Source organism: Parabacteroides caecihominis, from assembly GCF_023656785.1.
Lineage (GTDB): Bacteria > Bacteroidota > Bacteroidia > Bacteroidales > Tannerellaceae > Parabacteroides > Parabacteroides segnis.
The window spans coordinates 1-57,671 of the sequence record NZ_JAMOKS010000035.1 but is presented as its reverse complement, the minus strand read 5'-3'; the positions used below and the strand labels follow the sequence as shown (position 1 = coordinate 57,671).

Annotated in this window: 41 protein-coding genes and 2 tRNA genes (1 of these 43 running past the window's edge); 13 read left to right on the top strand and 30 right to left on the bottom strand. The window is 43.0% G+C overall.

What is annotated here, in order from left to right; all coding sequences use genetic code 11:
• A protein-coding gene (locus tag NBH14_RS22825; protein ID WP_186961335.1) for a methyltransferase RsmF C-terminal domain-like protein crosses the window boundary here: on the top strand, nucleotides 1–992 show its 3' portion. It extends 412 nt beyond the left edge of the window; the window shows 992 of its 1,404 coding nt (coding positions 413–1,404); the start codon falls outside the window, past its left edge; it ends in the stop codon at nucleotides 990–992.
• Nucleotides 993–1,026: 34 nt separating this feature from the next.
• Here NBH14_RS22825 and NBH14_RS22820 read toward each other — a convergent pair whose 3' ends face one another.
• The 3 genes from NBH14_RS22820 to NBH14_RS22810 form a co-directional block, all read right to left on the bottom strand.
• Nucleotides 1,027–2,022 carry a DUF4837 family protein gene (locus tag NBH14_RS22820; protein WP_186961336.1) on the bottom strand — a complete coding sequence of 332 codons (996 nt, stop codon included), beginning with the start codon at nucleotides 2,020–2,022 and terminating at the stop codon, nucleotides 1,027–1,029.
• Nucleotides 2,023–2,383: 361 nt separating this feature from the next.
• Nucleotides 2,384–3,061, bottom strand: a complete 678-nt coding sequence (locus NBH14_RS22815) for a hypothetical protein (RefSeq protein ID WP_186961337.1) — start codon at nucleotides 3,059–3,061, stop codon at nucleotides 2,384–2,386.
• Nucleotides 3,062–3,071: 10 nt separating this feature from the next.
• Nucleotides 3,072–5,141: an RNA degradosome polyphosphate kinase gene (locus tag NBH14_RS22810; protein WP_186961338.1), complete on the bottom strand. Its 2,070-nt coding sequence runs from the start codon at nucleotides 5,139–5,141 to the stop codon at nucleotides 3,072–3,074.
• Between the two features lie 58 nt (nucleotides 5,142–5,199).
• On the opposite strand from NBH14_RS22810, the gene NBH14_RS22805 reads away from it, so the two are divergent.
• Complete coding sequence (locus NBH14_RS22805) at nucleotides 5,200–5,694, top strand: metallophosphoesterase family protein (RefSeq protein ID WP_186961339.1); 495 nt, start codon at nucleotides 5,200–5,202, stop codon at nucleotides 5,692–5,694.
• A gap of 9 nt (nucleotides 5,695–5,703) precedes the next feature.
• Here NBH14_RS22805 and NBH14_RS22800 read toward each other — a convergent pair whose 3' ends face one another.
• The 3 genes from NBH14_RS22800 to NBH14_RS22790 all read right to left on the bottom strand — a co-directional run bounded on the left by NBH14_RS22800 (nucleotide 5,704) and on the right by NBH14_RS22790 (nucleotide 9,906).
• Nucleotides 5,704–6,822 carry an NUDIX hydrolase gene (locus tag NBH14_RS22800; protein ID WP_186961340.1) on the bottom strand — a complete coding sequence of 373 codons (1,119 nt, stop codon included), beginning with the start codon at nucleotides 6,820–6,822 and terminating at the stop codon, nucleotides 5,704–5,706.
• 64 nt (nucleotides 6,823–6,886) lie between these two features.
• Nucleotides 6,887–7,732: a lipoyl synthase gene (gene lipA, locus NBH14_RS22795; protein WP_186961341.1), complete on the bottom strand. Its 846-nt coding sequence runs from the start codon at nucleotides 7,730–7,732 to the stop codon at nucleotides 6,887–6,889.
• Nucleotides 7,732–9,906, bottom strand: a complete 2,175-nt coding sequence (locus tag NBH14_RS22790) for a S9 family peptidase (RefSeq protein ID WP_186961342.1) — start codon at nucleotides 9,904–9,906, stop codon at nucleotides 7,732–7,734. Before NBH14_RS22790 ends, lipA begins: the two co-directional genes overlap by 1 nt.
• A gap of 167 nt (nucleotides 9,907–10,073) precedes the next feature.
• On the opposite strand from NBH14_RS22790, the gene mnmL reads away from it, so the two are divergent.
• Nucleotides 10,074–11,006 carry a tRNA modification radical SAM protein MnmL/YtqA gene (gene mnmL / locus NBH14_RS22785; protein WP_186961343.1) on the top strand — a complete coding sequence of 311 codons (933 nt, stop codon included), beginning with the start codon at nucleotides 10,074–10,076 and terminating at the stop codon, nucleotides 11,004–11,006.
• Here the strand turns inward: mnmL and NBH14_RS22780 are convergent.
• Nucleotides 10,990–11,487: a DUF4251 domain-containing protein gene (locus NBH14_RS22780; RefSeq protein WP_186961344.1), complete on the bottom strand. Its 498-nt coding sequence runs from the start codon at nucleotides 11,485–11,487 to the stop codon at nucleotides 10,990–10,992. The genes mnmL and NBH14_RS22780 overlap by 17 nt on opposite strands.
• A gap of 214 nt (nucleotides 11,488–11,701) precedes the next feature.
• Here NBH14_RS22780 and NBH14_RS22775 point away from each other — a divergent pair, with 214 nt between their 5' ends.
• The 6 genes from NBH14_RS22775 (at nucleotide 11,702) to NBH14_RS22750 (ending at nucleotide 18,328) form a co-directional block, all read left to right on the top strand.
• Entirely contained in the window at nucleotides 11,702–14,386 is a 2,685-nt protein-coding gene (locus NBH14_RS22775) for a calcium-translocating P-type ATPase, PMCA-type (RefSeq protein WP_007654540.1), read from the top strand.
• Between the two features lie 83 nt (nucleotides 14,387–14,469).
• Nucleotides 14,470–14,769 carry an STAS domain-containing protein gene (locus tag NBH14_RS22770; RefSeq protein WP_186961345.1) on the top strand — a complete coding sequence of 100 codons (300 nt, stop codon included), beginning with the start codon at nucleotides 14,470–14,472 and terminating at the stop codon, nucleotides 14,767–14,769.
• 21 nt (nucleotides 14,770–14,790) lie between these two features.
• Nucleotides 14,791–15,198 carry an ATP-binding protein gene (locus NBH14_RS22765; RefSeq protein ID WP_128133951.1) on the top strand — a complete coding sequence of 136 codons (408 nt, stop codon included), beginning with the start codon at nucleotides 14,791–14,793 and terminating at the stop codon, nucleotides 15,196–15,198.
• A 1-nt stretch (nucleotide 15,199) separates the two neighbouring features.
• Nucleotides 15,200–16,321 carry a sensor histidine kinase gene (locus NBH14_RS22760; protein WP_186961346.1) on the top strand — a complete coding sequence of 374 codons (1,122 nt, stop codon included), beginning with the start codon at nucleotides 15,200–15,202 and terminating at the stop codon, nucleotides 16,319–16,321.
• Complete coding sequence (locus NBH14_RS22755) at nucleotides 16,314–17,150, top strand: sensor histidine kinase (protein ID WP_128133952.1); 837 nt, start codon at nucleotides 16,314–16,316, stop codon at nucleotides 17,148–17,150. Before NBH14_RS22760 ends, NBH14_RS22755 begins: the two co-directional genes overlap by 8 nt.
• A 14-nt stretch (nucleotides 17,151–17,164) precedes the next feature.
• Nucleotides 17,165–18,328: a PP2C family protein-serine/threonine phosphatase gene (locus NBH14_RS22750; RefSeq protein ID WP_186961347.1), complete on the top strand. Its 1,164-nt coding sequence runs from the start codon at nucleotides 17,165–17,167 to the stop codon at nucleotides 18,326–18,328.
• A gap of 77 nt (nucleotides 18,329–18,405) precedes the next feature.
• Here the strand turns inward: NBH14_RS22750 and NBH14_RS22745 are convergent, their stop codons facing one another.
• From NBH14_RS22745 to NBH14_RS22670, 16 genes are all read right to left on the bottom strand, one after another.
• Nucleotides 18,406–19,233 carry a hypothetical protein gene (locus tag NBH14_RS22745; protein ID WP_186961348.1) on the bottom strand — a complete coding sequence of 276 codons (828 nt, stop codon included), beginning with the start codon at nucleotides 19,231–19,233 and terminating at the stop codon, nucleotides 18,406–18,408.
• A 34-nt stretch (nucleotides 19,234–19,267) separates the two neighbouring features.
• The gene (locus tag NBH14_RS22740; RefSeq protein WP_186961349.1) at nucleotides 19,268–22,171 is read right to left on the bottom strand and encodes an ATP-binding cassette domain-containing protein; all 2,904 of its coding nucleotides are present in this window, start codon (nucleotides 22,169–22,171) and stop codon (nucleotides 19,268–19,270) included.
• A gap of 1,095 nt (nucleotides 22,172–23,266) precedes the next feature.
• Nucleotides 23,267–23,339, bottom strand: a tRNA-Thr gene (locus NBH14_RS22735).
• Between the two features lie 56 nt (nucleotides 23,340–23,395).
• Complete coding sequence (locus NBH14_RS22730; RefSeq protein ID WP_186961350.1) at nucleotides 23,396–23,857, bottom strand: hypothetical protein; 462 nt, start codon at nucleotides 23,855–23,857, stop codon at nucleotides 23,396–23,398.
• Between the two features lie 67 nt (nucleotides 23,858–23,924).
• On the bottom strand, nucleotides 23,925–24,956 hold the full coding sequence (locus NBH14_RS22725; RefSeq protein WP_186961351.1) for a DUF6340 family protein: 1,032 nt from the start codon (nucleotides 24,954–24,956) through the stop codon (nucleotides 23,925–23,927).
• A 44-nt stretch (nucleotides 24,957–25,000) separates the two neighbouring features.
• Complete coding sequence (locus tag NBH14_RS22720; RefSeq protein WP_186961352.1) at nucleotides 25,001–25,852, bottom strand: sugar phosphate isomerase/epimerase family protein; 852 nt, start codon at nucleotides 25,850–25,852, stop codon at nucleotides 25,001–25,003.
• A 23-nt stretch (nucleotides 25,853–25,875) separates the two neighbouring features.
• Nucleotides 25,876–27,843, bottom strand: coding sequence for an ATP-binding protein (locus NBH14_RS22715; RefSeq protein WP_186961353.1), 1,968 nt, complete (start codon nucleotides 27,841–27,843; stop codon nucleotides 25,876–25,878).
• 147 nt (nucleotides 27,844–27,990) lie between these two features.
• Complete coding sequence (locus tag NBH14_RS22710; protein WP_186961354.1) at nucleotides 27,991–30,606, bottom strand: valine--tRNA ligase; 2,616 nt, start codon at nucleotides 30,604–30,606, stop codon at nucleotides 27,991–27,993.
• Between the two features lie 119 nt (nucleotides 30,607–30,725).
• On the bottom strand, nucleotides 30,726–33,383 hold the full coding sequence (locus NBH14_RS22705) for a sugar-binding domain-containing protein (protein WP_186961355.1): 2,658 nt from the start codon (nucleotides 33,381–33,383) through the stop codon (nucleotides 30,726–30,728).
• Nucleotides 33,384–33,490: 107 nt separating this feature from the next.
• Nucleotides 33,491–35,098, bottom strand: coding sequence for a RagB/SusD family nutrient uptake outer membrane protein (locus NBH14_RS22700; protein ID WP_186961356.1), 1,608 nt, complete (start codon nucleotides 35,096–35,098; stop codon nucleotides 33,491–33,493).
• A 12-nt stretch (nucleotides 35,099–35,110) separates the two neighbouring features.
• Nucleotides 35,111–38,362, bottom strand: a complete 3,252-nt coding sequence (locus NBH14_RS22695) for a TonB-dependent receptor (protein ID WP_250817770.1) — start codon at nucleotides 38,360–38,362, stop codon at nucleotides 35,111–35,113.
• A 449-nt stretch (nucleotides 38,363–38,811) separates the two neighbouring features.
• Complete coding sequence (locus NBH14_RS22690; RefSeq protein ID WP_186961358.1) at nucleotides 38,812–39,777, bottom strand: FecR domain-containing protein; 966 nt, start codon at nucleotides 39,775–39,777, stop codon at nucleotides 38,812–38,814.
• 71 nt (nucleotides 39,778–39,848) lie between these two features.
• The gene (locus NBH14_RS22685) at nucleotides 39,849–40,391 is read right to left on the bottom strand and encodes an RNA polymerase sigma-70 factor (protein WP_186961359.1); all 543 of its coding nucleotides are present in this window, start codon (nucleotides 40,389–40,391) and stop codon (nucleotides 39,849–39,851) included.
• Nucleotides 40,392–40,667: 276 nt separating this feature from the next.
• The gene (locus NBH14_RS22680) at nucleotides 40,668–41,516 is read right to left on the bottom strand and encodes a TonB family protein (protein WP_186961360.1); all 849 of its coding nucleotides are present in this window, start codon (nucleotides 41,514–41,516) and stop codon (nucleotides 40,668–40,670) included.
• Nucleotides 41,513–42,091: an RNA polymerase sigma factor gene (locus tag NBH14_RS22675; protein WP_186961361.1), complete on the bottom strand. Its 579-nt coding sequence runs from the start codon at nucleotides 42,089–42,091 to the stop codon at nucleotides 41,513–41,515. Before NBH14_RS22675 ends, NBH14_RS22680 begins: the two co-directional genes overlap by 4 nt.
• Nucleotides 42,092–42,175: 84 nt before the next feature.
• Nucleotides 42,176–46,111, bottom strand: a complete 3,936-nt coding sequence (locus NBH14_RS22670; protein WP_186961362.1) for a hybrid sensor histidine kinase/response regulator transcription factor — start codon at nucleotides 46,109–46,111, stop codon at nucleotides 42,176–42,178.
• Between the two features lie 179 nt (nucleotides 46,112–46,290).
• Here NBH14_RS22670 and NBH14_RS22665 point away from each other — a divergent pair, with 179 nt between their 5' ends.
• The 4 genes from NBH14_RS22665 (at nucleotide 46,291) to mazG (ending at nucleotide 51,606) form a co-directional block, all read left to right on the top strand.
• Entirely contained in the window at nucleotides 46,291–47,193 is a 903-nt protein-coding gene (locus NBH14_RS22665) for a glycoside hydrolase family 20 zincin-like fold domain-containing protein (RefSeq protein WP_186961363.1), read from the top strand.
• A 500-nt stretch (nucleotides 47,194–47,693) separates the two neighbouring features.
• Nucleotides 47,694–48,605, top strand: a complete 912-nt coding sequence (locus tag NBH14_RS22660; RefSeq protein WP_186961364.1) for an RluA family pseudouridine synthase — start codon at nucleotides 47,694–47,696, stop codon at nucleotides 48,603–48,605.
• Between the two features lie 25 nt (nucleotides 48,606–48,630).
• On the top strand, nucleotides 48,631–50,706 hold the full coding sequence (locus NBH14_RS22655) for a protein-disulfide reductase DsbD family protein (protein ID WP_186961365.1): 2,076 nt from the start codon (nucleotides 48,631–48,633) through the stop codon (nucleotides 50,704–50,706).
• A gap of 114 nt (nucleotides 50,707–50,820) precedes the next feature.
• Nucleotides 50,821–51,606: a nucleoside triphosphate pyrophosphohydrolase gene (gene mazG, locus NBH14_RS22650; RefSeq protein ID WP_250817769.1), complete on the top strand. Its 786-nt coding sequence runs from the start codon at nucleotides 50,821–50,823 to the stop codon at nucleotides 51,604–51,606.
• Nucleotides 51,607–51,702: 96 nt separating this feature from the next.
• On the opposite strand, the gene NBH14_RS22645 is transcribed toward mazG, so the two are convergent.
• The 7 genes from NBH14_RS22645 to NBH14_RS22615 all read right to left on the bottom strand — a co-directional run bounded on the left by NBH14_RS22645 (nucleotide 51,703) and on the right by NBH14_RS22615 (nucleotide 57,526).
• Complete coding sequence (locus NBH14_RS22645) at nucleotides 51,703–52,176, bottom strand: hypothetical protein (protein ID WP_007654630.1); 474 nt, start codon at nucleotides 52,174–52,176, stop codon at nucleotides 51,703–51,705.
• Between the two features lie 48 nt (nucleotides 52,177–52,224).
• Nucleotides 52,225–52,611, bottom strand: coding sequence for a hypothetical protein (locus NBH14_RS22640; protein ID WP_128135746.1), 387 nt, complete (start codon nucleotides 52,609–52,611; stop codon nucleotides 52,225–52,227).
• A 46-nt stretch (nucleotides 52,612–52,657) separates the two neighbouring features.
• The gene (locus NBH14_RS22635) at nucleotides 52,658–53,209 is read right to left on the bottom strand and encodes an RNA polymerase sigma factor (RefSeq protein ID WP_044214784.1); all 552 of its coding nucleotides are present in this window, start codon (nucleotides 53,207–53,209) and stop codon (nucleotides 52,658–52,660) included.
• An 83-nt stretch (nucleotides 53,210–53,292) separates the two neighbouring features.
• Nucleotides 53,293–53,374: transfer RNA gene (locus NBH14_RS22630), tRNA-Leu, on the bottom strand.
• Nucleotides 53,375–53,544: 170 nt separating this feature from the next.
• Entirely contained in the window at nucleotides 53,545–54,474 is a 930-nt protein-coding gene (locus NBH14_RS22625) for a LamG domain-containing protein (RefSeq protein WP_186961367.1), read from the bottom strand.
• A gap of 12 nt (nucleotides 54,475–54,486) precedes the next feature.
• On the bottom strand, nucleotides 54,487–56,121 hold the full coding sequence (locus tag NBH14_RS22620; RefSeq protein WP_186961368.1) for a RagB/SusD family nutrient uptake outer membrane protein: 1,635 nt from the start codon (nucleotides 56,119–56,121) through the stop codon (nucleotides 54,487–54,489).
• Between the two features lie 16 nt (nucleotides 56,122–56,137).
• On the bottom strand, nucleotides 56,138–57,526 hold the full coding sequence (locus tag NBH14_RS22615; protein ID WP_250817768.1) for a SusC/RagA family TonB-linked outer membrane protein: 1,389 nt from the start codon (nucleotides 57,524–57,526) through the stop codon (nucleotides 56,138–56,140).
• Nucleotides 57,527–57,671: the final 145 nt, after the last annotated feature.

Sequence of the window (57,671 nt, the reverse complement as noted above, 5' to 3'; positions counted from 1 at the left end):
CTGAAAATATCACCAAATGGGGGAATCCGAACAGTATCGTCACGAACAACGATCCTGAAGATATCGGGCGCCTTACCCATCTGTTTGATGTTATCGTTACCGACGTCCCCTGTTCCGGCGAAGGAATGTTCCGCAAGGACACTGACAGTACCGGCGAATGGAGCGTAGCAAACGTTAACCTTTGTGCCGCCCGTCAACGCCGTATCATCCACGACATATGGAACGCACTGAAACCGGGCGGACTGCTCATTTACAGCACCTGTACTTACAATACGGAAGAGGATGAAGATAATATACATTATATAATAGAAGAACTGGGAGCCGAAGCCCTGTCCATTCCCATCAGGGAAGAATGGCAGATCACCGGACCGTTACGCCATGCACATCCGGTCTACCGTTTCTTCCCTCATAAAACAAAAGGGGAAGGATTCTTCCTGGCCGCCCTGCGTAAAGCATCCGGTGAAGTCGATGAAATAACCCGTCCTAAAAGTAAAAACAAGAAGGATAAAGGGAAAGCCGCTCCCGTCATCCCCCCTGTTGTAAATAAATGGATACAGGAGCCTGACAGCTTACGGATGGAAATATTCAATGACACGATACAAGCCATCCCGGCCATCCACTATGACACCTGGCAACTGCTGTCCACCCAGTTACGGATCGTATCTGCCGGAATCCGCATCGGAGAGATAAAAGGCAAAGATATTTTACCGGCCCATTCGCTGGCTTTAAGCACGGCACTGAACAAAGAGGCTTTCACCTGTGCCGAAGTAAGCTGGGACGATGCCATCAAATACCTGAAAAAAGAAGCATTGCTTCTCCCCACCGAAATAGAAAAAGGGTACGTACTGGTCTGCTACCAGGGATTTCCTTTAGGTTTTGTCAAACATCTCGGAAACCGTGCCAACAACCTTTATCCGCAGGAATGGCGTATCCGTACCGGATATATACCGGAACAGGTATTATTGCTAACAGACTACCAGCAGAAAAGGTAATGCCTTTGCCTCACTGGTGCTAGTGAGGGTACAGCTATCTCGATATCGTATCCAGGCGTGCCGTATAAAGCGCTGCTTCGATCCTGCGTATATAATTCCGTTTGGTTGTTTCCGGAGCATAAACGAGACCTTCGGCTACAATCACACGTTGTGTCTTCGTATCCAGAAAAGCATGGCTAACAAACGGTCCGCCCATCTTATCGCTAACCATCTTCCACAGGCCACGTAAGACTCCGCAGTATTTATCATGCAACATTATAGGTTCGTAAGTCAGGTCGACACGCTTTTCCGTAGTCATATAAGAATCCGGAAAAGCACCCGGCAGGTTATCCTTTAAAACAGAATCCCGTTTTGCCACCAGATAGTCCTGTGTAAATGTATTCGCATCAGTATATGGAAAGGAATAAACGATCAGGTCGACACGTCCGGTTTTAGCATTGTTCGACACCCACAGGAAATCGGTTGTATCTTTATAATAAGTCATATCGTCCGGGGCATGCAATTTCATACCGAACTTCTCCTGCACTTTATCCATTGCCAACTGGCTGTAATGTTCTTTCAGGATCTTTATACGACGGTCTTTTTCGATTGCACAGAAATGATTGACAATATCCGAATCATGTAATGTCAGGTAAGTAACCAGTTCGCGAGTCGACGGAGCACAGAGTTTTATCACTTCCTGTCCTTTTGCCCACTCATCTTTAAAACCATTCAATGAAACCATCGTATACTTCGTCGGATCAATATCGACAACCAGAATATTGCGGACGTATCTCAACAAGCCATTAAAAGTCTCGGTAGGAACAAATGTAACACGCATGGCGGGTTCAGGTTGGGGCAACCCGGCAATGGGAGAATTTAATTGATTCTTTACTAATTCACCGACCTCACTGTCTCCTACATCCCGGGTCATGACAACCAGGATTTCATACGGCAAACCGGTAGCCCGTTTTTCTACGATCGAAGAGTTACAACTAACCAAAGTCAGTAATCCTACTAAATAAAAAGTAAATAGATGCTGTGTTCTCATAGCTTTATTGATTTATCTTTTCCAGAGTTTATTGTTTACTCCGACAAAAGTAAAGGATAAGTCAACAGAAGAAAAGAAATGGTACCGGACAAACAAATACAAGCTTAACATACTGTATATAAGAAATATATATCCTAAAACTATTTGATTTTATGTATTTATCTGGACATGATGCTTTAGAAACGACTCAAATATTTTCCGCCAATAAAAGAAACTGTCGAACTTCTGCTTTTTTCCGACCATCGGAATAACGTTATTCCGATAGTCGGAAGAGTACTATTCCGATGGGTGGAAGAGCAGTGTTCCGATGACCGGAAGAGTACTATTCCGACCATCGGAAAAGGAATCAGGTACTTTTTTTCTAATACATCCGGATAAACTGATCCAGGTCGGTCTTCTCATCCAGTTGCAAACGTTTTTTCAGACGGCTCTTCGACTTGGTGAGGGCATCGGTCGTGTTATTGAAAACAGCCATCTGATCTTTGCGGGGAAAGTTCCATTTTATCAGGCAACAGATTTCCTCTTCATGACGGGTTATACCAGATTTCTGCTTCAACTCCGTCAGGAAATTATTGAAAAGAAGGTCGGTCGTACGAAGCAATTCCATCCATTCCTGTCTGCTGAGATTGGTGCGTACCGGATCTTGTTTGAGTTGCAGCAACAGGGAAAAGGCATCGACCGGCAACTCTACCGTCTCTGACGAAGCAGAGGAAAGCCGTTCAATGACCTGTTCATGCTCACGCACCTTCCGTTTGTAATATTCCAGGTCACTGACACGTTCCTTATAAAGCTCCGATTCTTCCGTCAGGTTCTGTAAATCGTGTTCCAGCCGGTTGATCTGCTCGATATAATCGTATTTCTCCTTTTGGTAATGATAAATGGCAACTTTGTTCTTCCTGATCTTTTCCTTTACGAGCCGGTGACGTTCCCGGTTGCGTGCCATACGGATACCTATAATATACCCCAGCACCGCTCCCGCTATCAGAGCCACCCAACAGAAACAGAACAGAAAAAAAGTCAGGGAAGAAGGATTGTCCATACGATCTTATTCACGATTTGTTTTTCAAATATTCATAAATAGCCAGTTGGGAACGGACTTTCACCGGTTCCTCATTATGCTTGAAGTTGTTATGCAGCTGCTCGTCGATCAGGCAGGCTTTTACATTGTCGCGCATCTGTATCTTCAGAATGTCGATCACTTCCTGTTTTATTTCGGGAACCAGTATCGGGAAAGCCGTTTCTATCCGGCGGTTCAGATTACGACGCATCCAGTCGGCCGATGTCAGATAAACATCTTCCTTGCCGTCATTATAGAAATACCAGATACGGGAATGTTCCAGGAACATATCGACAATCCGGGTGATCCGGATATTGGCACTGTAAGGCTGTCCGGGAACCAGACAACAGATGCCCCTTACGATCAGGTCGATCTCCACCCCGTTCTCGCTGGCATGATACAGTTCGTTTATCATATTCTGGTCATGCAGCCCGTTCATCTTTAACACGATCCGTCCTTTACGTCCCAGCTTCACATGTTCGATCTCACGGTGGATCATACGGATCAGTTCGGGCACCATGTTGAAACGGGCAACCAGCAGATGCCGGAAAGTAGGCTCCGCCATTTTCCCTTCCAGCACGGCAAACACTTTATTTATATCCGTTATGATCTCGTCATTGCAGGTAAGCAAGGCCATATCCGAGTAGACCCGGGCAGTCTTTTCATTAAAATTGCCGGTACTGAGATAAGCGAAATCACGCCGTTTATTTCCATCATCCGGATCTTTCCGGATGATAACCGCCACTTTCGCATGCACCTTCAATCCGGGAATACTATAAATAATACGTATGCCCGCCTGCTCCATCCGTTCAGCCGTACTCATATTATTCTCTTCATCGAAGCGGGCTTTCAGTTCAACAAATACCGTTACCTTCTTCCCGTTCTGCGCCGCACTGACCAACGTATTGATGACGGCCGAATTTTCCGCCACCCGATACTGGGTGATCTTTATCTCATCCACTTTCGGATCGAACGCGGCTTCCATCAGGAAACGTATCAGATAATCGAACGACTGATAGGGAAAATGCAGCAAAATATCTTTCTTCTTCACTGCCCGGAATACGGAACCTTTCTCATCCAGATAAGAAACACGCATAGGCGTCGGAATCTTCTGCTCCAACTCCTTCCCTTTGGGATTGGGCAATTTAGCCAGATCCTGCAAATTCAGGTAACGCCCCCCTACGACCAAGTCATCGCGGGTAATGCCGAAAGCCTCACAGATAAAGGAAAGGAAATCGTCCGGCATTGCCCGGTCGTACATAAAACGGCTCAGGGCACCGATCTTCCGTTTCTTCACTTTCTTCCGGATACTTTCAACGATATTACCTTTTTCATTTTCCAGATAAATATCGGCATCACGGGATATCTTGATACTGTAACAACTGTCAATTATATATCCGGGGAAGATATTCGCCAGGTTCGCACGGATAATATCATCGATAAACATGATGTAGAACTTCCCTTCATGTTGCGGCAACTCTATAAAACGAGGTACCTTGGCATAGGGTATCTTCATCAGTGCATAATGATATTCAGGCGCCTGATCTCCTTCCGGCTTCCGTTTGCTTTTCTTTACCATACGGATCACCAGATACAGACGGCGGTCACGGATAAAGGTACGGATATCCCCCGCCTGTATCATGACAGGCGACAGGAACGGAAAGACCTCCTCATTAAAGAAGTTATGAACGAACTCTTCATGGAATGGTTCAGGTTCGCTTCCCTGATAGAGATAGATATTCTGCCGGTTCAACTCCGGTAATATCTTTTCAGAGAAAATCCGATAATATTCACGTTGCTGGCGGTTTACTTCATTTGTTATCTCGGTCAACACTTCTTCGGCCTCGGCACCGCTTTCTTCGGTAAAATTCTTTTTCATGATCACCCCGCGATGCTCGGCCACACGTATTTCGTAAAATTCTTCCAGGTTGGAAGAATAGATAGACAAGAATTTAATCCGCTCATAGACGGGCAACGTATCGTCTTCCGCCTCGAGTAAAACCCGATAGTTGAAAGACAGCCAACTAACGTCGCGCTTAAAGTATTTATATGAATTCTCCATCGTATTCTATTCTTAGATGCGTAAATATAGATACTTTTGCAGAATAAAAGAAATAGTTATGCTTAAAATAGGACTTCTCTCAGATACCCATGCTTGGTGGGATGATAAATATGCGGAATATTTTGCAGAATGCGATGAAATATGGCATGCAGGAGATATTGGTTCGGACGGGCTGGCAGCAAGGCTCGCTGCTTTGAAACCTTTCCGGGCGGTATATGGAAACATAGACGGGCAATCGCTCCGGTTGGAATATCCCGAAGTGGCTCATTTTAAAGCGGAAGAAGTAAATGTGATGATGACGCATATAGGCGGCTATCCGGGCCGTTACAACCCGGCTATCCGCAAAGAATTGTACGATACCCGCCCGAACTTGTTCATAGCGGGTCATTCGCACATTCTGAAAGTCGCCTTCGACCAATCCCTGAATTGTTTATATATCAATCCGGGCGCAGCCGGCAAAAGCGGCTTCCATCAAGTCCGTACCCTTGTCCGTTTTGTGATTGACGGCAAAAATATAAAAGACCTTGAAGTAATCGAACTGGGTATCCGATAGATACCCAGCTTACTTACCACAGCAGAAACTTTCTGCCAGTAAAATTGTGTTCTGAAGATAAGAGAATTCCTGTTCGAAATATTCACTGAATACACCGGTATGCAGGTTCTCTTCAATTTGTTTGGCTGTCCATAACTTCCCGCCAGCCCGCTTACATTGACCCAACTGTTCCTCCGTACGGAGACAGATCACGTAAAGCGATACCAGATGTTTCACCTTCTCGTTCTCGAACGTATAACGTATCAGAAAACGGGGATTTACATCCTGCTGTTCGGCGAGTTCGCCAACCGATTCACGCACCGTACTTTCAATACTGTGCCTGAACAGTACATAACTATGGAAAGGGTAATCAATCGTATCCGGAGATACGAACGCATCTTTACTCCTTTTCATCAGATAAAGCATTCCGTCATGAATGACGGCAATCCGGACGATCGGATGGTAGTACTTCTTAGGCAACGTGCGGCTGACCGAACGCGCAATACAACCAATAACCTTTCCTCCCTCATTCAACACCGGTAACCACATTTCTTTCTGTAAACTACCTTGCATCAACGATAAACGTACCTGCTCATACAGAATGACCAGTACTCCAATCAATACCCCCAGTTCCCTGTAAAGGAAACGTTCCGCATGTACATTCTGCATCGTATCCGGAAGGATACTGTAAACCAGGATGACAAACAGATGTAATGTATACAAATTCTGGACCAGCTGGGAAACGAAATAGAATTCATTCAGCGTCGTACGCATTAAAGTCCGTTTATAAGTCGGGTGCTTTGAAGTCCTTATCTTCTTTAATACAAAGCGCCGGCTAAAACCGATAAACGCCAGTACTACGACCAACAGCACCTCCGTAATCAACGGAGAATAAATAAACAATACGGGCTCCAGTTTCAAGCAGAGAAAGACGGAATACAATACTAAAGTAATTGCAGAAGGCAACAATAAAAATTGATATACCTTATCCTTACTCAACACCTGATACAGAAAAATACATACAAAACAGAAGGTAACGCCGATAATGAAAGACAACAGATAAGAAAAATAATTATCCAAAAACATAAAAAGCAACAATGGCAATAGACCAATGGCTTGATTGTCTAATCCTTTCTTAACTTTGTTCATACCCTTTCCCCCTTTCTTCGCACTTTAAATATATAACAACCCACTTTGTTAAAAGTTTTGGTAATTAAACATGCTTTTCAGCGTGATAAGAGGAACGGACCAGCGGAGCGCTCTCTACCATGCGAAAACCTTTTTCCAAAGCGATTGATTTATAGACATTAAACTGATCAGGGGTCACGTACTCAGTTACTTGAATATTTTTTCTGGATGGTTGTAAATATTGACCAATTGTTAATACGGAAACACCTGCATCGAGCACATCGTCCATCAGACAGCATACTTCTTCGGGGGTTTCGCCCAAACCAACCATAATACCGGTCTTTGCCGTCGCACCTTGTCCGGCTATGCGGGACAGGACAGCCAGGCTGACATCGTATTTGGCTGCACTGCGAACCTGCGGGCTGATACGCCGCACGGTTTCCATATTATGCGATATAATCTCGGGAGCAGCTTCCACTACCAGATCCACCAGTTCAAGGCGTCCCTGAAAGTCAGGGATCAGGACTTCTACGGTGGTGGCCGGATTTACCTCTTTGATGGTCCGGATGGTATCCACCCAATGTTGGGCTCCCAAGTCGGGAAGATCATCACGATCGACCGACGTTATCACTGCATGTTTTAAGTTCATCAGGCGAATACTTTCCGCCACATTCGCCGGTTCTTTCGGGTCCAGCGGCAGCGGTTTGCCTGTTAGCGTGTTACAAAATCGACAGGAACGGGTACAGATATCGCCTGCAATCATAAACGTAGCAGTTCCCCGGCTCCAGCATTCTCCCATGTTCGGGCATTTTCCACTTGTACAAATGGTGTGCAGACAATGAGACTCAACAATGCTTTTCGTCTTTGTAAACTGTTCGTTCCCACCAAGCCGGATCTTTAGCCAATCCGGCTTTCTCACATGTTCTGACATTATAAGTTATCCAATAAAAAGTTAGACATCCTGGTATACAGATGATAACGGGTATTTCCTCCGTAAATACTGTGATTACGGTCTTTATAAACCTGCATATCGAACTGTTTACCGGCTTGTACCAATGCTTCTGCATAATCCATCGTCTGCTGGAAGTGTACATTATCGTCAGCAGTTCCGTGCACCAGCAACAGCTTACCCTGTAAGTCTTTTGCCAGCCGGATGGGCGATGTTGCAGCATAGCCCGAGAAGTTTTCTTTTGGCGTACGCATAAAACGTTCGGTATATACCGAGTCATAATATTTCCAGTCTGTCGGAGGAGCGACAGCGATACCGGCCTTGAATGTACCGTTACCCACGCTCATCGACATCAATGTGTTGTATCCGCCAAAGCTCCAGCCCCAGATGGCGATGCGTTTTGCATCCACATACGGCAGTTTGCCTAACGCTTGTGCTGCTTCCACCTGGTCTCTGGATTCCAAATCACCCATCCGCAAGTAAGTACATTTGCGGAAGGCTTCACCACGTGCACCGGTTCCCCGGCCATCCACGCTGACTACGATGATTCCGTTCGCAGCCAGGTAATGTTCCCAGTCAAAACCATATTTGTCCAGTACTTGTTGCGAGTTAGGACCACTATATTGTACCATCAACACTGGATATTTCTTCGATTCATCGAAATCGACCGGTTTAACGATCCAGGCATTCAGCTCAATATCAGATGCTGTATGCACCTTGAAGAATTCTTTTTTAGAGAATGATGTATTTGCTAATTTTTCTCTCAAAGCAGCATTATCCTGCAACACACGCAGTACTTTTTTCGACTTCGTTTCGTTGACGGTAATCACTGCGGGAGTATTTGCATTCGAATAATTATTGACGAAATAAGCGTAGTTCGCACTGAAGTCGGCATTGTTCGTCCCCTCTCCTTCCGACAGTTTTGTCTTTACGCCTTTCTGGTCAATCTTATAAACAGAACGACGTAACGGGCTCTCTTCGGCCGATTCATAATATACAACCTTAGTGGCATCGTCATAGCCAATCAGACGGGTTACGTCCCAGTTACCTTTCGTTACCTGGCGTTGCATAACACCCGTCGGAGAATACAAATAAATATGGGAATAGCCATCCTGTTCGCTGACGTAAGTAAACCCGCTCGGATTGAAATGAATGGAAGTCAGCCATTCGGAATCCACATAGCATTTGTTCTCATCGCGAAGAATCAGACGGGATACGCCGCTCTTCGGATTCACATAATACATATTGAAAACATTCTGCTGACGGTTCAACGTCATGACAGCCAACTGGTCGGAATTGGTAGTAAAAGTAATTCTCGGAATATAATAATCACCTTCCACCGGCACTTTCAGTTCTTTGATATCTTTTGTCGCTACGCTATAAGAATGAACCGTTACTTTCGAATTCTTCTCGCCTGCTTTCGGATACTTGAAATTATAATATCCCGGATACAGTCCGTTACCCCACATCTGCATGGAATATTCCGGCACTTCGCTTTCATCGAAACGCACATAAGTCAGATATTCACTGTCGGGCGACCAGGCCATCAGGTTAGTTACAGCAAATTCTTCTTCATATACCCAATCGGTAATACCGTTCAGTATTTTGTTCAGTTCACCGTCTTTGGTAACCTGTACTTCCGTATCATAGTCAAACTTACGAATCCATATATTATTATCCACGACATAAGCACACATGCGTCCGTCCGGCGAATAAGTCGGAATCATCTGCTTGTTCTTCGAATCGGAAACAGGCTTTACATAGTTACGGCGCACGTCATAATCGTATACCATCGCTTTGAAAGAACGACGGTAAATCGGTTCGGTTTCCCGCCAAACCAGGATATGATGGCCGGTACTGCTGATATCGTATCCGTCAAAATCATCGAATGTGGATTCACGGGCAGTCCGGGCATTGAACAACGTGTCCACCGGATTACCTGTACGATAGGAGTATTTGATAATCATACTCCGGTCTTTATTCATTGCTGTATAATGTTCTCCATCCGGCAGCGACCGCATTTCACCAATAGCAGTTACCTGACGGAACTTTCCATCTGTAATTTCTTTTAAATCGACACGTTTGCTCCCGTTCTGAGCAGATACGCTTCCAATTATCGCCAATGAAAGCAAGAAACCAACACCCAATCGTCTCATGAATACTTTTATTTTATTTTGAATAGGCTGCAAAGTTAGTATTTTATCACGGTAAACCGTTCACCATTAAAGGTAAATTATGTACCGGAGCCTGGTTATCCGGGCATTTTATCATTAAATTAACCACCGGACATTGGTCATTAACCATTATAAATTACCTTTGCCCCATGGAAAACGTAAAACCTTATAATGATTTCGGAGATTTCCTGCGGAAAGTATTCCCCTGTAAGGTGCAGAAAATCTCTATAAATGCAGGCTTCACCTGTCCGAACCGCGATGGTTCGAAAGGATGGGGCGGTTGTACTTATTGTAATAATCAAACATTCAGTCCGGAGTATTGCCATACGGAAAAGAGTGTGACTGAACAGTTAGAAGAGGGAATCCGCTTCTTCTCCCGCAAATATCCGGAGATGAAATATCTCGCCTACTTCCAGGCTTACACCAATACATACGATGAACTCAGTTCGCTGAAAGCCAAATATAAAGAAGCGTTATCTTATCCCGGTGTAGTCGGGTTAATCGTCGGAACACGCCCGGACTGCATGCCGGATGCTTTGCTGGATTATTTCACAGAACTTTCCCGGGAAAAGTTCGTCATGATAGAATACGGACTGGAAAGCACACTCGATAAAACGTTGCTCCGCATCAACCGCGGACATACCTATGAAGAGTCGGAAAACGCTATCCGCCGGACAGCCGGACGGGGCATTTACACCGGTGCCCACCTGATTCTGGGTTTACCGGGAGAAAGCCGGGAAGAGATATTACACCATGCCGACCGGTTATCCGGATTGCCCGTAACCACCTTGAAGCTGCATCAACTGCAACTGATTCGCAACACCCGCATGGCCAAAGAATATGCCGAACATCCTGAAGAGTTCCATCTTTATACGGCCGACGAATATATCGACCTGGTAATCGACTTCATAGAAAAATTAAACCCCTCTATTGTGGTAGAGAGGTTTGTATCGCAATCCCCGAAAGAGCTGTTAATCGCTCCCGACTGGGGACTTAAGAACTTCGAATTTACTGCAAAAGTAAATAAGCGTATTGCCGAAAGAAATGCACGGCAAGGACGATTATTTATTCCTTTTTCTTAGGAGCCAGTTCCCCATAGAATGTGATGTTCTGTTTGTTGACAGGCGTCACATTGATTGTCGCGGAGCCATTTGAGAACACCTGCACACTGAATGCAAAGGTATCGTCATCGCTTCGGGTACGAAACTGTATTTGAGCGGTTCCTTTCTTATTAAAAGAACATTGATAATCGGTAATTGATTCTTCGAAACGTAACCCGTCACCGCCACCATAAGGAGCCGAATAAGCCCTTCCGAAATAAGGAAGATAGGAAATAACCGAGTCACCGCGCATTTCCAAAGAGTAGGGAGACGTCAGATTGAGTGAACGTCCTCCCATGGGTATCGCACGATTTACATTTACCGTAAACCGTTTACTATCTATTAATTCTTTCACTTCATTTGCCTTCTGCTCCCGCTTTTCCTTTTTACTTTGAGCATAAAGGGATTGTCCTGCTAATAAAAGGACAATCCCCAATAACCAGAATAACCTAACATTCTTCATAACCTTAAATAAATAACACACATTTTGCTTCTATGTATAAGACAATCTGAACAGACCAAAGGTTTACCTCCTGTTCGTTAAATTAACACAACAAACGGTTAACAAAACATTACTGTTATATTCTATCATCAATTAAAAACCAAAGCACTTGCGTATGTCCGCCAACTTTACGTAATTTGTCTACTCATTTTTCTGAATCAGATTAAACAAATTTATGGAGAAAAAACATCAGTATCAAGGCTTAACCAAACAAGAAGTAGAAGAAAGCAGGCGCCTTCACGGCGAAAATATCCTCACTCCACCAGAGAAAGCCTCTCTCTGGAGTCAATTCCTCGAAAAGTTTAATGATCCGATCATCAAGATTCTGCTGGTAGCATGGCTGTTATCAATGATTATTGCCGGCGTACATTGCTGGGGACCGGAAGCGAAAGGTTTTACCGCTTTCCTGGAGCCGATCGGTATATTCTTTGCCATCATGCTGGCATCCTGTGTCGGTTTCTTCTTCGAACTCAAAGCAAACAAAGCATTCGATGTGCTGAATACCGTCAATGACGATACGCTGGTCAAAGTGATCCGCGAAGGAAATATCTGCCAGGTAACCAAAAAAGAAGTCGTTGTCGGCGACATCGTCGTACTGGAAACCGGAGAGGAAATTCCTGCCGACGGTCATTTACTGGAAGCTATATCTCTGCAAATCAACGAATCGACACTGACCGGGGAACCTATTATCAGTAAAACAACCAACGAAGCCGAATTCGATCCTGAAGCGACCTATCCGTCCAATATGGTCATGCGGGGAACAACTGTTGTCGACGGGCATGGAGTCATGAAAGTCGAACTGGTGGGAGACGCTACCGGATATGGTAAAGTATATGAAGGTTCGCAGATTGAAAGCGACATAGAGACTCCGCTCCAGATACAGCTGAAAGGGCTTGCCGCCGTAATCAGTAAAGGAGGGTATACGGTTGCCGGGCTTACTTTTATTGCCTTGCTGATCAAATTATTACTCGGTTCATCGGGTATGCCGGTCATGGATCTGATCTCCCATATACTGAATATCTTCATGATAGCAGTAACCCTGATCGTAGTTTCCGTCCCTGAAGGTTTGCCGATGAGCGTAACCCTCAGCCTTGCCCTGAGTATGAACCGCATGCTCAAGACAAACAACCTGGTCCGCAAAATGCATGCCTGCGAAACGATGGGGGCGACTACGGTTATCTGTACCGACAAAACCGGTACGCTGACCCAAAACCAAATGCAGGTTTACCAGACCAATTTCTATAATCTCAAAGACCAGAAACTGGGAGACGATGAACTAAGCAACCTTATTAAGGAAGGCATTTCCGTTAACTCGACCGCCTTCCTCGACTTCTCGGAAGAGAAAGTAAAGACATTAGGTAACCCTACCGAAGCAGCTTTATTGCTTTGGCTGAACAGCCAGCAACAAAACTACCTGACATTAAGGGAGGAAGCGCCGGTCATGGACCAGCTGACCTTCTCGACCGAACGGAAATATATGGCGACAGTCGTTAAGTCGCCGCTATTGGGTAAAAAAGTACTGTACGTAAAAGGGGCACCGGAAATTGTACTGGCAAACAGCCAACGTGTAGCCATTGACAACACTTATAAACCGGTAGATGCCTGCAAGGCCGATATTGAAAAACAACTGCTGGATTATCAGAATCAGGCAATGCGTACACTCGGTTTTGCTTATCAGATTATTGAAGACGGACAGGACGAATCGTTCTTCGTCAATGGTCGCCTGCATAATACCGACCTGACCTATCTGGGAATCGTTGCGATCTCCGACCCTGTCCGTGCAGATGTTCCGGCTGCCGTACAAAGCTGTCTGAATGCTGGCATTGATGTAAAGATCGTAACCGGTGATACTCCGGGAACGGCCCGTGAGATTGGCCGTCAGATCGGAACCTGGAAACCGGAAGATACCGACCGCAACATCATCACAGGTCCAGGCTTTGAAGCACTGACCGACGAAGAAGTGCTCGACCGCGTGCTGGATCTGAAAATCATGTGCCGCGCCCGTCCTACCGACAAACAACGCCTGGTACAGTTATTACAGAAGAAAGGTGCCGTAGTTGCCGTAACCGGCGACGGAACCAACGATGCTCCGGCCCTGAAAGCCGCCCAGGTGGGTCTTTCCATGGGAGACGGAACTTCTGTAGCCAAAGAAGCCAGCGACATCACGATCCTGGATAACTCTTTCGGAAGTATCACACGTGCCGTAATGTGGGGACGTTCCTTGTATCGTAATATCCAGAAGTTCCTCTTATTCCAGTTAACCATCAACGTGGCAGCCTGTCTGATCGTATTGTTAGGTTCGCTGTTCGGGACCGAATCACCGCTTACCATCACGCAGATGTTATGGGTAAACCTGATCATGGATACATTTGCCGCCGGAGCATTGGCTTCCCTGCCCCCTAACGAACGGGTTATGAAGGATAAACCCCGCCGAAGCGGAAAAGATGGCGACTTTATCATCACCCGGCCGATGGCATACAACATCTTCGGAGTAGGTATTGCTTTCGTGCTGATCCTAATGGGAGTATTATACTATTTCCATGCACAGACAGGACTGACGCCGCATGACTTGTCATGGTTCTTCAGCTTCTTTGTAATGCTTCAGTTCTGGAATATGTTCAATGCCAAGGCATTTATGGAAGGCCGTTCAGCATTCGCCAACCTGAAAGAGAGCAAGAGCTTCCTGTTTGTAGCCCTGCTTATCCTTATCGGTCAGTATCTGATCGTTACGTTTGGCGGAGAGATGTTCAATGTGGTTCCTTTGTCTTTAAAAGACTGGGGTATCATCATCGGTTCCAGTTCGCTGGTTCTCTGGATAGGTGAAATTGCACGAGGCATCAGCCGGCTTACTAAGAAGTAAGCCGGAATAAACAAATTCAGAGAATAACTTGCTGAGTTTGATTATAATATTTACATTTGCTCAAATAGAAAACAAAAAGATATATGGAAATAGAAATAAAGCACGGAACAGAGACAGTAATCTGTCTTTCCGGACAGCTGGATACACTGAGTTCACCTGATCTGGAAAAAGAGATTACCAATATACTTGAAGGTAATGCGCAAAATGTGGTGCTTGACGGTGGAAAACTCACATATATCAGCAGTGCCGGACTTCGCTTGCTTCTCATTCTGCAAAAAAAGATGAGCCAGAAAGGCGGAACATTTGTATTGAGGAATATCCAGGACAGCATTATGGAGATATTCAAAATAACAGGTTTCTCTTCTTTTCTTACCATTGAATAACAAGATTCAAACTCCGGTAGAATGACCAGCACACTACACATTAAAAATGATCCGGAACAACTTGCGCTCCTGTATGATTTTCTGGAAATGCAGGCCAAGAGTTGCGGAATCGACACAGCACTGCTAATGCAGATAAAGCTGGCAATGGATGAGGCTGTAACAAATGTTATTCAATATGCATATCCCGGTATGGAAGGAGATATAGGCATTGATATGGGGTGCGACAACGGACTATTGAAAATAGTCATAACCGACAACGGCATCCCATTTAATCCTTTGGAAACGCGGGAGCCGGATATTACACTTCCATTGGAAGAACGCCCGATCGGCGGACTAGGCATCTTTTTGGTAAAACAACTGATGACAGATGTCAGATACGAGCGTTCCGAAGGAAAGAATAGATTAACAATGACCAAAGAAATTCAGTAATATGGCCGACTTCGATATAAAAGAGATAGCTTCCCTCAAAAGACAGCTGCGCATCATAGAAAAACTGACGCTGGCAGGTTGGATACTCATTATTGCGGGTTTCTACTATGACTGGGACACAGTTCCCGGCATCATGCTGGTCGTGCAGATCGTTCTTTATATATTAAAGGGACGTCTACGGAAGAAGCTGAAACAAAAAGAATATCTGGCCAAAATAGTGGAAGAACGTACCATCGAACTCCGTATCCAGCGGGATCAGGTACTGAAAGAATCCGAAAAGCTGTCGCAAGCACTGGATGCCCTTGCCAAGGCTCAGGACGAACTGGTACGAAAAGAGAAGCTGGCTACTGTAGGGCAACTTACACAAGGGTTGGTGGACCGTATCCTGAATCCGGTGAACTACATCAATAACTTTGCCGGCCTGTCGGCAAACCTGATCAAAGACCTGAAAGGCAACATCACGGACGAGCAATCTGTCATGACGAAAGAAATCTATGAAGACAGCATCGAAATACTCGACATGATAGAAGGCAACTTGCAAAAGATCAATGAACATGGCTGCAACACCGTCCGCATTGTCAAAGCGATGGAAGAGCTGTTGAAAGACCGGCATGGCGATGTGACTTCGACCGACCTGTGCGACCTGTGCAAAGTAAACGTCGATGTCCTTAACAAACTATTCAAAAAAGAAATTGAAGAAAATCAGATACAGATACATATAGAATGCCCCGAAAAGCCGGTCATGGCTGAAATTAATATCGAACAGATGAACAAGGCACTGGGCAGCATTCTTAAAAACAGTATTTATGCATTGCTCCGTAAACTGCAAAAACAAAGTTTCTCTCCTTTTATTACTATAAAACTGGAAGAAAGAGGCAACAATACCGTATTTATCAGTATCTATGACAACGGGATCGGTATCGAAGACAGTATCAAGGATAAGATATTCGAACCATTCTTTACAACCAAACCTTCTGCCGAAGCAGCCGGTGTCGGGTTGTATCTCTGCCGTGAAGTTATCCTCAACCACCAGGGTTCGATCCTGGCAAAAAGCGAAAAGGATAACTATACTGAATTCTTAATTACAATTCCTATCAGTCAAAAAAGGATTAACAATGAATGAGAACACCCAAAAAGAAATTGAGAGGCTGAGGAAACAGATCAGCCAGCAGGAGAAGATGGCTTCACTCGGATTATTGAGTGCCGGCATTGCACATGAAATACAGAATCCTCTTAATTTCGTGATCAATTTCAGCAAAGTTTCGCAAAAGTTACTAAAGGATATGCAGGAAGTCCTGGATGAACTCGGGGACGCATTACCGGAAGACTCAGTCGAAGAGATCAAAGAGATCATGTCTGACCTGGAAGGTAATATGAGCAAGATAGAGGAGAACGGCAACCGGGCTTCGGGAATTGTGCGCGGTATCCTGCTTTATTCACGCGGCAAAGACGACGAATATATCCCGACCGACCTGCATCAGCTGACCAAAGAATATGTATGGCTTTCTTACCATGCGGTCAGAGCAAACAACAAAAGTTTCAATGTCGCGATACAGGAAGAGTATGCCGACGACCTGCCATTGGTAAAAGTTATTCCGCAGGATTTCAGCCGCGCCATACTCAACCTGATGAACAATGCCTGCTACGCCGTGTTCAGCAAGTCGAAAGAGATAGCCGATGCAACCTATCAGCCAACCATCAGGATATGCCTGAAAAAAGAGGGTGACCGTATAAACCTGAGCATAGAAGACAACGGACAAGGAATTTCGGAAGAGACAAAAAAGAAACTCTATACGCCTTTCTTCACGACAAAACCGATCGGTGAAGGCACCGGCCTCGGATTGTCGATCACTAAATCGATTATCGAACAAAAACATAACGGTACGATCGGGATGGATTCACGCCCCGGCGAATATACCCGTTTTACCATTTCTATTCCTATCCAACAATAACAGAGACAAAAGTCATGGCTATAAAAATATTAAGTGTAGACGATGAATTAGACCTGGAAAGGTTGCTTACCCAATATTTCCGTCGCAAGATAAAGAAAGGAGAATATGAATTCTATTTTGCGCACAACGGACTGGAAGCACTTCAACTGATGCTTGTCCAACCGGATTTCGATGTGATATTAAGTGACATCAATATGCCGGAAATGGACGGACTGACCTTGCTTGCCAAAATCAACGAAATGCAAAATCCGGCTCTAAAATGCATCATGGTTTCAGCCTACGGAGATATGGACAATATCCGTAGTGCCATGAACCAGGGAGCATTCGACTTCACGACCAAACCGATCAATCTGGAAGACCTGGAACGTACGATCGAAAAGGCAGCCGAACAAATATCATTCATCAAAAAAGCACAGCAGGAGCATTCGCAACTGGAATCCATCCGTAACGACCTTCACATCGCCCAGGAGATTCAGCAAACGATCCTGCCGAAAACATTTCCTCCGTTTCCCGAACTGAAAACGTTCGATATCTATGCCTATATGAATGCGGCAAAATATGTGGGAGGCGACTTCTACGATTTCTTCCGCATAGACCAGGACCGTTTGGGATTTGTTATTGCAGACGTTGCCGGCAAAGGTGTCCCGGCTGCCATCTTTATGGCGATCAGCCGGACTGTCATCCGGACAATTGCACTGACGGAAAACTCGGCAGCCATGTGCATGCAACGCTCAAATACTTTCCTTTGCCAGGAGAACGTTAATGAAATGTTCGTAACAGCATTTTACGGAATACTGAACCTAAATACCGGTCTTGTTACATATTGTAATGCCGGTCATAATCCTCCGGTTCTAATGAAGGCAGACAACACGGTTGTATCAGTTCCGCTCACAAACGACTTTATATTGGGTGGTGTAGAAAACATGACTTATCACGAAAAGACATTGCAGTTATCGCCCGGCGACAACCTGCTGCTCTATACGGACGGAATAACAGAAGCGATGAATAGCTGCCACGAACAGTACAGCGAAAAACGTTTGCTGGAAAACTGCCGGGAGTTGATCGGAAAGAGTCCCAAAGAAATTGTAGACAGAATAACGGAAACGGTAGGAAAATTCGTTGTAGGAGCCGTACAATCAGATGATATCACCTTGTTGTCTATTACCTATCAGGGATAAAAGACTTCCACAGAATAATAAAAAGGAGATGCCCCGGTCGGAACATCTCCTTTTTTATATACATTATATATATGTACTTATTTCAGTAAAGCATCACGGATACCCATAATCTCTGCATTAGCAGCTCTGGCATCCTGGATAGTTCCGACTTTTTCCTTCAACGGGCTGATAGTTGTACCCAACTGTTGCAGGTCAGGATAGTAAGAAGCCAGGTCGGCTACTACTTCTTCCAGCATAGTCACACGTTTCAGCATATTCTCAGAAAGTCCGGCAGATGTAGCATCCCCTTTGATAACCAATGTCGGGTTGGCAAGCAGACAAGCATATTCAGCAGAAGAGGCACCTAAGATTTCAATCTGTACATCAATCTTGTTTTCGGCAGCCATCTTGCCGATGATCTTATCTTCCTGTGCATTCATGAAAGCCTGCAACTGTTCTTTGGTTGCATCTTTCGGAGCTTCCTCTTTCAGTATATCGAGTACAAAAGAAACATTCAAGTCTGTAGCCAGTTTTACAATGGCTCCTTCTACTTCTGCAGTAGGCTGACTGATCGCTTTCAATACATTGTAATCAGCCATATACATACCGAGTGCACGCGCTTTTTGTGTAGCAGTACTTAGTTCGGCAGCTTTAGCAACAGGCAACATATAAGTTAAATCACCCACTTTTACCTGAACTTCACCGCTGGACAAACGATAAGGAATTTCTGACTCCGGCATATCAGCCAGGAATTTAACAGTTTCCTGTTTTACTTCTTCGGTTAACAAATCTTTCGGTGCTTTACCTGCTATAACGGCAGCTTCTTCCGTCTTTTCGGCTTCATTTGATTTTTTAGCTCCGTTGCAGGAAATCATGCCCACCATTAATGCGGCTATTGCAAGCACGCTTATTACACTCTTTTTCATGTTACTTTATTTAATAATTTATATTCCAGCTTTTTTATTCTTCTTTCAGACGTCCCGGAAACTCTGCGAATATAGCGATAATAGCTAATAATGCAAAGAAACCTATAATCAATAAATTAAAATTATAGGTAGAAATTAACATACTGCCCAGTTTTTTCTCATAAGAATAGAAAGGAGCCCTGCCAAACGGATTATCCGGCACTATATAAATCTGACCGACGGCCGGATAGATACGATTCCCGTGCTCTTTATAAAAGTTACGGCTACCGGCTCCCATAACCAGGTCTTCGATAGCTGAATTATGATACTTTTTCTTCTGTTCGGTTACCCATTCACTCCCTTTTTCACGTATATCCTTTTCCTGTATCTGATCCAGATAAGCCGTAAAGTTACGAGCACGCTCGTGCAAAGCCGAATCTACCTTATCCAGATACGACAGAAAACTTTCACCTTCACTACGGGGAGCGATACGGGCGGCACGTCCCAATACGGCAAGTTCATTTTCTACCGTCAGACGTTTGTCCGGATCATCTTTTCCCTCCAATTGTTCAGCCAAGCGACGCACTTCTTTCGAATGTATATTTTCATAATACTGCGCCAGATATTTTTCCCGCTCTATCGGGAAGTAAGCCTGATTGTAAGCATTATCGGCAAATTGCTCTACCATCAAGGCCTCGAAAGCCCAACGCGAAGGGATAATATCACCGATCAACGGGACCTTATTTTCCTTTGAAGCACTGGTATTCAAATCATCAAACTTGATAACCAATCCGCAAAGCAATATCTGCGGGATCAATAGAAGAGGAATGGTTATATAGATCGCAACGACAGAGTTCATCGACTGTGACAAAATCAGTCCCGTCAGGTTTGCTAGAAAAGAAGTTATCCAAAGAATGCTCCACCAGACACCAAACATCTCCCATCCTACCCCTATGATCGTATTTCCCACTAAAATAAAAAGTAAGGACTGAAATCCGGATACTCCCAGCAGGTAAACCATTTTAGATGTAAGATAGCTGCTACGGCTTAACCGGAGGAAATGTTCCCGCTTCAGGACAGGCCGGTCTTTTATAATCTCTTCGGCACTTATACTTAATCCCATAAAGGTGACCACAATAACCGACATAAAGATATAAGACACAAAATTCTTGTTAGCCAGCAAAGTATATTCGTCACCATCGACATACCGGGTAAGCAAAGCAACGATCAGCGCCAGCAACGGAGCTTCGAGCAACGTAATTGCCAGATATTGCTTATTAACCAGTTTTGTCCGGATATTCCGTTCCAGGAAAATACAAAACTGTTTGAACCAGGTCGGTTTTTTCTGCTTGCTGTCAGGCAGTTCCTTCTCCTCAACCGGTGTATAGGACGGACGCGACGAAATATATTTCTCGTGCCATTCTTCAGGTGTAAACTTCCGGATGTTCGTCTGGTTTCCGGAGTCATCGATCTTCTTCGAGTCGATAATATTCAGAATCAGTTCCGGATTCACATTCCCGCAGGTACTGCAAACACTGATATCCGGATCGGTATATTTAGCTGCTTGCTTGAAATAAATAATCGCTTCGATCGGATTTCCGTCATAAATGGGATAACCTCCCCGGTCCAGTAACCAGAGACGATCGAATAATTTATAGATTTCAGATGATGGCTGGTGGATATTGACAACGACCAGCTTTCCCCGGTGCGTCTGTTCTTTCAGCAACATGATAACCTTCTCGGAATCCGATGAAGATAACCCGGAGGTCGGCTCGTCCAGATACAGGATAGCCGGTTCACGGATCAGTTCAAGGGCTATATTCAACCGTTTCCGCTGTCCCCCGCTGATCGTTTTACGGATGGGGGAACCAACTTCCAGGTCTTTTATCCCTTCCAGGTCCAATTCTTTCAATACATTTTCGACCCGCGCTTTGATTTCCTGATCCGAAAGACGGGCAAAACAGAGACGTGCCGTGAACCAAAGGTTCTGATACACGGTAAGTTCTTCTATCAACAAGTCGTCCTGCGGAACAAAACCGATCAACTGACGGGCTTCGGGAGCATCCAACGGATAACCGTTCACCGTAATAGTACCCTCATCGGGACGGATATTCCCGTTCATGATACCCAACAAAGTAGATTTACCGACTCCGCTTCCTCCCATTATCGCGACCAACTGGCCCGATTCCAGGTTAAAAGAAAAGTTATGCAAACCGTTGGTACTATTCTTAAAAGTAAAGTTCAAATCTCTACCGTTCAGGAATATGGCTTCCTTCCGTTCATTCTTATTATATACGGTCAGCAGATCACTGTAATAAACCGGAAGAAACAACGGTCCCTTCAACACGCTACTATGCTGCCAGGCATAAAAGATACCCGGCGACAAAGGAATATCGTTCATGAAAACGACACCTGAACCATAGTAAGTAAAGATTTGCTTGTCAAACCGCCGGATAAAGAGTACACGAATAAAACCGTCCATCCCTTTACGAGTGATATGATTCCCTATGGCGGCCTCCTCTCCACTGATAGTCAATAAAGAAGAAGATGGCTTTCCGGTAATAAAAGCAAGTATATCGTCAAACTCTTCTTGCGGAATAGCAAAAATATCAGCCACCAGATGAAAGAGTGGCAAATGATTCTCAAACTCTTCCGAGTTCGAATAGGCGAACTCCACAAAGCGGACCAGAAGAAGCAACTGTTCTTCCGCCACCAGCTTCACCTTCATCTGTTCACAGATATTGCGTATCACATTCTCCTTATCTACAGGAAAAAGCGGATCATCGTACATGCTGCGCAACTCACTGTATAACTCAATATACTCTTTATGGGAACGGACACCGAAATGACTGGATAAATAGAAATGAACTGCACGGCTCGCCTGTTGTTCTTCGATACGTACAGCCGAAGCAAAGACAGCAAACAGATTCAACAAACCGTTCAGAATGGTCTCATTCATATATAATAATAATTTACAGGCAAAGATAAAATTTAATATGCTAATATGTCCCCTTTGGCAGAGTTAAAATGCTTTATTCTGAAAAAGAGGTGTCAGCAACAAGAATCACCAAAGGATTAGCATATCCGCCAAAGGGGACGTCCTTGAAGGGGGGCGAATAACACGCAATGATTGAACTCATTCCTTATTATTATCTACAACATCCACAACACTAGGAATAATTTTCTATTTATCAATTAATTACAATATGGTTGCAGATAAAAAAACATCTACAACAACAGGACGGCATCTACCACTATTTGCCACCTTTCAAAGACTACATGCAATCATCTTACACTTGTGAGGTATTACCATTATCTCTATGTCCATTACTGCTGTCCGGTATGGCTTATTTGTTTTTATGCTGTCTAAACCTTTGTTTTGTGCGTAGAAAACAAAAGTTTAGACAGCACAAAACAAAAGTTTCCTCCGCAAGAAACTTTTATTCATCCCTACCCCTTTCTCCATCGAAAAGCAAAACAATGCATAAAGTGGTAGATAGAAGATGATAATTGTAGATATTCTGTCACCTGCAACCATCACATAAGATACTTATTTATAAAACATTCAGGAGTAAATTGTAGATATTGTAGATACTATAGACTATTTATTTTTTTCTGAGAAAGTATTTTGATTTTAGGATATGATTCACTATTTGTCAGTTTTGAACTATCCGATTATTGACCGGTTGTAACTGGCTCCCCTCTCGAGAGGGGAGCCAGTTACAACCAGTCAATAAACAGATAATTGTACTTAAACTTCCTTACCCAACTGAAACGAGTAGCTGGCATGAGAATTATTGGTGGGAAGATGAATCTGAAGAAGATCACTTCAGATAGTTATTATATATATTTGTCTCATTAATCAATTAATAATATGGCAAGAACTGTAAATTATTCAAAGAAAATCGGCCATAATCTTTTGTTTTTTGGGACAAACGCTGCGACAAACTAAATGCCTATACACAGGTAAATTGTCGTTTTTTTAAAAGATTGCACGCTAAGAAAAAGAAAACAGCGACCATTAAGTCGCTGTTTATGTTACTATTAAGAAGAGAGCCGAAAGCCGGACTCGAACCGGCGACCTACGCATTACGAATGCGTTGCTCTACCAACTGAGCTATTTCGGCAACTTTATATATTACTTTGCTACTTGTTTTTCAATCCGGGCGCAAAGATAAAAACTCTATTCGACATCTGAAAGAAGTTTTGTCAAAAAATCATCTAAATCTGCATCTAAATCTTTCAACAGCGGATCATCTGCCCGTAATACTTCATCATCGAGGAAGAGAAGTTCCTCTATTACAACAAAATCCTCATCCGTCAGACTGATAGAGAAAGGTTTCATGATATGGGGACTTTCAAAAACAGTTTTCGCAACTAAAAGAGTCAGCACAGATTTTACGGTGTTGGCTACCTGTTTATTGAATTGCTCTTCTTCACAAGGACAACCTACCCAATCAAAGACGATAACCTTATCCAGTAACCGTTCATCTTCATCATAGATTTGCAGTTCTCCGCTTTCAGCATCCGCCTGAACATATAAATCGCTGTAATAGCCGTTAGAATCTTCAGCTGTCAGCTTACCGATAGCAGAAGTAAATGTTGTCTCCAGGACAGACTGAATCTTTGCATTATTTGCACTCATAACTCTTTTTTTATTCTTTTTTCGAATCGTCTGTCAAAAGTAATAATAATTCGGAGAATATATGATATTATTCACCAAATTGCATGTTAAGTTTTTTATCGGAACGGATACGGTTGCGCAACACTTCTATATAAAGTGCTAACAGTTTAGTATTCTTACCGTCCTCACCTTCGCTTTTCTTAAATAATTCGTATGATTTATTTGCCCATTCATAGGCCTCGTCCAGGTTGGTCTTCATTTCATTGCCCAACGCCAGATTGGAAGCAGCTTTGGCTTTGGCTTTCGGACTGTTCGATTTTTCATAGAGATGCATCCAGTGTTCAGCTGCCTTATCCCATTTTTCTGATTGCGCATAGGCAGAAGCCTCTTTCCAACGGGATCCCATAGCATTATAATACCAGCGCGTTTCGCTATTCCAGTGAGGTACAAAATTAGGACTGGCCTTCGCTCCAATGTATTCGGCTGAAGCACGTAAAGCATTTTCGGATGAAGGTAAATATCTGTCAAGAAGGATCAGATTCGGTGCGTCTTCCATAAAGAAAAGGCTGTCAGCCACATAGACAGTAGCTAAGGGATTCGGCCTGTTGGGAAGGTAACCACGCACAACACCGGACATTTTCACCTGGATCTCTCCTTCCACATAACCCTCAGCAAAAGCCACCACATTTTTCCTGGACTCAAACAACATCCGGTCCAGGGAAATTACTGCATCCGATCCGGTTTCGTCACATAATGCCTGTACCTGATCCTGAGTCAATTTTTTATCCTCGTAATAAACATCATCTTTGCGGACAGCATCGTGATAGAGAAGAACGTCATTAAAATAGGACATATCTGCCATCGACCTGCCCAGTCCGCGACAAACGTCAAACAGGGCACTGTCGGCTTTCACCTTACAAGTATCCACCTTGTCACCAAACAGGTTGAACTCACACCCGACATCATCCGGCTGAGGAACAGCGTTATTCACAACAAGAATCTTTCCTACACTTTTCGGAAATGTTATTTCGGCAGGGTTGTAAGTATCAATACCCACATAGCTAACAGAACTACAGGATGCCAATAAGCAAACACTCAATAAACAATACGCAACTCTCATCACTTTTCACTATTAGAAGGAGGCGCAAAAGATTGCGCCTCTAATTATACAATATCACTCACCGCCTTGAAATAGCCGATCGATTCAGCTATACCCAGGAAAGGATCTTTCATATCCTTTTCATATTCAAGGCTACACATTCCGGTATAGTTCACCTCACGCATCATTTTCATCAGCGCAGGGAAATCAATCTTTCCACGACCGATTTCTATACCGGCACCTGCTTTCGACGAATCCGTCACGTCCTTGATATGCATATCAAACACACGGGTATGATATTTTTTCAGGTCGGTAACCGGGTTACATCCGTTACGCAGGTCATGACCGATATCCAGACACATTCCGATACGCGGATCCAGGTCTTTCGTATGTTCCCATACATCTGTTGCATCCGGATATGTTTTAATATCGGGCCCATGCAAATGGATCGCATAGTGGAAGTCATACTCTTTCACTTTCTTATCCACATAAGGAAGCAATTCGTAATTGGGTACGCCCACAATCAACTTCACCCCTACGCGTTTCGCATACTCGAAACCACGGTCAATTTCCGCTTCACTCTTCATATATATAGGACCAACAGCATAGCCGGTAACATTATGAGCAGCACATTTCTCATGAAATGCCTTGATCTGTTCTTCGTTACTATCCAGCGGCAGATGGAAATCCTTAATGCAAAGATAATGAATATCGAGTCTCTGCAATGTCTTCAGAGTAGTATCCAAATCAAAATTAACAAATGTATAACCAGCCATCCCCAAACGCCAGGGGTTTATTGACTTCGCCGCCTTTGGAATGATCCGGTCCGGCAAACCGGCTTTTACTACGCCTGCCGATCCTAACAATAATGCACCGGCAAGTCCTTGTCTAAAAAATTTTCTTCTAGAATTCTCCATGGTATAATTATGTAAATAATATGTTACGGCTTTTTCAATGGCAACACAACCGTAAAAACAGAGCCTTCGCCAAACACGGAAGAGACACTGATCGTCCCGCCCATTTGCGTAATAAGACCTTTACAAATTGCTAACCCCAGTCCTACCCCTTTACTCCAGTCATTCAGTTGAACGAAGCGGCTGAATATCTGCTCCAGTTTATCTTCAGGAATACCTTCACCCGAATCTTCCACCGAGAAGATGACATCAGCTTCCGTCACCTCATAACCAAACCGGATAAAACCTTTTTCCGTATGCTTAATCGCATTGGTCAGCAAGTTAGTAAGAATTTGCGTAAGACGGTTACGATCGGTATAAAAAAGTTGTGGCGGGCACTCATTTAATTCCAATTTAACGTTCTCCGGCATCCTGAGTAGTATTACATTATATATCTCTTTCACCAGGACAGGAAGATCATGGTTGGCATAACTGAGCGCCATAGTGTTGGATTCTATCTTCGAAATATCAAGGACATCCGTGATCAGACGCTGAAGCAGTTCATTATTACTTTGGATAATATCAGCATATTCCTGGCGGGTTTCCAGATCATCCTCATCGACCAACACCTGCGAAAAACCGACAATCGCATTCAGCGGAGTACGTATTTCGTGATTCATATTCGCCAGGAAAGCAGACTTCATCCGGTCGGCCTCTTCCGCCTTCTCTTTTGCCAACTTCAATTGTTGACCATACCGATGACGGCTGTACGATATATATCCCAGCAAACAGCACAGAATTAGCAGGAAAGCGGCCCCGCCTCCCATTTGAAGCAGATGAGAATGAGCCTGTGCTACTTCCAGATCCATTTGCCTGTTTTTCAACTCCAACTTATCCACCTCATGCTGCGTTTTCATTTCCGCCAGTTCCTGATAAAAATGTACTTTGGATAATGAATCATTCAAAAATGCATATTCCTTGTAAGCTAATGAGGCAGCCCTATCCCTTCCACTTTCCAATAAGACATCAGCTCTATGCTGCAACATCTCAAGATATCCCAGCATCGTTTTCCGTTCGCGCCAGACAGGTAATAAGGAATCGTAAATGGCTAATGCCTTGTTATACTGTTTGCTTTGCTTATAATAAGCTCCGTAAATCGTCTGTAACTCATTCTTATAGCTATACATTCCATACTTCCGGATATATTCCTCCGCTTTCTTCAAATGCGCCAGTGCTTCCGGGAGTCTGTCCATGGCTATATATAGTATAGCGTAATGCCGATGTACCACATACTCCAAATAATAGACAGGATTTTCAATATCCAAAGATTCTACTCCTTTCTCCTTACATATTTTCACGTAATCATCCAGGCGACTGGTATACTTCATTTTCATCTCCAAATTCGTCGCTTTATTCATCAACTGCCGGATAATATTAATACGTTTGATCAATGGAGCATTCCTCATTTCCATACTATTCAAAACCTCCTCATACAAAGCAACGCCTTCTTCTTCCAAATTATTAGATAAATAAAAATCCGCCAATGCTTGATTGCCCATCTCCACACCTTCTTGGAATTTCAAGGCTCCGGCTTCCTTTTTCAGACTGGAGACATATTTTAAAGCTTCTTCATTTTTCTTACTGCGGGTTAACAGATAAATATACCAGGCTTTCATCCGGAAATACTCGACTAACCTTTTCTGTTCCAAGAATAAAGGTAATGCCTTTTGCATCCAGAAATACATACTGTCGGGATTTTTAGCATAATAATAGCGCACATAACAGAACATAGCATTCGCTTCCTGATAGCTATCTTTCTGACGTCTAGCCTCTTCCAGCAAACGGGTAGAATATATAAAACCAACCTGTTGCTGAACATGCTTCTGTGCCAAAGTATAAAGAGTGTCGAGCGACAACGTTTCTTTATTCTCTTCAGCGGCGTTTAATGTTTCCGGGGTGCAGTATCCCCAAAGAAAACAAAAACTGATAAACAGTATTCCCCTTAATACCCTCATTTCTTACAAACCTAGCATACATATCAAGGCCTGCAAGTTAGCAAAAATCAAATAGATTATACCTTTTTATAAAAGATAAAAATAAAAAGTCCCATATTTGTCTGATTCAGAACAAATATAGGACCTATAACAGGGTAAAATAGCGTTTTACTTCTTCAAAGCGGCAATGCTTTCTTCGATCGACTTGATCTTGCTTTCGGCATCCGCCTGTTTCTTGCGTTCCATTTCGATCACTTTTGCAGGAGCTTTGCTTACAAAACTTTCGTTACTTAGCTTCTTCTGTACGGAAGCAAGGAACCCCTGCTGGTATTTCAGTTCTTCAGCCAGTTTTGCCAATTCTTCTTCCACATTGATCATATTGCCCAGAGGAACAGCATATTCAGTTGTACGAACCAGGAAAGAAACAGCACCGGCCGCTTTATCGTCAGTCTTTGTAATTTCAGACAGGTTACACATCTTGGCAATAACCGGATTGAAAGCATCATTATGATCGCCTAAAACCTGTAAAGCCAATGTATCCTTGTTCGGAATATTTTTCTGCAAACGAATAGTACGGACACCGCTAACAATTTCTTTCACTACATCAAAAGCATCCAGGTACGCGTTATCGACCGGGGCTACTTCCGGCATCAACGCCACCATCAAACTTTCACCTTCCTTGCGCGGTTCCAATGCCTGCCACAATTCTTCCGTAATGAACGGCATGAACGGATGAAGCAAACGAAGCAAGGCATCGAAGAAACCGAGTGTCGCATCGTAAGTCACCTTATCGATCGGCAACTGATAACCCGGCTTGATCATTTCCAGATACCAGGAAGAAAATTCGTCCCAGAACAATTTATAGATCATCATCATTGCCTCACTCAAACGGTATTTGCTGAACAGGTCGTCCACTTCGGCAATCGTCTTGTCCAACTGTATCTTAAACCACTTAACAGCAGTTGCCGATGCTTCCGGCTGTGGGATCTTATCATCTACCGTCCAACCTTTGATCAGACGGAAGGCATTCCATATCTTATTATTAAAATTACGTCCTTGTTCACACAATGCCTCATCGAAAGGAATATCGTTACCGGCAGGTGCAGCCATCATCAGCCCCATACGGACCCCATCGGCTCCATACTGTTCGATCAGTAACAGCGGATCGGGAGAGTTTCCTAATGATTTCGACATCTTACGTCCCAGTTTGTCACGAACGATACCGGTAAAGTACACATTCTTGAACGGCATATCTTTACGGTATTCATAACCAGCCATAATCATACGGGCAACCCAGAAGAAGATAATATCCGGTCCTGTCACCAGGTCGCTGGTCGGATAGTAGTAATTGATTTCTTCGTTATCCGGATTATTGATACCGTCAAACAAAGAGATCGGCCACAACCAGGAAGAGAACCAGGTATCCAGACAGTCGTCATCCTGACGCAGATCGGCCATTGTCAATGCCGGATTCTTCTCTTTTGCCAGTTCCAATGCTTTTTCTGCTGTCTCGGCTACTACATAACCACCTTCCGGCAGATAATAAGCCGGGATACGGTGTCCCCACCATAACTGACGACTGATACACCAATCCTTGATGTTTTCCATCCAGTGACGGTACGTATTCTTGAACTTAGGCGGATAGAATTTAAGTTCGTCATTCATAACCGGTTCCAAAGCAATCTGAGCCAGATGTTCCATTTTCAGAAACCACTGCATAGACAACTTCGGTTCGATAGGAACGTTTGTACGTTCAGAATAACCGACTTTGTTTTCATATGCTTCTACTTTTTCCAGCAGGCCGGCTGCTTCCAAATCTTTCTCGATCTGCTCACGAACATCAAAACGATCCATACCGATATATAAACCGGCTGCTTCGCTCAATGTACCGTTATCGTTGAAAATATCGATAGATGGCAAGTTGTATTTCTCACCCAGCATATAGTCATTTACGTCATGCGCCGGAGTTACCTTCAGACAACCTGTACCGAATTCGATATCTACATAATCGTCTTCGATAACCGGGATCACGCGGTTTACCAGCGGAACGATCACCTTCTTACCTCTCAGGTGCTGGTTCTTCGGGTCGTTCGGATTGATACACATGGCAGTATCGCCCATGATCGTTTCCGGACGGGTGGTTGCAACAACAGCATAACCGTCTTCACCTTCGATCTTATAACGGAGATAATATAATTTACTATGTTCTTCCTTATAAATTACTTCTTCATCGGAAAGAGCAGTCAGAGCTTTCGGGTCCCAGTTTACCATACGTACACCGCGATAGATCAGTCCTTTTTCAAACAGGTCTACGAATACTTTCAATACGCTTTCCGAACGTTTTTCGTCCATCGTGAAAGCCGTACGGTCCCAATCGCAGGAAGCACCCAGTTTGCGCAACTGTTTCAGGATAATACCTCCATGTTCTTCTTTCCATTCCCAGGCATGTTTCAAAAATTCGTCGCGGGTCAGGTCCGTTTTCTTGATGCCCTGCTGAGCCAGTCTGTTTACAACCTTCGCTTCAGTAGCGATAGAAGCATGGTCGGTGCCCGGTACCCAACAAGCATTTTTCCCAAGCATGCGGGCACGACGGATCAGGATATCCTGAATGGTATTGTTAAGCATGTGTCCCATATGAAGTACGCCGGTGACGTTAGGGGGCGGAATGACGATTGTGTACGGCTCACGGCCGTCTGGTTTCGACTTGAAGAAGCCGTTATCCAACCAATACTGATACCACTTTCCCTCTACTTCGGCGGGGTTGTACTTACTTGCAATTTCCATATTGTTTTGTTCTAATTATATCCTTATTAAACATAGGCCAACCAGCCTGTTATTTTTGATTTGCAAAGGTACAAAAAATATTATCATATAGCATGTTCCGCCTATAAAATCAGGATACATCAATCGTTGATCCCTACACCGAACTGCGTCTGTTGCCTTTCAACATCTTTCACTTTCAATTGATTTAATTCTTTACGTAAACGTTCGTTCTCCCTTTCCAGATCACTTTTGTTAATGGAAAGATTAACTACAGAGCGGGATTGTCCGGATAAGGATAACTCTTTCTGTGAGAAAACTTCTTTTTGATCATTTGCTACACTTTCAAACTCCAGTATCCCCTCCAACGGACGTGACAGCCCCGGATTTTGCATGGAAGCACTGATTTTGATTTTACCCGACTTTGTTGTCGATTGTACCAGGACCGGAGCAGAACCCCAAACGACCGGACACGGATTGGTACCCACGGAAGCATCTCCCAGCAAACGTCCCTCACCTGCTATCTCAAACCGGATAACTGAATTATTCAAACGTTTTACCGTTCCGCGCTTATCTACGATTTCGGCAATAACAGTTACCACATCGGAGCCATCCGCTTTCAAAGGAACCTGCTCATTGTCCAGACGAAGAGAAATATGATCAGCCTGACCGGACGGATAGCGTTTATCACTCACTACAACTTTCCCATCTATCAATCCCTCGGCCAGCAGATACGCATCATCCTGCCTTCCCGAACGTGCCATCGCTTTCCATTCCATAAAATGAAATGCATCCGCAAAAGTTATTATAGGAGACGGCATGCCTTTATGATCAGGATCTTTCTTATAAATATATTCTTTTCCACTCTTGAAGACTGTTAAACGTACTTCATCACAATTGGAATACACAGTCACATCTTTCGGTGAAAAAGGTGTAAGTTCATGTGCTATATAGATCATCGGTCCATTATCCGTAATCAAATCGCTTTTTTCCGGAGAACGCTGCGACATAAACATATAATAAGACGCTTTCGGCTGGCGAAATGCATCCATAATTCCGCCATAAAAAGGATCGGCATGATAACCGCGCTGATGATCGAACGAATGCCAGAAACAGGCACCGACAATCTGGTCGGGTTTATTGCAGATCGTTTCATAACATAAAACCGGATAATCCTTTACATAAGACGGATTCGCATAATGCTCCGCCTGAAGCAGCATCGGTACTTCTCCCCATCCGCGTGCTACACGGCTATCCGAGTTCTGGGCATTCCAATCGTCGACATTATCTCCCCATTCACGAATGAAATAGGTTTTATCTGTCCGTAATTTCGATTCGACCGGACGCAATAACAAGGAATAATAATGATCTCCAGCCGCCCCGTCATCACAAGCCGCAATACTATAAGGATACGGATATTCTTCCAGGCAAATATCCAATGCCTTTTTGGCAAAATCCTCCGGATAATGGGTTTCATTCAGGATTGGTTCCCAAAAGAACAAAGAAGCATGATTACGATGTATACGGATCATATTCCGTATATCCGAATAAAGGCGTTCTCCAAAGACCGGTTCTTTATTCCAGAATTGCCAACCCGGAACTTCAACCAGCGCAAACAAACCTAATTCATCACAGGCATCCATAAAAGCCGGGTCTATCACATAATGGGTTCGAATAACCTTCAAACCCGCATCACGCAACTTCTTGGCATCCCTCCACTGCATCGAATTCGGTAAAGCATTACCTAAAACGGCAAAATCCTGATGCCGGTTCGTCCCCATTATCTTTCCTTCGTAAGGTTTGCCGTTTATCCACAGGCCTTCCGTTTGCCTGAATTCTATACTTCTGATACCCACTCTCTGACGATAACCGTCCACAACCTGGTCATTAGCACCTTTGACCATCACTTCCAAATCATATAAATAAGGATGATCGGGACTCCATAAAGAAGGTGCGTTAATTTTCATTGAACCAACAGCATACGAAGCATTTCCCCTCTTCACAGTCAACTTCTTCGATACACGCCTGACAAGTTCACCTGATTTCTTTTTCAACTCAAAAGTAACCGTAACATTTTTATCGTTTGCCGAATTATTGCGGATATGGGCTTTCAGGTTTACAAGGGCACTTTTTTCAGATACATCTGCGTAAGAAACGAACAAACCTCCTCCTGCCACTTCATCCTCATAATTCGCATTGGTTATAAACACGTCATTATGTGCAACCAGCCAACAATCACGGTAGATGCCACCAAAATAAGTAAAGTCCAGTAGATTTTGCGGTTTACCGACCGGATAAGAAGGGTCATCGCTATTATCCGCTTTTACAGCTATCACATTCTCTTCACCCCATTTCAGAAAATTCGTTACATCAAGTATAACAGGCAAATATCCGCCATAATGCTTTTTTAACAACTGCCCGTTCACATAGATTTCACTTTTTCCCATGATCGCCTCGAAATGGATGAACAACTGTTTTCCTTTCAGATGTTCATCCGGAGTAAAACGTTTACGATACCAGGCAATACCCTGATAGTTGGCACAACCGCTGGCTTCCATCGGCAGATACTCCAATCCGTGCGGAACAGAAACAATCTCCCAGCCGGAATCATCAAAATTCACGGCATAAGGAGTTCCCTGTACATCACCTTTTATAAACCTCCATGCCAGATTCATGGAATAAACTTCACGGCCGGTATTGGGTAATTCATAAAAACCGGCAGTCGAGAATTCCGGTAACCCTAAGGCGGACAGATTTAATGTCAATACCCAAAATAGCAACACTAAAATATTCTTTTTCATAAAATAGTCTGTTATTAGAATCAATCATTTTTACATTTAGAAAGAAACCCCGAATCTTCTTCCGTAAATTCAGATCCGGGGTTCTCCAACCTAGTCATTAACCATCGTTACCAATCTTTATTCTGCACCAAATTCGAATTGTTATCTATTGCTTCCTGAGGAATCGGGAACAAATACATTTTATCATTCCAGAAACGTTCTTCTACAAACTTATTATCCATTGCATCACTGATAGCCTTCAAACGAGCTCCATATACTTTGCCGGATTTCACCTTATCGGCAATATGCCAACGAATAATATCGAAATAACGCAACCCCTCAAAGGCTGTTTCTATACGTCTTTCATGACGCAGCTTTTCACGTAATACGGATTGAGAAGCCATTGCGATATCGGGCATCCCCGCCCGTTGACGGATCTGATTAATCAGAGCGACAGCTTCACCCAGATCCTGACTTAATTCAATCAAAGCTTCTGCCCGCATCAAAAGAACATCTCCATAACGTAGGATCGTCATATTCTTCTGACTACGTGTACGGTCTGCATATTCCCCCTGCAAATCCACCCACTTTGTAACCAGAAAACCGGTCATATGCGTTTCTTTCTTCACATAATCCTTACTGTCCGGATCATCCACACCATAACGGGATAAAACATTCCCACCAACTTTCCATTCCCAATACGGCCACATGATCGTTGCTGCCAGACGAGGATCGCGGAAATCATATTCTCCGCGATGCGTTTCAGCTTCCGCATCTTTCCTTTTCTGGAAATATTCACACCCCAGAGATTCGCATTCGGAAACCGGATGACCGTTCACACATTCATAATCGTCCACCAACTCCTGCAACCCCAACACATGGGACCAACCGGCATAAATGGAAGAGGCCGGAGATAAGTTACGATTCAGTTCATGTACAACCAACGGAGAACTGTATTGATGTTCAAAAATCACTTCCTTATTGCTGGCATCAGCCTGTGGACGGAATAATTCTTCATAATTGGGGTGAAGTTCGTATTTCCCGGATTTGATTACCTCATTCGTATAATAAAGAACCTTTTCATAATTCTTTTCATGTAGATAAATACGGGAAAGAAATGCATTTACTACCTGCTTGTTAACACGACCGGTTTCCGTTATAGCAACCTTCTCAATATTCGGTAAAACTCCATCTTCCAACTCCTTCAGTATAAAATCCAAAACTTCCTGGCGAGGCTGACGCGATGTCTCACGAGCTTCAGCTACACTCAAAGTCTTAGTGATCAATGGAACATCTCCAAAAAAGAAAATCATATCATAATAAACAAATGCACGAATAAAACGTACTTCCGCATTAAAACGGAGATATTCTTCTTCCGATATCTGGCCTTTCGCTTTCTCGATCCCTTCCAGTATATAATTCAACTTGGCTATGGAAGCATACTTCCATTCATCCTTAACGGCCGCACTCTGCGTAGTATAAGTACCGTTACCCACTTCTTTATATTTGGCGTCACGATGTGTTGCATTATCACTGATACAATCACGAAGTACTACTTCATTCGGTCCATACACATATTGATAAGCTCCCTTTACCATCATTTCAGTCTGGCTCTTATCGCTCCACCATTGATCTTCTGAAATCTGGTCCAAAGGAGGAGTTGTCAGGAAACTGTCGCATGAAGAAACACCTAGCGCCATCATGGCCGCACATATATATATTTTTATTGATTTCATTTTTCCAGTTTATTAAAATTGAACATTCAAACCAAAAGAATACGTCCGGGCAAACGGATAAGACACTGATTTTTCAGATTCCGGATCCATACCCGGCACAAAATCAGAAACAGTAAACAAGTTATTAGCAGAAAAATAGACACGGACTCTGTCAAAACCCGCCGGTCTCAATATCTCACGCGGAATAGTATATCCGATCTGTAAATTCTTCATACGGAAATATCCGGCATTGATCATCCAGTAATCAGACTGCTGATAATTATGAGTTCCATCATCCTTATTCAGGATACGCGGATATTTAGCTCCTGCATTTTCCGGTGTCCAATAATCCAAATGATGTTTAAAGATAGACGAGTCGAAGAATGGTCTGACAAAATTATCCATTATAACCCGGTCTTTCTGCCCGATCCCCTGGAAGAACATATTCAAATCAAAGTTCTTATAATCAAAGCCCAAATTCACGCCATACAGGAAATGAGGGTTTGGATCACCTATTACAACACGGTCATTAGCATCGATCTTATCATCACCATTCTGGTTTTTATAACGTATATCACCGGCTGCCGTATTGGAATTCTGGAAAGGAGCATTGGCTACCTCTTCGTCAGACTGGAACAGTCCCATTGATTCATATCCATAGATCGAATTAAACGGTAATCCGACATCCGTATATGTATTGGAACCTTTCCATGGCCCTGTACCTCCCAGATCAATAACTTCATTCCGGTTATCAGATAAATTACCTGAAATACTGTAGCCGAAATCATTGATCCGATCATTCCAGCTCAGAGACAGTTCCCATCCTTTATTACGAACTTCACCGACATTCATATTCGGTTTACCGAATCCATATTCTAACGGAACAGGCATTTCCAACAAAATATCTTTAGTATTTTTGATATAATATTCACCGGTAAAATTCAAACGGCTGTTTAACATCTTTACATCTAAACCAAAGTTTAACATGTCGGAATGTTCCCAAGTCAGTTCCTGATTTCCAATCGTTTTCAAAGAGGCAATCTGCTGATAAGTATTGTTCAGTATCAGACCTCCCGTAGAGATCAATGTATAACTCGGATAAAGTCCTAATCCTGTTGCACTGCCTGTTTGTCCCCAGGATGCCCTGATCTTTAAATCATCCAGCCAGCTACGTGTACCTTTCATAAACGATTCCTGAGAAATTCTCCATGCAGCAGCCACAGAAGGGAAAGTGGACCAACGGCTTCCTTTGGCGAAACGGGAAGAAGCATCCGAACGCATACTCAATGACAAAATATATTTATTATCATAATCATAATTAATACGACCGATAAACGAAGCCAACGCCCAGTGTTCACCATTTCCGTCATTACTCCAGTTATCTTTCGGTCCCGGGTTCAATTCCCAGATAATATCAGTCGGATAACCGGAACGGGCACCTTTCAGCCAGTCACTGTTCTCACTTTCCTGCTGATAACCTGCCAGGATATCCAAATTATGAATGCCAAAGCTCTTCTTATAATTCAACAATGCCTGCAAGTTATAATAAGCATTGTAATCGCGACGGTCTGAAAAACTATTCTCTCCATTTTCAAAAACCTCCTGTGTAAAATAGTTTTTATAAAAGACTTTACGAGCTCTGGATTCTTCATTTTTGAAAGTATATTTCACATTAGCTATTCCGGTAAACTTCAATCCGTCAATAATTTCATAATCCAGTTTGAAAATACCTGAAGCTTCATGCCTGTTCGTATATTTCTGCCCACCTTCATAAAGGGGAACCAATGGGTTTGTAAAGAATCCGGGATTATATCCGTATGAACCATCCGTATAATAGGCAACCATTGTCGGATCGGCCTGAATCAACTGTTTGTAAATATCTTCCTGATTATTCAAGGCATCCATATCCCTCAGTTGATAACGTATATCAAAAGAGATACCAAACTTTTTGGTGATCGAAATATCCGTGCTCGAACGCACATTGAATACATTCTGTTGGGTATTCGGGAAAATGCCAGTCTGATGATCCACACCCGCACTTACCAGATATCTCACTTTTTCCGTACCACCGGAAGCCTCCAGGCCATGACGTGTCGTAACGCTGTTCTGTATCGCCAAATCCAACCAGTTTGTGTTCGGATAACGATTCAGATCCGTACCGTTGGCAAACTTTGAAATATCTTCATCGGTATAAATCGGAGCACGCCCCATATTTCTCTCCGCCTCATTCTTTATTCTTGCATATTCCGCAGAACTGATTGACTTCGGCATATACATCGGCGTATTAACTCCTATCGAACCATTATAACGGAAAGTTGGTTTACCCATCTTACCGCGTTTTGTAGTTATCAGCAATACACCATTTGCGGCCCGTGAACCATAAATAGCCGAAGATGCAGCATCTTTCAGTACATTAATACTCTCAATATCTTCCGGATTCAGGAAGTTAAAATCAGCAGGAACTCCATCGACCAACACCAAAGGTTCAGAAGAATTATCCGATTTCAAAACAGAAGATCCGCGCAGTTGAAGTTTAGGGGATTCACCCGGAGCACCTTTTGCCGTTACACTCAAGCCCGGAATTTGTCCTTGCAGAGCTTCACCGACTGTCTGAACCGGACGGTTCTGAAGTACATCCGACTTAACCGTTGTCACAGCCGTAGCAATATTTCCCTTCCGTTGTGTACCGTATCCCACTACTACTACTTCATCCAGGTTCTGTGCATCCTCTTTCAGTACAATAGACCAGTTTTTTCTATTTTTTACCGGAATTTGCTGTTCTACATAACCAATGTAAGAAATCACTAAAATATCATTATCCGAAGGCACTTCCAGACTAAAGTTACCTTCCATATCTGTGATCGTACCGATCGTTGTACCTTTGATAAAGACATTAGCTCCAATTACCGACAAGCCATTTTCATCGGCTACCGCCCCTTTGACCAGTTTGCCGGATTGCTGAGATACTGCAGCCTGTGTTTGTGAATGTTTCGTCAAAACGACATATCCGTCATCAAAAACAAATGATACACCAGTTCCATCGAATATTCTGTTCAGACAGTCGCCGACTGTGTTATTCCCTTTCTTTAAAGAAACCGTTCTGTTTGCGTCAATCTCTCCTTTATTATAAACAAACATATAACCGGTTTCCTTTTCAACCTGTTTGATAAAGTCTCCGATTGTCATACGAGTGTTTGCAATATTTACTTTTGCCGTCTGCGAACTTAAATCCGACGCATAAGATGTAAAAATGCAGACAAACAATAATAATGTAGAAATTCTCATAATATTTAAAAACTTCTTTAAATGTTTTCTTTGATACAAAAAGATTGACAAAGCATATTTTTCCATACCTTTGTAAAATTAATTGTTTAATACTTTTTTCGACTAAGAGTGTTAGATGTATAGCAGACAGGTGCTGGAACACCTGTCTGCTTTTTTATATAAAAAAGGCTTCTTATTTCTTTTAAATCATAGGCATCTTATTTTAAGGTTACACATATTTTTTCCGTTTCTATTAAGTTAAACCCATCAGATCAAAAACACCACTATAATCGGCAACAAACTAAACACAATTTAACAAACAAGTTATATTTTAGCATCTAACTTTGATCACTCACCGATCTTCTTCATGGCTTTGTTTTGCATTACACAAGTATTGTTAAGGTCGTACGAATGGCCGTCATAGACAATGCCACGACTCTATAACTGACATTTTCGATGTCAGGGTTTATTTACTGTAAAACAATCAGATTACGCTCATCATCCTTTGTATAAGTGAACGGATATACAATTTGTAATTTCCGTAAAACACTTTCCACTCCATCCCTTTGTCTGAATTTTCCGGTATAACGGAAGCTGCCCAGTTCCGTGTTCTTCACAACAATCGACACATCATAAAACAGTTCCAGTTTTTTGATAATATCTGTTAATAACATATCATCAAAAACAAATACGCCTTCTCGCCACGACAGAAAATCGGTATTCTCAAATAAGGCAACTTTCGATGAAGAATCCGACACTATAATTTGCTGCTGCGGACGTAGTGAAAAGGTACGGTTCCGGTCGTTTTCACAAGAAACGGAAACCGCTCCCTCAACCAAAGATGTAACAAAATATGTTTCCGCTTCATAAGCGCTTACATTGAATTTGGTTCCGGTTACCTGTATATCCATTTTGCTTGTCTTGACAACAAAAGGTTTCTCTTTATTCTTTTCCACTTCAAAAAAAGCTTCTCCTTGCAGTTCAACCTCCCGTTGCTTCAAATTAAAGCGTTCCGGATAGCGTAAAGTTGAATTGGCATTCAGCCAAACTTCCGTACCGTCGGCCAACAATACCCTGGCACGTTGGCCGGGAGGTGTTGAAAACTCCTGATAGCGGGCTAGTTCTTGTCTTCCTTCTCCCATATAAGTCATTAACAAATAGGTCGATAATACAGAAAATACCATGATAGCCGCATAGCCGGCTATTCTCCGCATATTAAAGAAGAACGCGCGCTTTTTTCTCAAATGAACAAACGAGCGATATTGCATATCGGAAGCAGGATACTCTTCCCGGGCCATAGAAACAAGTGCCGACAGATTTTGTATACCGGCTGCTTCTTTTTTCAATTCCGGATTTTCTCTTAATTGCTGAAAAAGAGTTAGTTTTTCTTCCGATGAAATATCTCCTGTCAAATATTTTGATAACAGATCATGCATATTTTTCTTCTATTTATAAAGTTAAAACCTTACCGGGAGACAGACCACTATAAACCGTCTTAAAATAAACATTAATTAACCAGGAACAAGAGCAAAGGCAAATAATCTTTCAGTGCTACACGTAGCTTTTTCAACGCAGTAACAATATGGTTTTCAACTGTATTAACAGATATCCCTAATTCTTCCGATATTTCCTTATACTTCAGTCCTTCGATGCGGCTTTTTATAAACACCTCACGGCAACGCTCCGGCAATGTGTCCAAAGCCCGCTGAATGATCTCCTGCAATTCCTTTTCCGACTGATATGAATACTCCAACGATTCCAAAGCATATAGTTTAAAACCTAATTCTTCTTTCATCTGCGTATTATATTCCTCTTCGATAAGTTTATGCCGTAGGAAATTCAGACATCTGTTTTTGACCAGAGTAAATAAATAGGTAGTAAGTGTACAAGATAATTCAAGTTCATCCTTTTTCTCCCAAAGCACCAAAAAGACATCCTGCACTATATTTTCCACATCCTCATTTGCCGATACGTAATTCTTGGCAAATGCTACCATCTTGGGATAGTACAGTTTATATATCTTTTCAAAATTGTTTTGGGGATAAACCATATCTAATTCTGTTAATTCTATACTTTAGCAAAAGTAACATATTATTCTAACTTTTAAACAATCGGGCAAGATTTATCACTTTTCTTTCCGTTCCCATGTGAATTTCAGGAACACTTTGCCTACACAACCTAGTCACTTTACTGATTGTTTCCCACTGCAATGGGGATTATTCCCCTTTGTGGTGGGGATTGTTCCCCTTTACAATGGGGAAAATTCCCCACGTAATAAAAAATATGGGGAATTTATAACAGGGAAAAGAAATACAGATGATAGAAGCTACGGGGCAAAAACAACCGGGAAAAACACCTTAGCCGTATCCACCTGCCAGTCCGGTCCTTTTTCAATCAGTCGGAGGGCTTCCTTGTCGGCCGATTCGCACAGGCTTCGTTTAACTTTCAAATCGATAGGGCGTCCTTTTTCATTGATATGGAATTCAATAACGACTGTTCCGCTCACTCCTTTGCAAAGAGAATCCTGCGGATGGATAAGTTCCTTTTTCAGATATTCGCGATAAGCTTCTTCACCAATTACCGGCTGAGGTATATGCCGGGGCATTGAACGGACCAAAGCCTTAGTTGCTACGGGAACTTCCTCTTCCGCAACTATATCGGCTACAGCGATATCTTCACAAGGTGCGGAATAAACTTCTACCTGGGCTACAGAGGCTTCTGCAACAACAGGAGCCGGTGACTGATGGGTGTCTTCAGAGACCTTCGCTTTGGCCTCCCCTACTCCCGAAGCGCTCTCCTGTTCTTGCATAGAATCGGCTGCAATACCCGCCAACGGCGCTTGTTGCAACGGAGCCGCCTGTTCCTCCATAACAACCGCCAGCGGTGACTGTGACGGCATACCTAATTGTCTGTTCAGCCACAAATAGCTACCGAAACCTAAACAAATCAACAGGCTGGCGGCAATACTCCATTTCGTTATGCTGTTGCGGTGCGAACGGGTACGGTGGGAAATACGGCGACGCATCTCTTCAATACTTTCCACGTGATTACCCTCTACGGCTTGGAAACCGTCGAGCGCATCCGAAAGGAAAGGGTCTTTCATCGCCTCCTTTTCCAGGCGATGGGCATCCTTGCCTTTTCGTGAACCTTGTATGTATTGCATCAGATTTTTCATTGCGCCATTCTCTTTTCTATGCAACTTTTCAGATTGCGTTTGCCATTCTGAATATAACTTTTTACACTTTTCAGCTGATATCCGGTCTGTTCCATAATATCAGCGTACGACATTTCTTCCATAAAGAAAAAGAGGATACAACGCTGCTGCGGTTCGGGCAGTTTCTCCATGCAATGTTTGAGGGCCGCCGTACGGGCATCGTCGCTTGTTTCTTCCTTATCTAATAGATGCAACAAATCGTAAGATTCCACAAACTGCCGGTCAAAATCGGTTGCAATCTCAGGATTTTCTTTTCGCAATAACTGGAAACAATGATTCTTCGCTACACTGTAAATCCAGGTTCTGAATTCCCGTATCTCATAACGCGAAAGTTTAGGCAGCAGGTCTTCAAACAATTGCATCACAGCATCTTGCGCCTCCTCCTCTTCCTGCAAGTATTTCAGACACAGACCGTAAATCAACGGGATATAGCGGTTATACAATTCACCGAAATAATCGTTTTTCCCGGTTTCCTTATATAATCGAACCAACTCACTGTCGGAATAACTCGATATGTTACGTCTGAAAAATAGCAATTTGTCCCTGTTTTTTCTACAAATGTAAACTTTAAATCAAAATCATTGCAAAAAAAGTAAGATTTCCGATTATCTACACCCAACTTAATTATTACGACGATATTCGGTTGGGGTCATCCCATAACTCTGTTTAAAAGCCGTACTAAAATAGCGGGCACTGGAAAAGCCGGCGCGGTCTGCAACATCCTGGATACTCATATCTTTATAAGAGGAAAGCAAACGCGCAGCCTCGACCATCCGGAACCGGATCACATAATCGCCGATTGAAATATCCGACAAATGACAAAACTTGCTGTAAAGCGTCGTACGGCTCATAGCCATCCCAGAAGCAATAAAAGCTACGTTCAAATTCGGATTAGTCAGATTCTCACGAATCAATGTATTCAATTTTTGCATGAACTGTTCATCTGCATTGCTTACGGCATCCTCTTTCGGAGAGAACAGACAACCGGACTCCCGATAACGTGCACGAAGCTGATCGCGTTGTTTCAATATATTCTGCAAAATCACTAACAAGGAATCCACATCAAACGGCTTTGCCAAGTATATATCCGCACCAGACTTATACCCTTCAAGCGAACTCGCCTGATCTGCTCGAGCCGTAAGTAAAACGACAGGTATATGACTCACCTTCACATCGTTTTTAATACGTCGACACAGTTCAAAACCATCTACTCTAGGCATCATAACATCGCTGACTATAATATCCGGCTGATATTGTCCCAGGAGTTCCCATGCTTCTTCTCCGTCTGCTGCCACATAAACTTCTTTAAATTCTGCCTGTAAAACGCCGGACAGATAGTTACGCAAATCCGTTTCATCTTCAGCCACCAACAATGTATATTTCGCTAATGATATATCGGCTTGTGCTACCCGGACACTCTCTTCCGTCACGCCTGCATTCTCCACACCGGAACCGATAACTCCATTCGATTCACCGGAGACAGAGGCCTGTTCCAACGGCAGGTCGAAATAGAAAGTCGCACCACCGTCTTTATTATTACAAGCACCAATACTTCCTCCATGCAACTCCACTAGTTTACGGGCATAAGCCAATCCGATTCCACTACCTTTACGATCATGGTCACCCTGATAAAAACGGGAAAAAAGACGGTCCATATCCACATGTTCCAATCCAATCCCCTGGTCGGCAAGAGAAATACGTACATTTTTTCCTATACGTTCCGTACAAATCACCAATAGGGTATTCGACTCGCTGAACTTCATCGCATTTATCAATAAATTAGATAAAACGACACGGCATTTGGATGCGTCGAAGGGAACTTTCTCTACTGAAGTATCCAACTTGAATTCCAGACAAATTCCACGTGCTTCAAATTCCGGTATGAAATCATCCGTTACCGACCGTATCCAATCATTAAGATTGTAAAAACAGATATCCATGACATCACCGTTCGTATCCGATTTTTGGGCATCGAGCACCATATCTACTATTTCCCGCATCCGACTGGTCTGTAACAACATACCGTTCAATTGGCGGGATACATCTTCATCCGTCACTTTTCCGGATTTCAATAAACGTTTAAGCGGGGCATAAATCAAGGTCAGTGGCGTACGCAGTTCATGACTGATATTAACCATGAAGCGAACTTTCTCCTCATAGAACTTACGCTCATGCTCTTTCATCACCCAGGCCAGTTCCCGTTCCTTCTTCTCCATTATCAAATGAATAACCCATCCGGTTATTGTCAAAACTATGACAATCATTAATGCTACAAACCATACTCTCTGCCATAAAGGAGGAACCACATGAACGGTTAATAATTTCAATGGTACACTCCAATCTCCGTTCCTCTTCCCATACGAAACCCACAATTCATAATTACCAGAAGAAAGAGCCGGAAACGAAAATGCATGGCTGGAAGTCTCCAATAGTTCTTCACGATCCCCTTTAATAGCAAAACGAAATAATTTTTTTCGCATCAAATCCTTCTCTTTAACGATGACACTCAGTCCCAGAGAAGCATAATCCCATGGGATGGAAATGACTTGTTCTCCAAATATGCCGTCCTGATGAATAGGCGAACCATCCAAAGCCAGATTGATCAGACTGACGGAAAAATCTTCTTCCCTTTGAAATTCCTGATCAGGCCGTACCCTAACAACGCCATCCACACCTGCAATATAAATATCCCCGGAAGAGCTCTCTAAAGCCGGCTGCGGTAAAAACTCACGTGTAAAAACACCATCTGATTCTCCGAAAACGATCACACGTTTTTCCTGGAAAACATACGCATACAACCCTTCATGAGTACTCACCCAAAGACGATCATGAGTGTCGAAAGCTAGAGACGTTATCCCTATAAAACGCTTCGTATCAACAGTATCTATCTTTTGTGTAGTGCGGTCATATACATATAATCCGGAAGAAGTCCCCAACCAAAAACGTTTATCTTTATCTTGTTTTACCGAAATAATTGTTCCGAATTCTTCCTTTGTCACAAATAGCGGACGTAACTGTTTATGCGGAAAGTCCAACACATATAAGGCTTTAGAAGAACTTATATAACACGAATCGCCAGAAACAAAACAAGGTGCTAAAAAATTATGAGGTATCATATCCTCTGGCAAAGATTCGAATTGTTGCTTTTTTGTGTCATACACACAAAAATAATTATCTGATAAAAGGTAAAAACGGTTTTCATCCACACGGTACAAACGAACCGCATTTCCTAGCAGAAATAAATCATTTCGCACATTCCCCCAATTTAACCGGAACTCCCGACATTCTCCAGTCGCTTTATTAAAAAGACAAAGTCCGACACCAAACGAAGACAACAACAATTCCGAATCACTATAAGGCATGATGGAAACAATTTTCATACCCGATGTACAAGAATATTCCTGAAACATTTCCTTTACCGGATCGAATAAATTAAGGCCGCCACCATCTGTTCCCATCCAGATTTTCCCGTCCGTATCTTCATACATGGAAGTAACCGACTGGAAACTTAATCCATAAGAAGTTCCGGGAGGGGCATCCCGATAGGTGGTCATAAAAACAGGTTTGATTCCTATCAGTCCTCCTCGGATACTGCCAGCCCATATGTTATCTTCATCATCAATGTAAAGACTGGCAAAAGAGTTTACCGGAAGAGAGTGATGATCACCCGGCAGATGCATAATGGCTTTCACGGACTTATCCTTGTAATTATAAATATTGATACCTCCACCATCTGTCGCAATCCAGAGTTCGCCGTCCTTTTCCCGCATATCCTGTACAATATTGTGAGTCAGTCTATCCGGTGCCTCCAGATGTTCCAATAACTCTCCGTCATGAGTATAACAATATACTCCTTTATTATAAACAGCCACCCAAATCCTTTCTTGCGAATCCAGATACATGGAAGAAATATTCTTTTCTTGAACAAACGACACCTGCTCTATCTCTCCGGTATCCGGATAATACCACCAAAGACCACTCCCGAAAGAAGAAACTATAATCTTCCTATCCTCTTTATTATACAAAAAAGCATAATTAGGTAATAAATCAGGTAACTGACCCTTTTCCGGACATTTGAGAATCCTTTTTTCTGCATAGGAATAACAAAAAAAGCCCTTCTTTCCTAAAAAATAGACTCCTTCCGGCATGAGAAAACAACAAGTTACGACCACCGGTTCACCGTCTATTTCCTGACGTGCAAATTTCCGGGTATCACGATCAAAGCGAGCTAATCCGCGACTGGTTCCAACCCAAATATATCTTTCCGCATCTTCTTCCAGAAAAACAATGTCATTATAAGGGAGAGAGTACGGATTGTCTTTTTCCTCCTGGTAAACTATCACCTTTTCCCTGTCGAAACGATTTAACCCGAACCGGGTACCAATCCATAAAACGCCCCTGTCATCTACCAATACACACTTTACTGAAGACTGCGATAATCCGTCCTGTAAAGAAATTTGTTTAAAATAATATTGGGGGGTTGCAGAAAGCCCACCTGTTAAGAATACGAAAAATAATAATATATTTAATTGTAAATACTTCCCTAATATTTGCATAACTATATATCACCCATTGTTCGGCAAAAATACAAAATCATCCGAAATATAAGCCCTATATAGCGCGAAAAACGATTCCTGAATTTTCCAGGACGATATCGAACATAGGGAAATACCCCAAAAGTATAGATTTGCAACAGGTAAAATTAAACAAAATGTGTACTATTAAAAGTTTTTTTATGTTACTCAGAGTTGGTATATATTCTATTTTTTTGATTATGATACTCGTTAAATGCATCTTACCGGACGAAAAACCGAAAATCATTCCTTTTCCTCAACAGAGTGTATTAGATAAGGGGGACTTTATATTCGACTCAACAACCATTATTAGTGTCGAAAATGAAAAACAGGCAATGATTGCCCGAGAATTGACCAGCATATTTAATCAAGCAGCCGGATTCAGCCCTCAAATAGCGATACAGGAAAAACAGGCCAATATCATATTCCGTACAGATATAAGCTTGTCTGCAGAGCATTATAAACTAAACATAAGTCCATTTTGTATTCTGGTAGAAGCTTCAGGAGACAAAGGATTTTTTTACGCAATGCAAACCTTGCGCTTTCTGCTTCCTCCGGCAATAAACAGTCAAACACCGGTAAAAAACATTCAATGGAATGTTCCGGGAATGACTATACATGACGGCCCCCGATACAACAATCGGACAATAGTACTACACACACCTTTCAATCTCATCCCCCAAAATAATCTCAAACAATTGATCGATTGTATGGCCATGTTAAAAATAAACCGACTTCATTTTATGCAAGAACTTTATAATATAACACCGGAGATACAGCAAGGATTAGAAAACATGACTTTATATGCTCATTCTAAAAAAATCACGGTCTCAACCGGGATGATACGATCAGATGGCATTACTTTTAATCTGCCTTTTTATGTAGAGCAAATCATCCGGCAATCCAATATCTACGAATCCGATAATGACAAAAAGCAATTATTCCAATATTTAGCATCAATAGCCGAAAAAAGCTGGTCAAATACCCTAGAAACGGACGACGATAAAGAACTCAATGAAAGATACGAGATGATGGCTTTATACATAGGAGACAATACTTTATAACAGCTAAAAGTGAGAAGTCGGAGTTTGCTTTACTCATTATTTCCATTTTCGGCATGCAAGGATAGAAGTTTCTCTTTTGCCATCCGAATTCGCTGATTAAAGAAAGTTCTGGCTTCTTTCCACTGATAATAAGGATAACGAGGTGGCGACAACGGAAGAAATGTTTCATATGAGAAAACAGTTCCATCCCTTCCTTCGTCAAATTTTTATCTTTTGGGGCCAGTGCCACCCCCCTTATTACATTATTCAAAGTTTTTCCCGAAGTCGGAAATCGTGCCCCATATCTTCCTATATGGTTAATAAGGAACCATATCATTTCTGATTAAAGAATATGAATTTTCCAAAGAAGGATATGGCATGGCCGTTCTCGCATATTGTTACTGACTGTGAAAAAAATCACAAAATAAGGTATCCCTTACATATTAATAACTAAGATATACAAACACGGCTTGCAACATTCCGCAAATGCCAGTATCTTTGTAAATTATTTATTAAATAAAATGGGAAGACGCTCAGGTTACAAAGACACAAATCTCAAAAAAGCCCCTCGCGGACGCAAAGTAACGGTGAAGGAAGAGAATACATTGCTCCCTTTTCTGTTTGCATTGCTAAGTGAACAAAGCAAAAGTTCCGTCAAGGCTTTACTCAGCCACGGACAAATCTTGATAAACGGGAAGGTTACCTCCCAGTTCAACGCTCCTTTAGTGCCGGGAGACGAAGTCGAGATCAGTTACGAACGGGGAAAGGTGGAATTCAGCAACCCCTTGTTACATATTGTCTGGGAAGATGACGACCTGATCGTTGTCAATAAGAAGAACGGGCTTCTGTCTGTCTCCAGCGACCGTGTCAGGGAACGCACCGCTTACCACCTGCTCAGCGATTACGTCAAGAAGAATGATCCCCGGAGCAAGATTTTTGTCCTCCACCGGCTCGATCGGGATACTTCGGGACTGATGATGTTTGCCAAGAACCAACGGGTGCAGAAAGCATTGCAGTCGAACTGGAACTCGGCCATCACCCAGCGTTCTTACGTTGCCGTAGTAGAAGGCCGCCCGGAGAAAGACCATGACCTGATCGTCTCGAACCTGGTTGAAAATGCCAAGATGCAGGTATATGTAACAGCTGAAGGCGACGGAAAGGAAGCCATCACCCGTTACCATGTGCTACACAGCAACGGCCATTATTCTTTACTGGAACTCGACCTGGAGACAGGACGAAAAAACCAGATACGTGTTCAGATGGAATCTATCGGACATCCCATCGCCGGCGATTATAAGTACGGCGCAGATACTGATCCCGCCGGACGGCTGATGCTTCATGCCCGACGGCTCTTCTTTATTCATCCGGAGACAGGGGAAGAAATGCGTTTCGAAACACGTATCCCGGATGCTTTCGTTTCATTAGCTAAATAAACTAAGACAGAAATATAGACATAGTATGAAGAAACTCTTTAGTATCTTATTGCTGGTGTTCGTAACACTGGCCGTACAGGCTCAAATTCATCAGCCTGTCAAGTGGAAAATAAAACTGGAGGACTCCAAAACTGCCGAAAAAGAAATCGTATTCACCGCCACCATTGAAAAAGGCTGGCATCTGTACGATATGAACCTGCCCGAGGGGGGACCTGTTTCAACCTCGTTTACTTTTGAGACACTCCAGGGGGCCGAACTGATCGGACAACCGGTATCCAACATCAAGCCGACCGTCGTTTACGACGAACAGTTTGCCATGGACCTCCGTTGGTTCCCCGGTGCCGTAACCTTTACACAAAAGGTAAAAATACTCGACCCGAAGAAGTTTAAAATCGAAGGGGAAGTAGAATTCATGGTCTGCAACGACGAAACCTGTTTGCCCCCCGACCGTGAGAGTTTTGCTTTCGACAGTAAAAATACGAAACTGACATTGCCTGCCGAAGCGCCTGTCGTGGAGAAAGAGGATGTTACAAAAGAACAGCCGGATACGAATCTCGTAGTGGAAGAAGGAAAAACCCTGACAACACCCGACCCGGCTGCTAAAGAAGAAAAAGTAATCGTCAGTCCGGAAAAGATTACCAACGCATTAACGAACGACGCAGCTTTATGGACACCGGTTATCGACGAGTTGAAAGCCTTTGGTGACACAACTGTTACGGCAACCGATACCTCCTGGCTATTCATCTTCTTCGCCGGATTCCTCGGCGGGTTGATCGCCTTGCTGACACCTTGCGTGTGGCCGATGATCCCGATGACGGTTAGTTTCTTCCTGAAACGTACGAAAGACCGGAAGAAAGCGATTCGCGATGCATTGACATACGGCTTGTCCATTATTGTAATCTACCTGGTGATGGGATTACTTATCACGGGTATTTTCGGGGCTAGCGCACTGAATGATTTGTCGACGAACGCTATATTCAATATTATATTCTTCCTGTTACTGGTTGTATTTGCCATTTCGTTCTTCGGAGCATTTGAAATGGTTCTACCCGCTTCATGGACAACGAAACTGGATAGCAAAGCGGATTCTACCACCGGTATATTGAGTATCTTCTTTATGTCGTTCACCCTGGTACTGGTATCTTTCTCCTGTACCGGTCCGATTATCGGAACATTGTTGGTTCAGGCTGCATCCATGGGGACGGCAGTCGGTCCGGCTATCGGAATGTTCGGGTTTGCACTGGCACTCTCTATTCCGTTCAGTCTGTTCGCCATCTTCCCGAATATGTTGCAAAGTATGCCTAAATCAGGTGGTTGGCTGAACTCCGTAAAAGTAGTACTTGGTTTCCTTGAACTGGCTTTGGCTTTGAAGTTCCTTTCCGTAGCCGACCTGGCTTACGGCTGGCGTTTGCTGGATCGTGAAGTATTTATCGTGTTATGGATTGTGATATTCGTTCTGTTAGGTTTCTATCTGCTGGGCAAAATCAAATTCAGCCACGACAGCGACGTGAAATATGTATCTGTACCGCGTCTGTTTATGGCAATCATTTCATTCGGCTTCGCCGTTTATATGGTTCCGGGGCTTTGGGGTGCTCCACTGAAATCGATCAGCGCCTTCGCTCCTCCTTTGTACACACAGGATTTCAGCCTGTATGATGACGAAGTCCATGCAGCCTATGACGATTATGAAAGCGGCATGGCCAAGGCCAAACTCCTAAATAAACCGGTGATGATCGACTTTTCCGGCTTCGGTTGTGTAAACTGCCGCAAGATGGAAGCATCCGTATGGACAGACCCGAAGGTGAAACAGATACTCGAAAACGATTATGTACTAATCACCCTGATGGTAGACGATAAGACTAAACTGCCGCATCCGATCGAAATCGAAGAACATGGCAAAGTACGCAAACTGAAAACAATCGGCGACAAGTGGAGTTACCTCCAGCGCAGCAAGTTCGGTGCCAACGCACAGCCTTTCTACATTCTGCTGAATGACGAAGGCAAACCGCTCGGCCCGTCTTATGCCTTCAACGAAGATGTTTCAAAATACATACAATTCCTTGAAAACGGATTGAAAACGTTCAAAGAACAAAATAAATAATTAATCAATGTGCCGATATGCCAATGTGCCAATTAAGAATGCTCCTGTACCGACAGAGTTTCTTCATTTTCACATTGCCATATTGGCACATTAACTTATTGGCATATTATTACAATGTCTACGAAACAAGAAAAAATGGAAGCCTTCGGGCAACTGCTCGACATTCTGGATGAGCTCCGGGTGAAATGCCCCTGGGACAGAAAACAAACAAACGAGAGTCTGCGTACCAACACAATCGAAGAAACATACGAATTGTGCGACGCAATCATGAAAGAAGATAATAACAATATCAAAAAAGAGTTGGGCGACCTGCTCCTGCATATCGTCTTCTATGCAAAAATAGGCGAAGAGAAAGAAGCCTTCGACATCAAAGACGTATGCGACAGCCTTTGTCAGAAACTCATCTTCCGCCATCCGCATGTATTTGGTGACGCATCTGCCGATACGGCCCAGAAAGTAGAACAGAGTTGGGAACAGATAAAACTGAAAGAAAAAGGTGGCAACAAAACCGTACTGGAAGGCGTCCCAGCTTCCCTCCCGTCTGTCGTAAAAGCCCACCGTATCCAGGATAAAGCCCGCAACGTTGGTTTCGATTGGGAACAGCGCGACCAGGTATGGGATAAAGTTCATGAAGAGTTTACCGAACTGAAGGCCGAGATCGACAAAATGGATGCAGATAAGATGGAAGGTGAATTCGGAGACCTGTTCTTCAGTCTTATTAATGCCGCTCGCTTATATAAGATCAACCCGGATAACGCATTGGAACGCACGAACCAAAAGTTCATCCGCCGTTTCAACTATCTGGAAGAGCATACCATCAAAGAAGGACGTTCACTGAAAGAAATGCCTTTGGAGGAAATGGATAGAATATGGAACGAAGCCAAATCGAAAGGTTTATAAAAAAACAAAAGGGGAACCGACATCACGTCGCCACCCCTCCCTTAACTTAAACGCCAAAACTAAATCTAAACAAAAAACACAAATAATGATAATATTTTATTTTTTCTTGTTTTCATCTTTCCTATCGTCCGGTCCTTTCATAAAATTCCGTGCAAACTTATATTCTGCCCGCCGGTATTTATAAAGCTTTTCAGGCGATAATATCTTTTTGAATTTCTCGTAATACTCTTTTTCCAAAGCCGCTTCCTTCATCTTCACTCCGAGACATTCGTCATTCACTTTCGAATAATCGGATTCAGTCGGTGGATTTTTATGCTTCAGATCCTTCGTCAGCTTACGGCATTCACGGCCAACTTCGAACATTTTTTGTTGTAACTCATTACACAACGGTATAAAAGCGGCTGCTTCTTCCGGTGTCAAGCCTACTTCAGCTGTAATGAAAGCATTTCGCTTTGCCTGAAAGGCCTCCTTATCAAAATGTCGATGTTGTTGTTTTTCTCCCTGCGCCAACACTTTCGAAGAGAACAAAACTGAAATCGCCACAAATGTAATAAAAAATATTTTGCTCATACAATTATTATTACAAAAATATGCTAATAACTTCTTTTTTTCGTCAATTTATTCGTAATTGCCCAATTCTTCTGCTAAAAGATAATCCGTATATTGGGCCTCCAGATACTCCAGATATTCTTCATTTTCCGCTTCCATGATAGCAGTCTTTACTTCCGATGCATCTTTAGACTGTACTAACAATGTATCAGACTGGCTCTTTTCACCGTCGAAACCGACTATTGCTTTAAAGAACAACCCCAGTCCGGCAAATACAGCAGCCATATACAACCACGGACGGGCACGGTCCATCATGGAGACCTTTTTCGCCTCGGCCTTCGGTTTCTCAGGTAACTGGCTCATTATATTAGCCGTGAGATCCTTCATATACCCGTCGGGCACAGTAAAAGGATTCTTTCCTTTAAAACGTTCCAGATTGTTTTGTTCTTTTTCCATACACTTCCGTTTTAATACACCTTTGACGAGCTTCGCCCCAAAAGGTTTAAATGTCTTTTGTTAAAAACTCCTCGACTTTTTTGACTGCATGATGATAAGAGGCTTTGAGGGCACCGACAGAGGTTCCCAGAATATCCGACATATCTTCATACTTCATCTCGTCAAAGTATTTCATGGTAAACACCAAACGTTGTTTCTCCGGTAAAGTGAGGATGGCATTCTGCAATTTCAGCTGTGCCTCGTCACCGTCAAAATAGTCATCTCCCTTCAGACGTTCCAGCAAAAAGACATCGGTATCGTCGATCGAAACGTTATTCATATTCCGCTGGCGGTTCAGGAAAGTAATACATTCATTGATGGCAATCTTATACAGCCAGGTAGACAACTTCGCCTCTCCCCGGAAATAATCGATATTCGTCCAGGCTTTCAGAAAAGTATTCTGCAAAAGATCGTTTGCATCATCATGGCTCAGTACCATCTTTCGTATCTGCCAATATAACTTTTCCCCATAAAGATTCACCACCCAGGCAAAAGCATCCCTTTGCCGGGCCGGATCCCGTAGTTGTTCTACGATTTCATCTTCCGTATATTGCTGCATCCTCTCCATATTTGGCTCAAATATACAAAAAAGTACGGATATAAAAAAAGCGGGCAACTTTACAGTTGTCCGCTTTTCGGAAGTGCCCAGAACAGGACTCGAACCTGCACGCCTCGCGACACACGCACCTGAAACGTGCGCGTCTACCAATTCCGCCACCTGGGCATTTCATTACTTTCAGGTAAGCAATCTCTCGTGATTGCGGTGCAAAGGTAGTGTTTTTTTTTATACTGCAAAATATCCATGCTGTTTTTTTCCTATTATTTGAATTTTCAGTTTTTATAGTCAATATTCATTGTCCGTGTTCCCATGATAGGAACACAGACAATCTTCGTTTATTCTTCCGGATTCTCCCAAACGACATCAACTAAATTAACCGTATGATTACCCGTTTTATCAGTTATGGAAGTTCCAAGATTCAGATTTAACGGCCAATAAGCATTCAAACCGTCTTCTGTCCCACTAAAACCACAATTAACATCCGCAGCAACTTCTTCTGCCGTACGTACATCTTTCCATAGACTTAAATCCTGAATATATCCTCTCATATAACGATCAGAATAAGATGGAGCCGTACCAGCCTGCAAATCAGCGTTCGGAGTTACCTGTAAAGTACCACAAGATGAGCTACCAACCTTTTTCCCATCCAGATACAAAGCTATTCCACCTCCCTTCTGGTAAGTTGCAGCCACATGATACCAACGGTTCAACTCTAAAGAAGAAGTCTGACAACCAGTCCAGTTACCATCGTTAATATAAAACTGTATAACATTTCCACTACTCCTGAGCATCCAACCCGAGTTACCACTCTCACAAGAAATAACATTCTGATCACCACCGGCAAATTCGTTATATTTCACCCGACACTCTACAGAGAAACTTTCCGTCACATTCCAATCGCCGACTGGTCCCAAATTCATTTTAGAACCTAACCCGAAAAGAGGGACACCTGCTTTTACCGTATTAGCATAAAAGGCAGCAATAGCATCATCCAATATCTTCAATGCATTGGTATAGGCTTCATCCGATGATGAATTCTGAAGGATAAAATAAGCCCAATCGATACGGGTTTGTAAAATGTCTTTAGAACCCGGAGCTATACAACCTTCCTCATTTCCTTCCACCGACTCAGAGATAGAAGTTTCCGCTTTTTGAATACATTCGATCAAACCACTTCGGGCTAAAGAGTCATCCTCATCCTTACACGACAAGCAAATCAACATAAGGCTTGCCAAAAATATCATTGATATATACTTTGTTCTCATATAAATACATTTTTAATAACCATCATTCTGACCTAGCGTCGTCCAATCGGGCATACCATCAAATTGAGTCTGCGGTATCGGACGAACCTTATGAAAATCTTTTATATTACCTGCTGCATCCGGATTGTAAAGCTTAATATGATCAACCAGCTTACCCAGACGCTTCAGGTCAAACCAACGCTGAAACTCTCCAGCCAGTTCCCTTCCACGTTCATCCAGAATGAAATCGACAGTCATATCTTTTTCCGTTACTTCCATCTCCTTTTCATGACCGGATTTCGTAGCGCGGTTTCTAATTGTCATGATATCCCGGGCAGCACCCTGCAAATCTTTTTTCGTTGTACTTCTGATTTTCGCTTCTGCACGGATCAAATACATTTCGGCTAAACGTAATACAGGATAATTTCTATCTGAATTGGTCGACATATCACCCGGACGTGTCTGATCATCGAATTTTGTCATACCAATAAATGTTTTACGATCGGTCGGAATACCTTTCGCATCATACAAGTCATTTACATCGAAAGCAGTATAACATTTTGCCATACGTGCTTTTTCCTCAGCTGAGATCGGATCAATACTCAGAAATAATGCCGTATCCTTATACAAGGTCTGCATATTGGGAAATGCCGAAGTATCATCGGTCGGATCATTATACAACCATACCCACTGATGCAAGTCGGACCAGCGCAAATCAGCCTCATGATTAAATAATGATATATAATATAATGTAGGAACTGCACCACAGCCACCATAACCAGTCCAACCGCATTCTGTTTTCACACCGGCAAAACGGTCGATAAACATGGCAAAGTGTTGCCAATAATAACTTGGTTGTTTAAAAGACTCGTCTTCCACAAACTCTGTTGTCCAGATAAACTCTTTATTTCGTTTACTGTCATCCCACAAATCTTTCAGGGAAGATGAAAGTTCCAAGCCATAAGAACCATCAATAACCTGCGATGCCATATCGGCTGCTTCATCCAGCTGTTCATTATAAAGATACATACGAGCTAAAAATGCTTTAGCAGAAGGCATATCTATACGTCCATATTCAGAAGTCCGCCGATCCGGTAACAACTTGACAGCCTCTTCCAATCCCGAAATAATTTCTTTGTAAAAATCCGCACGGGGCGAACGACTAGCCGTCATCCCTTCATCCACATCTGTCGTACGAGGCAGATATGTATCTCCCCATGTTTCAGTTATTATCCAAAGGAACATAGAACGCATAACCATCATTTCCGCTTTGTACTGATCTTTTTCCGCTTCATCGGCAAAAGGCGTACTGTCTATCGTTTCAAAGAAAAGATTGATATTTGCCATCGCCTTATAGCAGTGATTCCACAACCAGGACACATTTCCGTTTGTTGCATCCAAACCATAATAATCGCAGACTCCCATATCCGTAAAATTCCCTCCCCGAAGGAACAGGTCTGCCCCATGTTCTGTAAAAGCAGGCCATTGCCCACCACCGCCATACAGATTGTTTATCTTTGTATAGGACTGATACACCAATGCTTTAATACCATTCTCCTCACCAAAAATATCAGTTGTAGATCCGTACGATTCTTCTTTTAAAAAGTCTGAGCACCCTATTGTAGACATACACATGGCTACCAAACCCAATATAAATATTCTTTTCATACTTATTCGTTTATTATTAGAACTGAAGATTTACGCCCAAAATATAAAATGCTTCCCACCAGGAAATACCACCGGAATTTATGAACTTGCTATAATGAACAGGATCATTTGCCGTTGCATAAACACGTAGTTTTTTTACTACACTTTTATCATTGAACAATGTTTTCGGTAATGTATAACCGACTGTAATATTCCTGATATTAACATAGTTATTTTTATGATAGCCCACTGCACTCAGATATTTAACACTTTGACCGGCTACCGGACGAGGATTACAATTAGTCGGATTTTCCGGAGTCCAGTAATCAACTTTCACCGTATTCCAACGTCCCATTTCTGATGACCAGAAATCTGTACTATAAGTATCTCTCGCCAAAGCTCCGAATTCACCATAACAATCCACCGAGAAATCCAGGTCTTTCCATCGTCCATTGATCTGAAGTCCGCCAACCCAGTCAGGTCTGTTCGTACCCAGAATCATACGGTCATTCCCATCAATCGTCCCATTTCCATCCAAATCAGCCACTTTCACTTCACCCGGTTTCTGTCCGTAAAGTGCTGCAAGGTCCGCTTCTTCTTGTTGCCAAATACCCACTTGCTTATAATCGTAGAATACACCATTTACCGGATAGCCAACAAAAAGTCCGTTATTGATATCCTCTTTCATCTCAGGATCCTGAAGGCGAACCAATTCTTCCTTATTTCTATAATAAGTAAGCGTCGCCCCCAATTCTAAATCTTTTTTCTTAACAGCAATCCCCGACAAAGAAACCTCCAACCCCCGGTTACGGGTATCTCCCACATTATCCCAGGCACGGTTAAAACCTGTCGTATAAGGAAGCGTTTTCAAATAAAGCAAATCAAAACTTCTGGAGTCATACCAGTCAACAGATCCATAAATACGCCCATCCAGAAAACCGAAATCCAATCCGATATCAAGCATCTTATTCTTTTCCCATTTCAAGTCGGGAGTCGGACGGGTATCAGGTTCCAGACCCGGATAATTAATTTCACCGGATTCTGTTTTAAAGTTAGAATATGTACCATAAAGAGTTCCGGCTGTCGCATAAGCAGCAATTGCATAATTGCCTGTCAAACCATAACTTGCTCTCAGTTTCAGGTTAGTGATCCAATCGATCGGCTTAATGAAATCTTCCTCAGAAATTCTCCAGGCGAGGGCTCCTGACGGGAAAGTTGCCCATTTATGCCCTTCTGAAAGCTGGGAAGCCCCATCTCCTCTGACTGAAAATGTCAACATATAACGATCATTATAATCGTACTGTACACGTCCTATATAAGATACCATCTGGGAGCGGGTAAAACTTGAAGACAATGTTTTCGAATCGACCAGACGTCCCATGTTATACCACAAATAAGCAGGAGATTCCTGTTCTTTACCCGACATACTCGAGTTAACAGTTTGCCTGTTCTGTAATATATAATAACTTCCAAATAATCCACTAAAAAAGAATCCATTCCAACAATTTTTTCGCTCGTCGGGACACGTGCTCGCGCCCCTTGCCGCTAAGGCGTTCCCCGAGCGATGAATT

Coding starts and splice junctions, on each gene's coding strand:
- NBH14_RS22820 (WP_186961336.1), bottom strand. CDS start 2,022: ATGAGAACACAGCATCTATTTACTTTTTATTTAGTAGGATTACTGACT.
- NBH14_RS22815 (WP_186961337.1), bottom strand. CDS start 3,061: ATGGACAATCCTTCTTCCCTGACTTTTTTTCTGTTCTGTTTCTGTTGG.
- NBH14_RS22810 (WP_186961338.1), bottom strand. CDS start 5,141: ATGGAGAATTCATATAAATACTTTAAGCGCGACGTTAGTTGGCTGTCT.
- NBH14_RS22805 (WP_186961339.1), top strand. CDS start 5,200: ATGCTTAAAATAGGACTTCTCTCAGATACCCATGCTTGGTGGGATGAT.
- NBH14_RS22800 (WP_186961340.1), bottom strand. CDS start 6,822: ATGAACAAAGTTAAGAAAGGATTAGACAATCAAGCCATTGGTCTATTG.
- lipA (WP_186961341.1), bottom strand. CDS start 7,732: ATGTCAGAACATGTGAGAAAGCCGGATTGGCTAAAGATCCGGCTTGGT.
- NBH14_RS22790 (WP_186961342.1), bottom strand. CDS start 9,906: ATGAGACGATTGGGTGTTGGTTTCTTGCTTTCATTGGCGATAATTGGA.
- mnmL (WP_186961343.1), top strand. CDS start 10,074: ATGGAAAACGTAAAACCTTATAATGATTTCGGAGATTTCCTGCGGAAA.
- NBH14_RS22780 (WP_186961344.1), bottom strand. CDS start 11,487: ATGAAGAATGTTAGGTTATTCTGGTTATTGGGGATTGTCCTTTTATTA.
- NBH14_RS22775 (WP_007654540.1), top strand. CDS start 11,702: ATGGAGAAAAAACATCAGTATCAAGGCTTAACCAAACAAGAAGTAGAA.
- NBH14_RS22770 (WP_186961345.1), top strand. CDS start 14,470: ATGGAAATAGAAATAAAGCACGGAACAGAGACAGTAATCTGTCTTTCC.
- NBH14_RS22765 (WP_128133951.1), top strand. CDS start 14,791: ATGACCAGCACACTACACATTAAAAATGATCCGGAACAACTTGCGCTC.
- NBH14_RS22760 (WP_186961346.1), top strand. CDS start 15,200: ATGGCCGACTTCGATATAAAAGAGATAGCTTCCCTCAAAAGACAGCTG.
- NBH14_RS22755 (WP_128133952.1), top strand. CDS start 16,314: ATGAATGAGAACACCCAAAAAGAAATTGAGAGGCTGAGGAAACAGATC.
- NBH14_RS22750 (WP_186961347.1), top strand. CDS start 17,165: ATGGCTATAAAAATATTAAGTGTAGACGATGAATTAGACCTGGAAAGG.
- NBH14_RS22745 (WP_186961348.1), bottom strand. CDS start 19,233: ATGAAAAAGAGTGTAATAAGCGTGCTTGCAATAGCCGCATTAATGGTG.
- NBH14_RS22740 (WP_186961349.1), bottom strand. CDS start 22,171: ATGAATGAGACCATTCTGAACGGTTTGTTGAATCTGTTTGCTGTCTTT.
- NBH14_RS22730 (WP_186961350.1), bottom strand. CDS start 23,857: ATGAGTGCAAATAATGCAAAGATTCAGTCTGTCCTGGAGACAACATTT.
- NBH14_RS22725 (WP_186961351.1), bottom strand. CDS start 24,956: ATGAGAGTTGCGTATTGTTTATTGAGTGTTTGCTTATTGGCATCCTGT.
- NBH14_RS22720 (WP_186961352.1), bottom strand. CDS start 25,852: ATGGAGAATTCTAGAAGAAAATTTTTTAGACAAGGACTTGCCGGTGCA.
- NBH14_RS22715 (WP_186961353.1), bottom strand. CDS start 27,843: ATGAGGGTATTAAGGGGAATACTGTTTATCAGTTTTTGTTTTCTTTGG.
- NBH14_RS22710 (WP_186961354.1), bottom strand. CDS start 30,606: ATGGAAATTGCAAGTAAGTACAACCCCGCCGAAGTAGAGGGAAAGTGG.
- NBH14_RS22705 (WP_186961355.1), bottom strand. CDS start 33,383: ATGAAAAAGAATATTTTAGTGTTGCTATTTTGGGTATTGACATTAAAT.
- NBH14_RS22700 (WP_186961356.1), bottom strand. CDS start 35,098: ATGAAATCAATAAAAATATATATATGTGCGGCCATGATGGCGCTAGGT.
- NBH14_RS22695 (WP_250817770.1), bottom strand. CDS start 38,362: ATGAGAATTTCTACATTATTATTGTTTGTCTGCATTTTTACATCTTAT.
- NBH14_RS22690 (WP_186961358.1), bottom strand. CDS start 39,777: ATGCATGATCTGTTATCAAAATATTTGACAGGAGATATTTCATCGGAA.
- NBH14_RS22685 (WP_186961359.1), bottom strand. CDS start 40,391: ATGGTTTATCCCCAAAACAATTTTGAAAAGATATATAAACTGTACTAT.
- NBH14_RS22680 (WP_186961360.1), bottom strand. CDS start 41,516: ATGAAAAATCTGATGCAATACATACAAGGTTCACGAAAAGGCAAGGAT.
- NBH14_RS22670 (WP_186961362.1), bottom strand. CDS start 46,111: ATGCAAATATTAGGGAAGTATTTACAATTAAATATATTATTATTTTTC.
- NBH14_RS22665 (WP_186961363.1), top strand. CDS start 46,291: ATGTTACTCAGAGTTGGTATATATTCTATTTTTTTGATTATGATACTC.
- NBH14_RS22660 (WP_186961364.1), top strand. CDS start 47,694: ATGGGAAGACGCTCAGGTTACAAAGACACAAATCTCAAAAAAGCCCCT.
- NBH14_RS22655 (WP_186961365.1), top strand. CDS start 48,631: ATGAAGAAACTCTTTAGTATCTTATTGCTGGTGTTCGTAACACTGGCC.
- mazG (WP_250817769.1), top strand. CDS start 50,821: ATGTCTACGAAACAAGAAAAAATGGAAGCCTTCGGGCAACTGCTCGAC.
- NBH14_RS22645 (WP_007654630.1), bottom strand. CDS start 52,176: ATGAGCAAAATATTTTTTATTACATTTGTGGCGATTTCAGTTTTGTTC.
- NBH14_RS22640 (WP_128135746.1), bottom strand. CDS start 52,611: ATGGAAAAAGAACAAAACAATCTGGAACGTTTTAAAGGAAAGAATCCT.
- NBH14_RS22635 (WP_044214784.1), bottom strand. CDS start 53,209: ATGCAGCAATATACGGAAGATGAAATCGTAGAACAACTACGGGATCCG.
- NBH14_RS22625 (WP_186961367.1), bottom strand. CDS start 54,474: ATGAGAACAAAGTATATATCAATGATATTTTTGGCAAGCCTTATGTTG.
- NBH14_RS22620 (WP_186961368.1), bottom strand. CDS start 56,121: ATGAAAAGAATATTTATATTGGGTTTGGTAGCCATGTGTATGTCTACA.
- NBH14_RS22615 (WP_250817768.1), bottom strand. CDS start 57,526: ATGTCGGGTAAAGAACAGGAATCTCCTGCTTATTTGTGGTATAACATG.